49 protein-coding genes and 1 tRNA gene (2 of these 50 running past the window's edge) are annotated in these 56,465 nt (G+C 73.3%); 27 read left to right on the top strand and 23 right to left on the bottom strand.

Translation table 11 applies throughout. The features are described 5' to 3' along the window. Window positions 1-493, top strand: the 3' portion of a protein-coding gene (gene corA / locus IH48_RS0122745; protein WP_030907674.1) for a magnesium/cobalt transporter CorA. Its footprint begins 524 nt before the window's first position; the window shows 493 of its 1,017 coding nt (coding positions 525-1,017); its start codon lies beyond the left edge, outside the window; the stop codon is at window positions 491-493. A gap of 12 nt (window positions 494-505) precedes the next feature. Here corA and IH48_RS0122750 read toward each other — a convergent pair whose 3' ends face one another. Continuing rightward, a complete protein-coding gene (locus IH48_RS0122750) occupies window positions 506-1,297 on the bottom strand; it encodes a hypothetical protein (protein ID WP_030907677.1) in 792 nt (263 codons plus the stop codon). A 703-nt stretch (window positions 1,298-2,000) separates the two neighbouring features. Next, the gene (locus tag IH48_RS0122755; protein WP_030907679.1) at window positions 2,001-3,053 is read right to left on the bottom strand and encodes an LLM class F420-dependent oxidoreductase; all 1,053 of its coding nucleotides are present in this window, start codon (window positions 3,051-3,053) and stop codon (window positions 2,001-2,003) included. Between the two features lie 153 nt (window positions 3,054-3,206). Here IH48_RS0122755 and IH48_RS0122760 point away from each other — a divergent pair, with 153 nt between their 5' ends. After that, window positions 3,207-4,187 carry an aldo/keto reductase gene (locus IH48_RS0122760; RefSeq protein WP_030907683.1) on the top strand — a complete coding sequence of 327 codons (981 nt, stop codon included), beginning with the start codon at window positions 3,207-3,209 and terminating at the stop codon, window positions 4,185-4,187. Continuing rightward, window positions 4,172-6,346 carry a helix-hairpin-helix domain-containing protein gene (locus IH48_RS0122765; RefSeq protein ID WP_078849952.1) on the top strand — a complete coding sequence of 725 codons (2,175 nt, stop codon included), beginning with the start codon at window positions 4,172-4,174 and terminating at the stop codon, window positions 6,344-6,346. The genes IH48_RS0122760 and IH48_RS0122765 overlap by 16 nt, the downstream gene beginning before the upstream one ends. A 402-nt stretch (window positions 6,347-6,748) precedes the next feature. Here the strand turns inward: IH48_RS0122765 and IH48_RS0122770 are convergent, their stop codons facing one another. Further along, entirely contained in the window at window positions 6,749-7,420 is a 672-nt protein-coding gene (locus IH48_RS0122770) for a hypothetical protein (protein WP_030907690.1), read from the bottom strand. Between the two features lie 47 nt (window positions 7,421-7,467). Between IH48_RS0122770 and IH48_RS0122775 the strand changes: the two genes are divergently transcribed. After that, window positions 7,468-7,656: a DUF5703 family protein gene (locus IH48_RS0122775; RefSeq protein ID WP_030907692.1), complete on the top strand. Its 189-nt coding sequence runs from the start codon at window positions 7,468-7,470 to the stop codon at window positions 7,654-7,656. Window positions 7,657-7,749: 93 nt separating this feature from the next. Here IH48_RS0122775 and IH48_RS0122780 read toward each other — a convergent pair whose 3' ends face one another. The 3 genes from IH48_RS0122780 to IH48_RS0122790 all read right to left on the bottom strand — a co-directional run bounded on the left by IH48_RS0122780 (window position 7,750) and on the right by IH48_RS0122790 (window position 10,427). Then, window positions 7,750-8,571: a chaplin gene (locus IH48_RS0122780; protein ID WP_030907695.1), complete on the bottom strand. Its 822-nt coding sequence runs from the start codon at window positions 8,569-8,571 to the stop codon at window positions 7,750-7,752. Between the two features lie 145 nt (window positions 8,572-8,716). After that, the gene (locus tag IH48_RS0122785; RefSeq protein ID WP_030907697.1) at window positions 8,717-8,950 is read right to left on the bottom strand and encodes a chaplin; all 234 of its coding nucleotides are present in this window, start codon (window positions 8,948-8,950) and stop codon (window positions 8,717-8,719) included. Window positions 8,951-9,101: 151 nt separating this feature from the next. Next, window positions 9,102-10,427, bottom strand: coding sequence for a M20/M25/M40 family metallo-hydrolase (locus IH48_RS0122790; RefSeq protein WP_030907700.1), 1,326 nt, complete (start codon window positions 10,425-10,427; stop codon window positions 9,102-9,104). Between the two features lie 131 nt (window positions 10,428-10,558). Here IH48_RS0122790 and IH48_RS0122795 point away from each other — a divergent pair. After that, window positions 10,559-10,646 (top strand) — tRNA-Leu (locus tag IH48_RS0122795). A 106-nt stretch (window positions 10,647-10,752) separates the two neighbouring features. After that, entirely contained in the window at window positions 10,753-11,952 is a 1,200-nt protein-coding gene (locus IH48_RS0122800) for a DUF1266 domain-containing protein (protein ID WP_051840371.1), read from the top strand. A gap of 276 nt (window positions 11,953-12,228) precedes the next feature. On the opposite strand, the gene IH48_RS0122805 is transcribed toward IH48_RS0122800, so the two are convergent. From IH48_RS0122805 to IH48_RS0122815, 3 genes are all read right to left on the bottom strand, one after another. Then, a complete protein-coding gene (locus IH48_RS0122805) occupies window positions 12,229-14,100 on the bottom strand; it encodes an N-acetylmuramoyl-L-alanine amidase (protein WP_324604324.1) in 1,872 nt (623 codons plus the stop codon). A gap of 221 nt (window positions 14,101-14,321) precedes the next feature. After that, window positions 14,322-15,248 carry an ROK family protein gene (locus IH48_RS0122810; RefSeq protein ID WP_234434344.1) on the bottom strand — a complete coding sequence of 309 codons (927 nt, stop codon included), beginning with the start codon at window positions 15,246-15,248 and terminating at the stop codon, window positions 14,322-14,324. Next, a complete protein-coding gene (locus IH48_RS0122815; RefSeq protein ID WP_030907707.1) occupies window positions 15,245-16,750 on the bottom strand; it encodes an APC family permease in 1,506 nt (501 codons plus the stop codon). The genes IH48_RS0122810 and IH48_RS0122815 overlap by 4 nt, the downstream gene beginning before the upstream one ends. Before the next feature lie 79 nt (window positions 16,751-16,829). Here IH48_RS0122815 and IH48_RS0122820 point away from each other — a divergent pair, with 79 nt between their 5' ends. The 7 genes from IH48_RS0122820 (at window position 16,830) to IH48_RS0122855 (ending at window position 29,367) form a co-directional block, all read left to right on the top strand. Further along, window positions 16,830-18,095: an ROK family transcriptional regulator gene (locus tag IH48_RS0122820; RefSeq protein WP_030907709.1), complete on the top strand. Its 1,266-nt coding sequence runs from the start codon at window positions 16,830-16,832 to the stop codon at window positions 18,093-18,095. A gap of 787 nt (window positions 18,096-18,882) precedes the next feature. Then, the gene (gene aroA, locus IH48_RS0122830; protein WP_030907712.1) at window positions 18,883-21,876 is read left to right on the top strand and encodes a 3-phosphoshikimate 1-carboxyvinyltransferase; all 2,994 of its coding nucleotides are present in this window, start codon (window positions 18,883-18,885) and stop codon (window positions 21,874-21,876) included. 130 nt (window positions 21,877-22,006) lie between these two features. Next, a complete protein-coding gene (locus tag IH48_RS0122835) occupies window positions 22,007-23,182 on the top strand; it encodes an acyl-CoA dehydrogenase family protein (RefSeq protein ID WP_030907715.1) in 1,176 nt (391 codons plus the stop codon). Next, window positions 23,179-24,015 (top strand): SDR family oxidoreductase, encoded by an 837-nt coding sequence (locus IH48_RS0122840; protein WP_030907718.1) that lies wholly within the window; start codon window positions 23,179-23,181, stop codon window positions 24,013-24,015. Before IH48_RS0122835 ends, IH48_RS0122840 begins: the two co-directional genes overlap by 4 nt. Before the next feature lie 39 nt (window positions 24,016-24,054). After that, a complete protein-coding gene (locus IH48_RS0122845) occupies window positions 24,055-26,259 on the top strand; it encodes an FAD-dependent oxidoreductase (RefSeq protein ID WP_078849954.1) in 2,205 nt (734 codons plus the stop codon). Window positions 26,260-26,388: 129 nt separating this feature from the next. Beyond that, window positions 26,389-27,639: a beta-ketoacyl-ACP synthase II gene (gene fabF / locus IH48_RS0122850; RefSeq protein ID WP_267885326.1), complete on the top strand. Its 1,251-nt coding sequence runs from the start codon at window positions 26,389-26,391 to the stop codon at window positions 27,637-27,639. A gap of 42 nt (window positions 27,640-27,681) precedes the next feature. Next, window positions 27,682-29,367 (top strand): class I adenylate-forming enzyme family protein, encoded by a 1,686-nt coding sequence (locus IH48_RS0122855; protein WP_030907727.1) that lies wholly within the window; start codon window positions 27,682-27,684, stop codon window positions 29,365-29,367. 44 nt (window positions 29,368-29,411) lie between these two features. Here IH48_RS0122855 and IH48_RS0122860 read toward each other — a convergent pair whose 3' ends face one another. Further along, window positions 29,412-30,284: a DMT family transporter gene (locus tag IH48_RS0122860; RefSeq protein ID WP_030907730.1), complete on the bottom strand. Its 873-nt coding sequence runs from the start codon at window positions 30,282-30,284 to the stop codon at window positions 29,412-29,414. Window positions 30,285-30,415: 131 nt separating this feature from the next. Between IH48_RS0122860 and IH48_RS0122865 the strand changes: the two genes are divergently transcribed. Next, window positions 30,416-31,348 carry a pseudouridine synthase gene (locus IH48_RS0122865; RefSeq protein WP_030907732.1) on the top strand — a complete coding sequence of 311 codons (933 nt, stop codon included), beginning with the start codon at window positions 30,416-30,418 and terminating at the stop codon, window positions 31,346-31,348. 6 nt (window positions 31,349-31,354) lie between these two features. Here the strand turns inward: IH48_RS0122865 and IH48_RS0122870 are convergent, their stop codons facing one another. The 3 genes from IH48_RS0122870 to IH48_RS0122880 all read right to left on the bottom strand — a co-directional run bounded on the left by IH48_RS0122870 (window position 31,355) and on the right by IH48_RS0122880 (window position 33,876). Then, a complete protein-coding gene (locus IH48_RS0122870) occupies window positions 31,355-31,984 on the bottom strand; it encodes an MBL fold metallo-hydrolase (protein ID WP_030907735.1) in 630 nt (209 codons plus the stop codon). Continuing rightward, window positions 31,984-33,069, bottom strand: coding sequence for an S-(hydroxymethyl)mycothiol dehydrogenase (locus IH48_RS0122875; protein WP_030907737.1), 1,086 nt, complete (start codon window positions 33,067-33,069; stop codon window positions 31,984-31,986). Before IH48_RS0122875 ends, IH48_RS0122870 begins: the two co-directional genes overlap by 1 nt. Before the next feature lie 105 nt (window positions 33,070-33,174). Further along, the gene (locus IH48_RS0122880; RefSeq protein WP_030907748.1) at window positions 33,175-33,876 is read right to left on the bottom strand and encodes a FadR/GntR family transcriptional regulator; all 702 of its coding nucleotides are present in this window, start codon (window positions 33,874-33,876) and stop codon (window positions 33,175-33,177) included. Between the two features lie 139 nt (window positions 33,877-34,015). Here IH48_RS0122880 and IH48_RS0122885 point away from each other — a divergent pair, with 139 nt between their 5' ends. Further along, window positions 34,016-34,519, top strand: a complete 504-nt coding sequence (locus tag IH48_RS0122885; protein ID WP_030907751.1) for a gluconokinase — start codon at window positions 34,016-34,018, stop codon at window positions 34,517-34,519. Between the two features lie 19 nt (window positions 34,520-34,538). Then, window positions 34,539-35,936 (top strand): GntP family permease, encoded by a 1,398-nt coding sequence (locus IH48_RS0122890; protein WP_030907754.1) that lies wholly within the window; start codon window positions 34,539-34,541, stop codon window positions 35,934-35,936. 147 nt (window positions 35,937-36,083) lie between these two features. Here the strand turns inward: IH48_RS0122890 and IH48_RS33560 are convergent, their stop codons facing one another. The 3 genes from IH48_RS33560 to IH48_RS0122905 all read right to left on the bottom strand — a co-directional run bounded on the left by IH48_RS33560 (window position 36,084) and on the right by IH48_RS0122905 (window position 39,289). Then, window positions 36,084-36,809 (bottom strand): cytochrome b/b6 domain-containing protein, encoded by a 726-nt coding sequence (locus tag IH48_RS33560; RefSeq protein WP_051840373.1) that lies wholly within the window; start codon window positions 36,807-36,809, stop codon window positions 36,084-36,086. Further along, window positions 36,751-37,440 carry a molybdopterin-dependent oxidoreductase gene (locus IH48_RS0122900; RefSeq protein ID WP_051840414.1) on the bottom strand — a complete coding sequence of 230 codons (690 nt, stop codon included), beginning with the start codon at window positions 37,438-37,440 and terminating at the stop codon, window positions 36,751-36,753. Before IH48_RS0122900 ends, IH48_RS33560 begins: the two co-directional genes overlap by 59 nt. Window positions 37,441-37,633: 193 nt before the next feature. Then, window positions 37,634-39,289 carry an FAD-binding dehydrogenase gene (locus tag IH48_RS0122905; protein ID WP_030907763.1) on the bottom strand — a complete coding sequence of 552 codons (1,656 nt, stop codon included), beginning with the start codon at window positions 39,287-39,289 and terminating at the stop codon, window positions 37,634-37,636. A 143-nt stretch (window positions 39,290-39,432) separates the two neighbouring features. Here IH48_RS0122905 and IH48_RS0122910 point away from each other — a divergent pair, with 143 nt between their 5' ends. The 6 genes from IH48_RS0122910 (at window position 39,433) to IH48_RS0122935 (ending at window position 44,275) form a co-directional block, all read left to right on the top strand. Next, window positions 39,433-40,002: an NUDIX domain-containing protein gene (locus tag IH48_RS0122910; RefSeq protein WP_030907766.1), complete on the top strand. Its 570-nt coding sequence runs from the start codon at window positions 39,433-39,435 to the stop codon at window positions 40,000-40,002. A 19-nt stretch (window positions 40,003-40,021) separates the two neighbouring features. Continuing rightward, complete coding sequence (locus IH48_RS0122915; RefSeq protein WP_030907769.1) at window positions 40,022-40,414, top strand: YidH family protein; 393 nt, start codon at window positions 40,022-40,024, stop codon at window positions 40,412-40,414. A 6-nt stretch (window positions 40,415-40,420) separates the two neighbouring features. Next, window positions 40,421-40,759 carry a DUF202 domain-containing protein gene (locus IH48_RS0122920; protein WP_030907771.1) on the top strand — a complete coding sequence of 113 codons (339 nt, stop codon included), beginning with the start codon at window positions 40,421-40,423 and terminating at the stop codon, window positions 40,757-40,759. Between the two features lie 184 nt (window positions 40,760-40,943). After that, the gene (locus IH48_RS0122925) at window positions 40,944-41,855 is read left to right on the top strand and encodes an MBL fold metallo-hydrolase (protein WP_030907774.1); all 912 of its coding nucleotides are present in this window, start codon (window positions 40,944-40,946) and stop codon (window positions 41,853-41,855) included. 158 nt (window positions 41,856-42,013) lie between these two features. Next, window positions 42,014-43,051 carry a phosphotransferase family protein gene (locus IH48_RS0122930; protein WP_030907777.1) on the top strand — a complete coding sequence of 346 codons (1,038 nt, stop codon included), beginning with the start codon at window positions 42,014-42,016 and terminating at the stop codon, window positions 43,049-43,051. Between the two features lie 9 nt (window positions 43,052-43,060). Further along, window positions 43,061-44,275 carry an acyl-CoA dehydrogenase family protein gene (locus tag IH48_RS0122935; RefSeq protein ID WP_030907779.1) on the top strand — a complete coding sequence of 405 codons (1,215 nt, stop codon included), beginning with the start codon at window positions 43,061-43,063 and terminating at the stop codon, window positions 44,273-44,275. Window positions 44,276-44,606: 331 nt separating this feature from the next. Here the strand turns inward: IH48_RS0122935 and IH48_RS0122940 are convergent, their stop codons facing one another. From IH48_RS0122940 to IH48_RS0122950, 3 genes are read right to left on the bottom strand one after another with little or no spacing between them, the layout of a single operon-like run. Beyond that, window positions 44,607-45,203 carry a TetR/AcrR family transcriptional regulator gene (locus IH48_RS0122940; protein ID WP_030907782.1) on the bottom strand — a complete coding sequence of 199 codons (597 nt, stop codon included), beginning with the start codon at window positions 45,201-45,203 and terminating at the stop codon, window positions 44,607-44,609. A gap of 43 nt (window positions 45,204-45,246) precedes the next feature. After that, on the bottom strand, window positions 45,247-46,908 hold the full coding sequence (locus IH48_RS0122945; RefSeq protein ID WP_030907783.1) for a class I adenylate-forming enzyme family protein: 1,662 nt from the start codon (window positions 46,906-46,908) through the stop codon (window positions 45,247-45,249). Then, window positions 46,905-47,678, bottom strand: a complete 774-nt coding sequence (locus IH48_RS0122950) for an SDR family oxidoreductase (RefSeq protein WP_030907785.1) — start codon at window positions 47,676-47,678, stop codon at window positions 46,905-46,907. The genes IH48_RS0122945 and IH48_RS0122950 overlap by 4 nt, the downstream gene beginning before the upstream one ends. 207 nt (window positions 47,679-47,885) lie before the next feature. Here IH48_RS0122950 and IH48_RS0122955 point away from each other — a divergent pair, with 207 nt between their 5' ends. From IH48_RS0122955 to IH48_RS0122965, 3 genes are all read left to right on the top strand, one after another. Next, entirely contained in the window at window positions 47,886-49,151 is a 1,266-nt protein-coding gene (locus IH48_RS0122955) for an exo-beta-N-acetylmuramidase NamZ domain-containing protein (RefSeq protein WP_030907787.1), read from the top strand. Between the two features lie 287 nt (window positions 49,152-49,438). Then, window positions 49,439-50,059, top strand: a complete 621-nt coding sequence (locus tag IH48_RS0122960; protein WP_030907789.1) for a hypothetical protein — start codon at window positions 49,439-49,441, stop codon at window positions 50,057-50,059. 270 nt (window positions 50,060-50,329) lie between these two features. Next, window positions 50,330-50,794, top strand: a complete 465-nt coding sequence (locus IH48_RS0122965) for a MaoC family dehydratase (RefSeq protein WP_030907790.1) — start codon at window positions 50,330-50,332, stop codon at window positions 50,792-50,794. Window positions 50,795-50,813: 19 nt separating this feature from the next. Here the strand turns inward: IH48_RS0122965 and IH48_RS0122970 are convergent, their stop codons facing one another. Beyond that, the gene (locus tag IH48_RS0122970) at window positions 50,814-51,785 is read right to left on the bottom strand and encodes a NifU family protein (protein WP_030907792.1); all 972 of its coding nucleotides are present in this window, start codon (window positions 51,783-51,785) and stop codon (window positions 50,814-50,816) included. Between the two features lie 172 nt (window positions 51,786-51,957). Further along, window positions 51,958-52,599 carry a TetR/AcrR family transcriptional regulator gene (locus tag IH48_RS0122975; RefSeq protein ID WP_030907794.1) on the bottom strand — a complete coding sequence of 214 codons (642 nt, stop codon included), beginning with the start codon at window positions 52,597-52,599 and terminating at the stop codon, window positions 51,958-51,960. 318 nt (window positions 52,600-52,917) lie between these two features. Here IH48_RS0122975 and IH48_RS0122980 point away from each other — a divergent pair, with 318 nt between their 5' ends. Further along, a complete protein-coding gene (locus IH48_RS0122980; protein WP_030907796.1) occupies window positions 52,918-53,547 on the top strand; it encodes an acetate uptake transporter in 630 nt (209 codons plus the stop codon). Between the two features lie 37 nt (window positions 53,548-53,584). Here the strand turns inward: IH48_RS0122980 and IH48_RS0122985 are convergent, their stop codons facing one another. Beyond that, window positions 53,585-54,736, bottom strand: a complete 1,152-nt coding sequence (locus IH48_RS0122985) for an acyl-CoA dehydrogenase family protein (protein ID WP_030907798.1) — start codon at window positions 54,734-54,736, stop codon at window positions 53,585-53,587. A gap of 73 nt (window positions 54,737-54,809) precedes the next feature. Here IH48_RS0122985 and IH48_RS0122990 point away from each other — a divergent pair, with 73 nt between their 5' ends. After that, window positions 54,810-55,460: a TetR/AcrR family transcriptional regulator gene (locus IH48_RS0122990; RefSeq protein ID WP_030907799.1), complete on the top strand. Its 651-nt coding sequence runs from the start codon at window positions 54,810-54,812 to the stop codon at window positions 55,458-55,460. A gap of 32 nt (window positions 55,461-55,492) precedes the next feature. Here IH48_RS0122990 and IH48_RS0122995 read toward each other — a convergent pair whose 3' ends face one another. Continuing rightward, on the bottom strand, window positions 55,493-56,465 hold the 3' portion of the coding sequence (locus IH48_RS0122995) for a Zn-dependent alcohol dehydrogenase (protein WP_030907801.1). 107 nt of this gene lie beyond the right edge of the window; only the last 973 of its 1,080 coding nucleotides appear in the window; the start codon falls outside the window, past its right edge — the gene reads right to left on this strand; it ends in the stop codon at window positions 55,493-55,495.

Consider the following 56,465-nt stretch of genomic DNA (forward strand, 5'->3'; position numbering starts at 1 on the left):
CTTCTCGCCGGCCTCCGACAACGGCGGCGGCAGGGGCTCGGCGGGTGCCAAGACGACGGCCGCGCGGATCTACGACTTCAAGCGCCAGGTCCTGGAGTTCCGCAGGGCCACGGGGCCTCTCGCGGGGCCGATGCAGAAGCTGGCCGGTGCCGGGACGCCGTTCGTGCACGAGGAGGCGCGTCCGTTCTTCCGCGACGTGAACGACCACCTGACACGCGCGAACGAGCTGGTGGAAGGGCTGGACCGGCTCCTGTCCGACATCCTGTCGGCGCATCTGGCGCAGATGGGCGTGCGGCAGAACGACGACATGCGCAAGATCTCGGCGTGGGCCGCGATGGCCGCGGTGCCGACGATGGTGGCGGGCGTCTACGGCATGAACTTCGACCACATGCCCGAGCTGCACTGGGTGTGGGCGTACCCGGCGGTGATCGCGCTGATGCTGGTGGTCGTCTGGGGGCTGCACCGGCAGTTCAAGCGGCGGGGCTGGCTGTGAGGAGGCAGGGGGTCACAGCGCCGGTGCGGCGATCTCCCGGCCGCCCAGGGCGTCACGGCGCTCGGGCGCGGGCTGGGCGAGACGCGTCATCCTGCGCCAGCCGCCGAGCCGCTCGAACGCGTACATCGCGTTGATCCCCGCGGCGAGTGCGGCCGCCTTGGGCGCGGGCCAGCCGAGGATGCGTCCCATGTGGTCCATGACGGCGAGGCTGACCGTGCGGTAGGTGCGCATCTCCGCGCGTGCGCAGTCGACGAGTGCGTCCAGGATGAACCGGCCGTGGCCCTCGGCCGCCAGCCGCAGCAACTCCTCGTGGCAGTAGGCGAGGTGGTTGTCCTCGTCGTTGCTGATCACCTTCACGGCCTTGCCCACGTCGGGGTCGTCGGCGAAGTGCTTCTTCAGCATGTCCATCTGGTCGCTGGCCCGCTGCTCCGTGACGCGGCTGTGCGCCAGGTAGACCAGGACGTCCTGCTCGGTGAGCGGCTCGTCACGGCGCAGCTTGTCGTGGGCGAGGCCGATGCCCTGCCGTTCCAGCAGGGCGGTGTAGTCCGTCTCGGGCGGCACTTCGACGGGTTCGAGGCCGCGCTTCTTGAGCAGGGCCCGGAAGATCCGGCCGTGCTTGTCCTCGTCGGCGCCGTGGCGCGTGATCTTGGGAGCGAGCGCGCGCATGCTGTCGGGCACCAGGGCGGCGATCCGCCCGTTCTCCCACCCGCCCTGCGCCTCGCCGGACGCGGCGATGGAGCAGAAGAGCCGGTAGGCGCGGTCGTCGTCGACCATTTCCTGGAAGAGGCTGTGGGCCGAGAGCATCGCTGGTACCTCCGTCTGAAAGGTGTCCGCAGACAACGAGTCAAACGGCGGGCGTAGCCCCGGGCAACAGCTGGCGGCCGGGGCTCGGCCGAAAGAGGGACGGCCCCGCGCGTAACCGGGCGCGCCCCGTGCCCGTTGTGCCGGGTGGACGGCGGCCGTGGCGGGGAGACCCCCGAGCCCCCACCACGGCCGCGCATCACCACACGCCGCTGCGCGGGTGCCGCCGCGCGGGCGGGACAGGCACCCCCGGCCGCCCCCGCGCCGGCCGTTGGCCTCACACGCCCGCTGCGTGCGTGCCCGGGGTCCGGACGAAGCTTCGCGCGGCGCGGACGAGGACCGCCGGAGGGCCACTGCGGCGGCAACCGGCCGGTGCCGCCGCACGGACCGTGCCGCCGCGCCGGCCGGGGCCGCACACGCCCGCTGCGTGCGAGCCCGGGGTCCGGACGAAGCTTCGCGCGGCACGGACGAGGACCCCCGGAGGGCCACTGCGGCAGCAACCAGCCGGTGCCGCCGCACGGACCGGGCCGCATGCCCGGGTGCCGCCGCGCGGGCGGGGCAGGCGCCCCCGGCCGGGGCCTCGCACGCCCGCTGCGTGCGGGCCCGGGGGCCGGGCGGGGATCACCGCGCATGTCAGCACTGCCGCGGCAGCGGGACCGGGCGTCCGGACGGCCCGGCGGTACGCCCCGCGGGCGCGGTGTGCCCGCTATTCGGCCAGGCCTGCTCGCTCCAGGGCGTCCACGCCCGCGCGCAGTGACGCGACCCGCTGTTCAAGGGTGAGGCCCGCGGGCGCCAGGGTCAGCGTGGTGACGCCCGCCCCCGCGTAGGCCTGCATGCGGTCCGCGATCCGCTCGACCGAGCCGAGCAGCGTCGTCGAGTCGATCAGCTGGTGCGGCACGGACGCCGCGGCGCCGGCCTTGTCGCCCGCCAGGTACTTGTCCTGGATCTCGGCGGCCTCCTTCTCGTAACCCATGCGGCAGGCGAGCCGGTTGTAGAAGTTCTGCCGCCTGCTGCCCATACCGCCCACGTACAGGGCCGTGTAGGGGCGGAACTGGTCCGCGAGCGCGGGGACGTCATCGCCGACGGCCAGCGGCACGGTCGGGCAGACGTCGAAGCCGTCCATCGTCAGCCCGGCCTTCTCCCGGCCCGCGCGCAGGTGCGTGAGCGCGGTCTCCTCCAGGTGTTCGGCGGCGGGGAAGATCAGCAGCGCGCCGTCCGCGATCTCGCCCGTCTGCTCCAGGTTCTTCGGCCCGATCGCCGCGATGTACAGCGGGATGTGCTCGCGCTGCGGGTGCACGGTCAGCTTGAGCGGCTTCCCTGGCCCGCCCGGCAGGGGCAGCGTGAAGTGCTCGCCCTCGTGGGACACCCGGTCGCGTGACATCGCCGCGCGCACGATCTCGACGTACTCGCGCGTCCTGGCGAGCGGCTTGTCGAACTTCACGCCGTACCAGCCCTCGGAGACCTGCGGTCCGGAGACGCCGAGGCCCAGGCGGAAGCGGCCGCCTGAGAGCGAGTCGAGCGTGGCGGCGGTCATCGCCGTCATCGTGGGCCGGCGCGCCGGGATCTGCATGATCGCGGAGCCGATGTCGATGCTCTCCGTCCGCGCCGCCACCCAGGACAGCACGGTCGGCGCGTCCGAGCCGTACGCCTCGGCAGCCCAGCACACGTCGTAGCCGAGCCGGTCGGCCTCCTGCGCGACGGCCAGGTTGTCGCCGTCCATCCCCGCACCCCAGTACCCGAGGTTGATGCCGAGCCGCATACCCGCACCCGCTCCCTAGTCGCTACTCGCCAGTAATGTGTTGCACGGAGGGACTCTAGCGCGCCCACCACGACCCCGTCAGTGACCCGTTGCCCGACCCGTTGTCCACAGCCCTTCCTCCGTACCACCCCATGGCCAGTAATCTCAGCCCCCATGGAGCAGAGGCATCTCGGCAGTACGGGACTGCGCGTGTCCCGCATCGGGCTCGGCACCCTGACATGGGGCAGGGACACCGGCGAGCACGACGCGGCCGGCCAGTTGAAGGCCTTCTGGGAAGCGGGCGGCACGCTGGTCGACACGGCGGACGTGTACGGCGGCGGCGACGCCGAGTACCTGCTGGGGCAGCTCGTGGAGCGGCTGGTGCCCCGCCGTGACCTGGTCATCGCGACGAAGGCGGGGAGCGTGCCCGACCCCGACCGCCGGTTCGACGGCTCGCGGGGCCACCTGCTCGCGGCGCTCGACGCCTCCCTCGACCGGCTCGGCACGGACTACGTGGACCTGTGGCAGATCCACGCGTTCGACTCCGAGACCCCGCTCGACGAGACGCTGCAGGCGCTGGACATCGCCGTCAGCAGCGGCCGGGCGCGCTACGCGGGTGTGTCGAACTTCTGCGGCTGGCAGCTGGCCAAGGCCGCGACCTGGCAGCTCGCTTCGCCCGGCATACGCACCCGTCTCGCCAGCACGCAGATGGAGTACTCGCTGCTCCAGCGCGGCGTGGAGCGCGAGGTGCTGCCGGCCGCGCTGGACCTCGGCGTCGGGCTGCTGCCGTCGTCCCCGCTCGGGCGTGGCGTGCTTACGGGCAAGTACCGGCATGCGACTCCGCCCGAGTCGCGGGGCGCGACGGACATGGCGATGTTCGTGGAGCCGTACCTCGACGGCGCGGCGAGCCGGGTCGTCGACGCGGTCGTCACGGCGGCGGACGGCCTGGCGACGAGCCCGCTCGCGGTGGCGCTCGCATGGGTGCGCGACCGTCCCGGCGTGGTGGCCCCGGTCGTCGGGGCGCGCAACGCGCAGCAGCTCACGGAGGCCTTGTCAGTGGAGGGCCTTAGTCTTCCTGACGAGATCCGCCGGGCGCTGGACGACGTGTCTGCCCCGGTGCACCACTATCCCGACCAGGACTGGAGCACGCTGTGACGACGGACCGCGAACCGGAGGAGGAGCCCGCCGGCGACGCGGACGCGCGGGCCGCGGACGCAGACGGCACGGACGGCGCAGACGGCGCGGCGCAGGCGGGCGAGGCCCAGGTGAGCGAGGCGCAGGCCGAGCTGGCGGCCCAGCGCGAGCTGCGTGCCCGCATCGAGCAGCGCAAGGCCGAGCGGTCGGCTCCGGTCGCCGCCGGCGGGAAGCTGAGCGGGCAGGCCGCCGATCTGCTGGCCGCCGTGCGGGCCGTCGAGAGCGGCGGCACGCCAGATCCCGCCGCCCTGCGTGCCGCCGCCGCGGCCCCGGAGCGCACGGCCCCCGCACCCGCCGCCGTCCCGGCGCCCGCGTCGGCCCCTTCGGCCCCGGCCGGCCCGTCCGCGCCGCCCGCGGAGGCCGTCGAGGCGGTGCGGGCCGTCCTCTCCGAGGGCGGAGCGCCCGGCACCCTCGCCGGGCCCGTCACCGCGACGCTCGGCGAGCGCGCGGCTCAGGCACTGCGCGCGGACCCCTGGCAGTTGCTGGCCGTCCCCGGCGTGCGGCCCGAGCAGGCCGACGGGTTCGCCCGCGCACTGCTCGGCGCGGAGTGCGGGCCGGGCGACGGGCGGCGCGCCGTGGCGCTCGTCGCCTGGCTGCTTGAGCGCGCCGCCGTCAAGGGGCACACTGCGCTCGAAGCCGGCGCGGTACGCACGGCGCTCGCCGAGCAGGGCGTACCCGATCCGGACGAGGCCGTGCGCCACGCCGTCGCGGAGGGCGCGGTGCTGGTCTTCCACGACGAGGAACCGGAAGAGGACGAGGAGCAGGATCCCGAGCAGCAGGAGGACGAGGGCTCCGGCGGGGGCCCTGAGCGTGCGGCGGTGCCCGTGCTACTGGGGCTCGACCGTTTCGCCCTCGCCGAGGAGAGCCTGGCGGACGGCCTGGCACGGCTGGTGAAGACCGCCGGGGAATCGCCCTGGCCCGACGTGGCGGAGGCGGAGGGGGCGGCGGCCCCGCCGTCGACCGCCGAACTGCTGCGCGCCGTGGCCGGACACGGCCTGGTGCTGCACACCGGCGGGGAGGCGGCGCGCGCCGAGCCGGTGGCCGCGGCCGCCGCGGCGCGCGGGCTCGGGCTGCGGGCGGCGGTCGCGGTGCACAGCGAGAACGGGCGGGACCGGCTGCTCTCCGACGGCGCTGAGGGCGTGCTGACCGTGTCGGCGCTGCTCGCGGGCGCGGAGGGCCCCGGGCGGGACGCGGACGGGATGTTCGCGCTCGACCTCCTCGTGGTCCTCGACGCGCCGCAACTGGACGTCGAGACGGCGGCGATGGTCGTGGAGTCGCTCGCCGACGGCTGCGGGCTGGTGCTCGGCGGCGACCCCGGCGTGCTGGGTTCGGCGGGCGCGGGCCGCGTCTTCGGCGATCTGCTGGCCGCGCGCGTCTGCCCGCAGGTCGCGTCACGCACGCCCGACCCGGGGCCGATCGGCGAGCTGGTGTCCGGGATCGGCGTGGGCGAGCTCGCGCAGGTGCCGGCGCCGGACAAGGAGATCGTGATCGTGCCCGTGAAGGACGCGGGCGAGGCGGTGCACCGCACGGTCCAGCTGGTCGCGGAGTCCGTGCCACGCGCGTTCGGCCTCCCGGCCGAGCAGACGCAGGTGATCACGGTCGGGCACGGCGGCTCCGCGGGGACGCGCGCGCTCAACGCGGCGCTCAAGCAGCGGCTCGCGCCCGGACCCGGGCGGTTCGGCGGGTTCGACCCCGGCGACCGGGTCGCGTACGTGCCGGCTCCCGGCCGTACGGTGCAGGGCGCGGTGGTGTCCGCGGGCGCGGAGGGGCTGCGGGTGCGGCTCGACGGACCCGACGGGGCCGGGGAGCAGGTCGTCACGGTCCCGAAGGACCGGGTCGAGACCGGGCTGCGGCACGGCTGGGCGCTCACGGCGCACCAGGCGGCGGGCATGCGGTGGCCCGCGGCGGTGGTGGTGCTGCCGGGGGACGCGGCGGCCGGGCTCAGCCGGGCGTGGGTGTACACGGCGTTCGGACGCGGCGCGCGGCACCTGTCGGTGGTGCACGGCGTGGACCAGGCGCTCCCCCGCGCCGTGTCCGCGGACGACAGCCGCACGACGGCCCGCGGAACGAGGCTGAAGGAACTGATCGAGGGACTCCTGGCGGCCCCCGAGGAGACGTGAGCGGGGGCCCGGCGCGGCGGGCAGCGCGACGGCGGGCGGCGCGCCCGCACGGCGAGGGCCCCCGTGGCGCGCCGACGGAGGACGCCGGTAACCCGCCCTGGTGGGCGGCGGCACCCCGGTGGGCCTCGGTGGCTGCCCCGTCCGTTGGGCGGGGCAGAGCCTTCCGCAGCAGGCTGCGGGAAGCGCCGCTGCGCTGGGCGCGAGCGGGCTGCGCCCGGCCGCGTGCCGGCGCCTCCCACGCCCACGGGCGCGGCCGCCGGGGCGGCCCTGGCCGGGGACGGCTCCCGGACACCGTGGACCGACCGGGCGGTCAGGTGCGGCGTCCCCGCGACCGACGGCGCGCGGACGGCCCCGGCGGTGCCCGCTGCCCGCACCGGCGCGGGGCCAGGGCCAGGGGCGGGGTCAGGCGTCCTGGCCCTCCAGGTCGGCGTCGTCGGCTTCCTCGTCGTCGTCCTCGTCGAAGACCGCGCTCACGTCGAAGCGGCAGACCACCTGCTGGGGATCGGCCGCCTCGAAGGGGGACGCCAGCCACTCCCCCGGTTCCGGCGGGTCGTCCACCGCGGAGACCCAGAGGGTCGAGTCGCCCTCCTCAAGGCCGAACTCCTTGTGGCGCGAGGCGATCTCGTCCGGCTCGTACTCGCCGAACAGGACGCCGAGGGCAGCGTGCACGCTGCCCGAGACGGCGGCCGCCGCGCCCGCCGTCGTGGCCACGTCGTCGTCGGCGTCCGCGATGCGCTGCGCCTGGGACAGGAGCCGCTCCGGTTCGTCCACCGCATAGTCGCGCCTGATCAGCACCGTGACGGCGTGCGGCTCCTCCGGGCCCGCGTAGGGCGGCAGGGAGTCGTCGGGTTCCGGGATCTCGAAGGGGGTGACCTCGTCGTACCGGTGGTAGAGCTGTTCGTCGTAGTCCTCGGCGGCGGCCGCCAGCGCGTTGAACGCGTCGGAGACTGCCTGATCATCGTCGTCCCCACCCGTGCGGTTCTCCACGGCCGCCAGGTGCCGGTCGAGGGCCGCCTTGACCGCCTCGGCGGCGGCGCGTACGTCGGCAGCGGAGGGCTGCGCAGCATCAGACATAGGGCAGACGCTATCCGTATCGGGGCTCCGGCCGCACAATAGATGCGATGCCGGAATACGAATTTGTCGACGTGTACGTACCCCGCGGGGTGTCACGCAAGGACGCCACGCGCCTGCTGACCGACCATGCCGAGTACGGGCACTGGGAGCTGGACCGCCTGAGCCTGCACCGCGACGGCAGCCGCCGTGTGCGGCTGCGCCGACGCATCATCCGACAGGTGCGCGCCACGTGGTGACGGCCGTCCCGCCCGTCACAGCGGAACGGGCCCCACCCGTATGAAGGGTGCGGGCCCGTCCCGGTCTCCGTGTGTGCCCACGCGACGTTGCGGTTACGCGGCGGCGCGGGAGCGCCGGTAGAGGACGGTGCCCGCGAGAAGCATCCCCGCGGCCGCGGGGATCGCGATCCCCAGCCCCTCCGAACCGGTGTGCGCGAGCTGGGCGTGCGCGGCCGGGGCGGCCGCGGCGACCGTCTGCGGCTCCGGCTTGTTCGGCACCGGCTCGCTCGGGTGGGCCGGCGTGTGCGGGGTGGACTTGGGAGGCGTGGCGTGGTGGTGCGGCGCGGGGGCCGGCGACTCCACGTTCTCGCAGTTCTCCCCGAACACGGGGTTGCCGATGCCCAGGACATCGACGCCGAGGCCGCAGGCGTTCACCGGGACATCGATCGGGATGCCGATGTTGTTCCCCGAACCCACGCCCGGTGAGTTCGACGTCCCGCCACCCGCGTGGGCACCGCCGCCCGCGTGCGTCCCGCCGCCGTGGTGCGTCCCGCCGCCGTGGTGGGAACCGCCGCCGTGGTGCGACCCCCCGCCGTGGTGGGAACCGCCGCCATGATGGCCGCCGCTTCCCTCGCCGGAGCGCGGGGGCGTCGAGCCGTCGTGGTGCGAGCCGCCGTGCGACCCGCCGCCCTGCGACGCGTTGACGCAGCTGTTGCCCATCGCCGGGTTCAGCAGCCCGACGACGTTCACGGTGTTGCCGCACGCGTTGACCGGCACGTGGACCGGCACCTGCACGTTGTTGCCCGAGAGCACGCCGGGCGAGCCGGCGGCCGTGCCGCCCGCGTTCGCGTCCGCGTGCGCCACCCCGCCGCCGAGGACGATGGCGCCGCCCGCGGCCGCGAAGGTCATCAAGCCCTTGCGCGTGACCTGTCTCATGATTCGATCCCTGCCTTCTGCTGCCTGCTGCCTTTCGGATTGCCCTCGGCACGGGCCGGGGGACGGATGCCCAGCGGCCCCGGAGTGCATGGCGCGCACTCCGGGGCCACCCGGGTTCAGGCCCTGTACGGGCCGACGCACAACGTCACGCGTTGACGCAGGTGTTGCCGAAGGCGGGGTTCAGCAGCCCGATCACAGAGACCGTGTTGCCGCACGCGTTCACCGGGATGTGGATCGGAACCTGCACGACGTTGCCCGAGAGCACGCCCGGCGACTGCACCGCGGCACCCTGGGCGCCCGCGTCGGCGGAGGCGACACCGGCGCCCGCGAGCACCAGACCACCGGTGACAGCCGCAGCAGCGACGACCTTCTTGATCATTCTTCCTCCTTGTTGGCAAACGCGGTCCCAGCTGCGGACCGCACACCTGTAACGAGGAGGGAGTAATGAGGCTACGAGCTTATGGTCGCATTCACTCTTCCCCGTGAGGATCCCGGACGCACGAGCGAATCAGGCTCCCCGCGGGGGGAGTTCAGCAGTGGTCGATGAACCGGTCGAGCACGCGCGCGCCGAACTTGAGGCCGTCGACCGGCACCCGCTCGTCCACGCCGTGGAACATCCCGGCGAAGTCCAGCTCGGGCGGCAGCTGCAGCGGCGCGAAGCCGAAGCCGCGGATGCCGAGGTCGTCGAAGGACTTGGCGTCGGTGCCGCCGGACAGCATGTAGGGGACGGCGCGCGCGATCGGGTCCTCGGCGCTCAGCGCGGTCTGCATGGCCTCCACGAGGGCGCCGTCGAACGTGGTCTCGACCGCCTTGTCGGCGTGCACGTCCTCCCGCCTGACGCGCGGGCCGAGCAGCCGGTCGAGGTCCGCGAGGAACTCGTCCTCGTATCCGGGCAGGAAGCGCCCGTCGACGTGAGCGGTCGCCTCTCCCGGGATCACGTTCACCTTGTAGCCGGCGCCGAGCATGGTGGGCGCGGCGGAGTTGCGCAGCGTGGTCCCGACCATCTTGGCGATGCCGCCGAGCTTGACGAGCGTGGCCTCCATGTCCTCCGGGTCGAGCGGGGTGCCCAGCGCGTCCGAGAGCTCGTCGAGGAACGCCCGTACGGTCTTGGTGGCGCGCACCGGCCAGGTGTGGCGCCCGAGCCGCGCGACGGCCTCGCTCAGCTCGGTGATCGCGTTGTCCGTGTTCGTCATGGAGCCGTGGCCCGCCGTGCCCTCCACGGTCAGGCGCATCCAGTGCATGCCCTTCTCCGCGGTCTGCACGAGGTAGAGCCGCAGGTCCTCGCGTACCGTGAAGGAGAAGCCGCCGACCTCGCTGATGGCCTCGGTGACACCCTCGAACAGGCCGGGGTGGTTGTCGACGAGGTGGCGCGCACCGTAGGTGCCGCCGGCCTCCTCGTCCGCGAGGAACGCCAGCACGATGTCGCGCGGGGGCTTGCGCCCGGTGCGCATCCTGTCGCGCACGACGGCGAGGGTCATCGCGTCCATGTCCTTCATGTCGACGGCGCCCCGGCCCCACAGGCACCCGTCGGCGATCTCGCCGGCGAACGGGTGGTGGGTCCAGTCGTCCGCGTTCGCGGGGACGACGTCGGTGTGGCCGTGGATCAGCAGGGCGGGCCGCGACGGGTCCTCACCCTCGATCCTGGCCACCGTGGAGGCCCTGCCCGGGTGCGACTCGAAGATCCTGGGTTCGAGGCCGACCTCGGAGAGCTTCTCCGCCACGTACTCGGCGGCCGCGCGCTCCCCCGGTCCCGAGTGGTCGCCGTAGTTGCTGGTGTCGATCCTGATCAGGTCGCGGCACAGGTCCACGACCTCGTCCTCGCCCGCCACGGCCCGGTCCGCGTTCGACTCGCCCACGCTGCTCACTCCCACGATCGGTGCTGGTGATGCCCCCATGGTGCTACGTCCACCGGTGTGATCGGTGGCCGCCGAAAGTTTGCTATGGTTTTCCACGTCGGAACGGCCGCGGGCCGGTCGGCAGACACCTTGTCCGGGTGGCGGAATGGCAGACGCGCTAGCTTGAGGTGCTAGTGCCCTTTATCGGGCGTGGGGGTTCAAGTCCCCCCTCGGACACCAACCGGAAACCCCGTCGATCCTTGGTCGACGGGGTTTCCGCGTGTTCCGCGATGCGGGCCGTGGGCCGCGACGGTGGCAGGGCTCCGCAGGTGGGTAGGGTCGGCCGGTGGACAGTACACGCGGGACGGCGGCGCGGGCGCACGCGAGGTCGTGGCGGCCGGCCACGCGCATCGAGCGCGACCTCAAGGCCGCCGTCGGCACCGGCAGCCGGGACGCGTACCTGAGGGTGCTCGCCGCGTGCGACCTGTTCCTCTACGTGCCGCGGGAGCAGGCGGACGGCGGCGGCTCCGTGCGCTGGTCGACCTGCCGCGACCTGTCGGGCACCTGGTGCGTGGCCGTGCGGACGGCGGGCGAGCGGCTGCCGAGGCGCGCACGCAAGGTCGCGCAGCGCACGTCGCTGCGGTCCCTGGCGGAATTGTGGCCCGACACGCACTTCGCGCTGTGCGTGAACCCGGGCACGCCGACGGAGGCCACGTTCCCGGCCCACGGCAGGTACCGCAGGCGGTGGCTCAGAGCCGCGGGGGACGCGGCCGGCGTACCGCGCGCCGCATCCCGCGGCGCCAGGCCCGCGTCCCTGCTGACCCGCTACGACGGGCCCACGTCGGGACTGCTCGCCCAGGCCCTGGCCTGCGGCGCGCCGCTGGCGGTGCAGGGCGGCCTGGTCTGGAACGACATCGGGGACGTGTACGACGACTACGCGCTCGACGGGCAACTGCTGCGTGAGTCGTGGGGCACGTCCACGTACGAGGAGTGGCGGGCCCGGATGGGCGTGCTGCTCGACGCGCACACCGGGCAGCACGAGCCGGAGTTCGTGCTGCGGGTACGCGCACGGCTGGCGGACGCGGCCGGCGGGCACGCCGTCGCCGCGGACGCCTGGCGCGCGGCGTGCGCCCGGGCGCTCGCGGAGCTGGGCGCGCCCGACCGTCTGGGCACGGCCGTCCAGGGTCTGGTGGGCCGAATCATCCGCTACGAGGCGCGGTTCCGCGCCGACGGGCTGCTGCCGCCGGACGGCTACGTGCACAGCGTGGCGGCCTACGACTACGGGCGGGCCGTCAACTTCGCGCGGTGGGGCCTGAGCGCGCGGCTGTGCGGCGGCCGGGAGGCACGGGACGCGATCCTGCGGGCGGGCGCGCTGGCCGGCACGCGCCACACGTCGTGGGCCGACTATTCGGCCGGGTACGCGCTGGGGCGCGTGCTGCGCTTCGGCCACGAGGAGTTCGGCGAGTGGTACGAGGCGGTGCTGGCGCCGCACCGCCTCCTGATGTCCGACCCGGAGAGCCCGTGGCTCACGCTCCCGTGGGAGTGAGGGCCTGTTCGCTCGCGCGAGACCGGGAGCGCGACCCGGGCGCGCGACCGGCCAACGCCCCGCGGCCCGGCGCCCGGCCCTGACACGGCCGTGCGCGGCGCGCACCGGGCATGGCTGCGATACCGGCTGAGGCCGACGGCGGGGCGGCCACGGCCGTCACGCCCCGCGGCCCGGCGCCCGCCCGGCGTTGCGGCCCCCGCGGGGCCGGACTCACGCGGGGCGGGTGCCCGCACGGCAGCGGCGCGTGCCGCGAGCGCGGCGCGGCGCGGCGCCGCGTCACTTGCTGCGCGACGCCGTCATCTCCGCCGCGTCGACCAGTTCGACCCGGTGGTTGTACTGGACCGTGTAGAACGTGCGCGCGCCCTTGACGACCCTGCCGCTGCTCGCGAAGAAGTCGTCCGTGCCGGTCGCGGGGCGCGTCGCGACATACGCCTCGCCACCCGGCACCGTGTACTTGCCGAGCGGCGCCATCGTGGACGGCTTGAGGCCTGCCGGGTACTCGGACGGGTCCGGGTAGGCCACGCCGTACACCGGGACGCCGGCCGCGTCCGCGTTCCTCGGCCTGACGATGCGTGCCCCCGGGGCCGGGGTGGTGTTCCTGCCGCCCGGGTTGAGGATCCAGCCCTTCCTGCCCGCGTACCAGATCGCCGTCCAGTGGCCCTTCTTGTCCGCGACCACGTACTGCTGGCCGGAGGAGACCTTGCCGCCCCAGTCCGTGATGCGGGTCGTCCCGGTGCCGTTCGGGTGGAGGTAGGGGTCGGCGAGTAGCGGCGCCGTCGCCTCCGGTGCGCTGCGCACGTACAGGAAGTTCGACGGCGCCGTGCGGTCTGTGCAGGCCTTGGTCGTGCCGGCCCCGTCGTCGGCGGGGCAGATCGTCACGGTCTGCTCGTTGTGCGCGAAGGAGGGCGAGATCGTCACGGCGGTGCCCACGGGGCCGGCGCCGCGGCGTGCCGGCGTGTGCCTGCCGAGCAGGGCCATGAACCGGTTCCAGTCCCAGTACGGGCCCGGGTCCCAGTGCATTCCCGCCACCGTGCCGTCGGTGGGCGCCGGAACGTTGTCGTGTCCGAGGATGTGTTCGCGGTCCAGCGGGATGCCGTACTTGTGCGACAGGTACTTCACCAGGTCGGCGGTCTCCTGGTACTGCGCCTGCGTGTACCAGGTGGCGCCGTGGGCCGCGAACCCCTCGTGCTCGATGCCGATCGAGTGCATGTTGAACCAGTAGTCGCCGGCGTGGAAAGCGATGTCCTTGTCCGGCACCATCTGGGTGACGGAGCCGTCCGACGCCTTCATCACGTAGTGCGCCGAGACGGTGCCGGGCGTCTGGAATTCCTTGATGGCGTCCGCGTAGGACGTCTCGGTGTCGTGGATGACGATGTACTTGACGTCCATGCCGTCGGCGGGCCGGTCGGCGACCTGGCCGTTCGTCGGGTCGGCCGGGAGGAACCTGCACGTCATCGTGGACGGGCACTCCGGCCGCTGCGCCGCCGAGTCCGGGTGGGGTGCCGTCGGGTAGGCCTCGGCGAGCTGGGAGGTCGCAGGGTGGACGCCGGGGTGCGCGGCGACGAAGACGTGCTGGCCCCGGTCGGCGGTGCGGCTCGCGCCCGTGCGCAGGGTGCCGTAGACGCGGCGGGCGAAGGCGCCGGCCGCCGCGCGGCCGGAGGCGCGGCTGTAACGGGCGACGGCCCCGTACCACTGGGCGGGGTCGCCGGGGGTGGCGCCCGTGAGTGACTTCTCGTAGGCGGCGAGGAGCGCGGCGCCGCCGCGGATGTTGTCGCGGGGGTCGGTGCGCAGCTCGGCTGCGGGCGTGCCGGTCAGTTCGGCGGCCTTGCCGAGGGTGTGGAGGGCGGGGTCGCGGGTGAACGACGAGATGTCGCGGCGGCCGGCGGCGCCTGCGCCGCTGCCTGCGGCCATCGCCGGTGTCACGTCGGTCAGGTCCATGGGGCCGTAGCCGCCGCCGGTGTTGTAGCTGCCGGGGTGCGCGTCCCAGCGGGTCTCCTGGTAGGCCAGGGCTAGCAGGAGGGAGGCGGGTACGTGGAACTCGGCGGCGGCGGCCTCGAAGTCGGCCTGCCGGGCGCCCGCGACGGGCCCGGCGGCGGTGGTGGCGGGCCCGGCGGCGGTGGTGGCGGGTGCGGCGGTCGCGGTCGCCATGGGCGCCAGTGTCAGGCAGCCCGCGGCGAGCGCGCCGCAGGTGAGGGCGGCGGTGAGCGGCCGTCTTGGCCGGCGTGCGTGCATGCGGGGGACCTCTCGTCGCAACGGCGTTGTGCGCAAGGGGCGTTGAGGCACCGTCGTGCACGTCCTCGCGGGCCTCGGCCTCTCGCCGGGGCCGCCACACTACGCCGCGTAGGCGCGCGCGACAGGAGCACGCGCCGTCAGGCGAGTGCCAGCGCGACGGCGCCCCGCAGCGCCGCGTCCTCCGCGTACCGTGCGCGCACCAGGGCAGGCGGGTAGGGCACCGCCTCCGCCAGACGGCGCGTCAGGGCGGGGCGGATGCGGGCGAACGCGGCCGTCATGCCGCCGCCGACGGCGATCCTGGCCGGGTCCAGCGTCGTCGCCGCGTTCGCGACGTGCACCGCGAGCGTGTCCAGCGCCTCGTCCACCACGGCGGCGACCCGCGCGTCGGCCGAGGCGAGGAGTTCGGCCGCCGTCCACGTACCGCCCAGTTCGGCCGCCGCCGTGCGGGGCAGGCCGCTGCCCGAGGCGTGCTCCTCCAGCGGCGCGCGCCCCGAGGCGACTCCCGCCCGGTCGGTGCGGTCGCGCAGCAGGTAGCCGATCTCCCCCGCCGCGCCGTGGGCGCCCGCCAGCACCCGGCCGCCCACCACCACGGCGAGGGCGATGCCCGTGCCGAGGTTGAGGTGGACGCCGGGGTCGGCGCCGCGCAGGGCGCCCCAGGTCGCCTCGGCGAGGGCGGCTGCCTTCACGTCGTTGCCGACCGCCACGCGGGGCGCCGCGAACCGCTGAGAGACCAGGGCGGGCAGCGCGAGACTCTCCCAGCCCGGGATGTTCGGCGCGAAGGCGATGTGGTCGTCGTGGATCACGCCCGGCGCGACCACGCCGACGCCGAGCAGCGGCCCGGGTGTCGCGTCCCGCAGTTCGGCGGCGGCGGTGAGCGCGCGGTCGACGGCCTGGCCGGCACCCTCCTGCGCCCGGGTCGCCAGGCGCACCGTGCGCAGGAGGCGGCCGCGCGCGTCGGCGGTGGCCGCGGCGATCTTCGTGCCGCCGATGTCCACGCCGACCACGAACCCGCCGCTCGCCGCGCGCCTCTGATTCGCCGCGCGCCTCGGGCGCTCCCGCGTCACGCGCGTCCCTGCCCGCCCCCCGCGGCCGGCTCGCCGTCGTCCACTGGCGCGTTCAGGAAGTCCTCGTGGATCTCCTTGGGCCCGAACGGCCAGGTGTGTTCCACCTTCGCCCACACCAGGAACGCGATCCCGCCGGCCACGACCCAGGCGATCGACCCTTCGATGGGGTGCAGGCCCGGGTTGTTCTTGTCGGCGAACACGTACACCGTCAGCCAGCCGACCAGCGCCACGATGCTCGGCAGCGGGTAGAGCCACATGCGGTAGGGCCGCCGCAGGCGCGGCTGCCGCCTGCGCAGCACGGTCACCGCGGCGATCTGCGCGAACGACTGGACGATGACCATCGTGGTGGTGAGGAACGTGATCAGCACGGTGAGCGGCGGGTGCGTCTGCGAGTTGCCGAGGTGCCTGCTGACCAGGAAGGCGGCGGCGGTGATGACGCCCATCGCCACCAGGCCGAGCACGGGGAAGCGGTGCTTGGGGTGGAGCCTGCCGAACTGCTTGAAGAAGACCTTGTCGCGCGCCGCGTCGTAGGGCACGCGCGAGCCGCCGAGCAGGCCGGTGAAGACGGAGGTGAACGCGGTGATCAGGATCAGCACGGTGATGACGTCCGCCGTGGTCCTGCCCCACGCCTTCTGCAGGACGACCGCGGCGACCGACCGCGAGGCCGGGTTGCTCGGATCGATCATGTCGTGCCAGTTCACGACGCCGAGCGTGCCGATCTGCATCAGCAGGTAGATGCACATGATGCCGAAGATCGCGTAGATGATGGAGCGCGGCAGCACCCTGCCGGGGTTCTTGATCTCCGCGCCCATGTAGGAGGTCGTGTTGTACCCGAGGTAGTCGTAGATGCCGATGGTGAGGCCGCTCGCGAAGCCCAGCCAGAACTTGGTCGAGCCGAAGTCGAAGGCGTGCGCGGGGTAGGTGAAGGCGTCCGACGCGTCGAAGTGGGTGAAGGAGGCGATGATCACACAGGACACACTGATGATCATGATGACCCACAGCACCGTCGTGAGGCGGCCGATCGATTCGATGCGCCGCCACAGCAGCACGACCACCGCGAGGCACATGGCGAGCCCGATCAGGTCGCCCTGCCCGGACGACATGGAGGGCCACAGGAAGGTCAGGTACTGCACGAACCCGGCCACTCCGGTCGACATGATGAGCGGGATGAACAGCATGGCGGTCCAGGTGAACAGGAACGGCATCAGCCGGCCCGTGCGGTACTGGAATGCCTCCCGCAGGTAGATGTACGAGCCGCCCGCCCCCGGCATGGACGCGCCGAGCTCGGCCCAGATCAGGCCGTCGACGAACGCCAGCACCGCGCCGGCGACCCAGCCGATGACCGCCTGCGGGCCGCCGAACGCGAGGACCATCGCGGGGATCGTGATGAACGGCCCGACGCCGACCATCTGGCTCATGTTGATGGCACTGGCCTGGAACTGGCCGATCCGGCGCACGAACCCGATCTCGGGTTCCGTGCCCTTCGGGTCGGTGTCCGTCATACGGCCCACCTCCTGTGTCTGTCGGTGCGGACCAAGTTAGGATCCTTTACAAAAGGACGTCAACGGCCGGGGAGGAACGATTCCTGACAGCGAGCGGGCCGACGGCGGCGACCAGGCGTGGAACCGGGGCGTGCTGCGCGGCTACAACGAGCGGGTGCTGCTCGACGCCCTGCGCGCCGCGGGCTCCACCTCGCGCGCGGAACTGGCCCGTACCACCGGCCTGTCCAAGCCGACCGTCTCCACGGCTCTGGCCGCTCTCGAGCGGGCCGGTCTCGTGCGCCGCACGGGCGAGGTCAGCAGGGGCCGGGGGCGCGGCAGGGCGGCGGTGCTCTACGCGGCCGACCCCGCCGCCGGGTACGTGATCGGCGTCGACGTGGGGCGCGAGTGGCTGCGCGCCGCGGCTGCCGACCTGGAGGGCACCGTCGTCGGCCGCAGGGACACCCCGAACACCGCGAGGTCGGCGGGCACGATGGTGCGCGACGCGGCGCGGCTCGCGCGCGCGGTAGCCGCGGAGGCCGGGCTCGACTGGTCGCAGGTGGTGCACACGGTGGTCGGCAGCCCCGGCGTCACCGACCCGGGCACGCACCGCGTGCGCTACGCCGTCAACCTGCCGGGGTGGGGGCGCAGCGGCCTGTTCGACCGGCTGCACGCGGAACTCGGCACCGGACTCGACGTGCTGAACGACGCCAACCTCGCGGCGCTCGGCGAGTACGCGCTCGGCGCGGGCCAGGGCTCACGGCTCTTCGCGTACCTGTGGGTGGGCACGGGCCTCGGCGCGGGCGTGGTCGCGGACGGCAGGCTCTTCCGCGGCGGCCACGGCGCCGCAGGCGAGATCGGCTACCTGCCGATGTTCCCGCTGCCGCAGGCGGCGGGTCCCGACCCCGCAGCCGCCGGCCCCGCCACCGGCGGCCCCCGGCCGGCCGGCTACTCCGCGCGCGGCGGGCCCATGGAGGACGCGGCGTCCGCGGACGCGGTGGTGGCGCTCGCCCGGTCCATGGGCATGCCGGAGGCGACCACGCGGACGGCGAAGGACGTGTTCGCGGCGGCACGCGCCGGGGACGCGACGGCGCTGCGCGCGGTGGAGTGCGAGGCGGCACGGCTCGCGCACGCGGTGGCCGCGCTCGCCGCGGTGCTCGACCCCGAACTCGTCGTGCTGGGCGGCGGGGTGGGGCGCAACGGCGACCTGCTGCTCGGGCCGCTGCGCACGTGCCTGCGCGAACTGACCCCGCTGCGCCCGCGCGTGGTGACCTCCGCGCTCGGGGACGACGCGGTGCTGCTCGGGGCGGTCGCGCGTGCGGCCGAGGCCGCGCGCGAGCGCGTGTTCGACACGCGGCACGACGCGTAGGCGCGGGGCGTCGCCCGGCGCGGCGCCCCTCAAATTCGTAAGAGAGCTTTCCTTGAACCGTCATGCGCGCGGATGGCCCATCGGAACGCCGCCCGGCCGTCCGGTGGCTGAGACGGCGCCGCCTGCGAGCGTGGCATCCGCCACACCGCCCAGGTGTTCGCGACAAAGGGGAACGGTCACCGCCCGGAGCCCGTCTCACTCGAACGGGGTCAGCTGCATGCGTGTACCGGGCATTGATATAAAGCTCATATGACCGAGCACTTCCAGCAGGGCCGCCGCCTTCGCGGCGTGGCTCCGCGCGGGCTCGTCATCCGGACGCTCCTCCCCGTGCGCCCCCACTCGGGCCGCACGAGCGCACCTCGGCTCCTGCCACGACCGGAGGGCCCCACCGCTCGGGCCCCGCGCCATGACAGCCGTCCGATCGGTTCCACGCGTCATCGGATGCCGCGATCCGCGCGGAGTGACTGACCCCCGTGGGCGCTCTCCCGGCGCCCACGCCACTTCGCGATACGGTCTTGCCCGTGCCCGCGTATTCGCCCGCAGGCCCGCCGTCGTCCCCGGTGAGGACCGCACCCCGGTCCGACCGGCGATGCCGCACGTCTGCAGGCACCAGCTTCCACAACGTAATCACCGCCGTCTCAAGGACGGTTCCATCACCGAGCCACGGCCCCAGCGGCCGGGGCCGTGTCCGTCGTGCCCTGGCGCCTTCGCGCCGGCACGGCGCCGCCGCCCCGACCCGGCGTCCGTGGCCCGGTGTGCCCGCCTGGCCAGGGAGTAGCAAGCCCCCATGCACCTTCTCGTCAAAGGGATCCAGCACCAGCTCACCGGTGATGTCCTCGTCCCCAACTCCAAGTACCACGCGCACCGCGCGCTGATCCTCGCGTCACTCGCCGACGGCGTCAGCCGCGTCCACGGGCTGTCGGACGCCCGGCACGTCGAGTACACCGTGCAGCTCCTGCGGGGCCTCGGCGTGCGGATCACGCGTGACGGTGACACCTTCGTCGTGCACGGACTCGGCGGCCGCTACAAGCCGCGCCGTTCGTCCGTGTCCGCAGGCAGCTCAGGCACCACGCTGTACTTCATGATCGGGCTCGCGTCCCTGTCCGACCGCGACGTGGCGGTGACCGGGCAGAAGTACTTCAGGCGCAGGCCGGTGGGCCCGCTGCTGCGAGCGCTCGAACAGATGGGCGTCCAGGTCGAGTCGGCCGACGACTGCCCGCCGATCCAGGTCACGGGGCGCAGGCCCACCGGCGGCCACGTGCGCATCGCGGGCACGCTCTCGCAGTGGATCTCCGGCCTGATCCTGCTGGCGCCGTTCGCGACCGGCCACACCACCATCGAGGTGGAGGGCGAGCTGAACGAGCGCACCTACCTGGAGCTGACGGTCGCGATGATGCGGCAGTTCGGCCTCGCCGTCACGGTCTCCGAGGACTGGCGCCGCTTCGACATCGAGCCCGGCCAGGAGGCGCACCCCGTCGAGCTGACGCTCCCCCCGGACATCGGCTCCGCCGCGTTCGGTGTGGCCGCCGCGGCGCTGCACCCCTCCGACGTGCTGCTGCGCGGCATCACCTCGCTCGACGGCGGCCCCGCCGACCACCCCGAGTTCCACTTCCTCGACATCGCGCGCGCCATGGGCGTGCCGATGGAGATCGACGAGGCGGCGGGCGGAGTGCGCATCCAGCAGGACCGCCCGATGCTCAAGGGCGTCGACATCGACTGCCGCGACGTGCCGGACATGCTGCCGATCCTCTCCACGCTCGGCACGTTCGCGTACGGCGAGTCGGTGTTCCGCAACATCGCGCACACGCGCCTCAAGGAGTCGGACCGCGCCGCGGCCATGCTGCAGCTCAACTCCATGGGCGGCGACCTGGAGTTGACGAGTGACACCCTGCGGGTGCGCGGCGTGGGCGGCCTGGTCGGCGCCAAGCTGTCCTCGTTCAACGACCACCGGGTGCTGATGTCGCTCGCGGTGGCCTCCTCGCGGGCGCGCGGCCAGTCCACGCTGACCTATCCGAACGCCTACCGCATCTCGTACCCGACGTTCCTCGACGCGATGAACACGCTCGGCGTGCCGATGTCGGTGGAGGAGGGCGCGGGCGCGGTCGGCAGGGCCAGGCCGCGCCGCCTGGAGCGCGAGGTCACGAAGCCGGACCTGGCGGCCGCCGTCACGCTGCCGGAATGGCTGCGGCGGCGCGCCGCCTCGCGGCCGAACGACACCGCGGTGGTGGACGTACGGGCCGACCGCGACGAGGTCGTCACCTGGAGCGAGCTGTCGGAGCGCGTGGACCGCGCCGCCGCGCTGCTGCTCGAACTCGGCGTGCGGCCCGGCGAGAACGTCGCCTACCAGCTGCCGAACCGGATCGAGTTCGTGGTGCTGTCGCTCGCGGCCCTGCGGATCGGCGCGGTGTGCTGCCCGATCATCCCGTTCTTCCGTGAGCGCGAGGTCGCGTTCGTACTGCGCCGCTCCAAGGCGCGCGTCCTGGTGGCCGCCGACGAGTACCGCTCGCGGCGCCCCGCGGACGAGGTGCTCGGGCTGTCCGAGGAGGACCGCGCCGGCCTCGAGCACCTGCTCGTGCTGTCCACCGGCGGCGGCGCCGCGCGGCTGCCCGAGGCGGGCGCCACGGGACTGTCCGTACGGGACTTCGGCGCCGCACTCGACGAGACCTCCGTGGACCGCGCCGCGCTCGACCGGATCGTCCCCACCCCCGACATGACGGCGCAGCTGCTGTTCACGTCCGGCACGACGGGCGAGCCGAAGGGCGTCACGCAGCCCACGGGCAACCTGGTGCGGGCGGCGGCCATGGAGGTCAAGCACCTCGGTCTCGGCGCCAAGGACGCGGTGTGGGTGCCCTCGCCGCTCGCGCACCAGACCGGCTTCCTGTACGGCATGGTGCTGGCGATGGTGCTCGGCGTGCCGCAGATCGTGCAGTCCGACTGGGACGCCAAGCGCGCGCTGCAGTCGCTCAACCAGCACGGCGCGACGTTCGTCCAGGCGGCCACGCCGTTCCTCTCCGACCTGGTGAAGGCCGTCGAGGAGAGCGGCGAGACGCCCCGCAACCTGCGCATCTTCGTGGCGACCGGCGCCCAGGTGCCGCGCGGCCTCGCCGAGCGCGCGGGACGGCTGCTCGGCGCTGACGTGTGCGGCGCGTTCGGCACCACGGAGACGTGCCTCGGCGCGCTGTCCGCGCCGGGCGACGAGCCGGGCCAGCGGTGGGGCTCCGACGGCCGAGCCCTCGACGGCATCGAACTGCGCATCACCGACGACCACGGCCTGGTGCTGCCGCCCGGTGAGGAGGGCAACTTCGAGCTGCACTCCCCCACCGTCTTCGACGGCTACCTGGACCGCCCCGACCTGACCGCCGAGGTGTTCACCGAGGACGGCTGGTACCGCACGGGCGACCTGGCGACCATCGACGCCTCCGGATTCCTGCGGATCACCGGACGCGTGAAGGACGTCGTCAACCGCGGCGGCGAGAAGATCCCCGTCGCCGAGGTGGAGCAGCTGCTGTTCGGCCACCCCGCCGTGGAGGACGTGGCGATCGTGGCCATGCCCGACGAGCGTCTGGGCGAGCGCGCCTGCGCGTTCGCCGTCCTGAAGGACGGCGCCACGCTGGAGTTCGGCGAGATGAAGCGCTACCTCGACGAGCACCAGGTGGCCAAGCAGTACTGGCCCGAGCGCCTTGAGCTGATCGACGTGCTGCCGCGCAACCCGATCGGCAAGGTCCAGAAGTTCGCGCTCAGGGACAGGGCCCGCGGTCTGCGCCCGCACGGCGAGCTGTAGACAATGCCCTCTGACGGCGCGAGCGTGCCCGGGGCCCGTCCCCGGGCCGCTCGTGCGTGAGACGGGTCGTGTGCCCGGCCGAGGTACGGCGGGGCACCACACAGGGAAACACGGAAGGCAGAATCTGCAGATGACCGACGACGAGCGGTTCCACCAGCTCAAGGCCCAGGTGGAGCAGTGGGTCCAGGGACCGGGCGAGCGCTGGGCCGAGCGCATCGAGGAGACCGGTGAGGTCCCCGAGGAGCTGTGGGCCGAGCTGAACGAGCTCGGCTTCCTGCGCGTGGCCGCGCCGAAGGAGTACGGCGGGCAGGGCCTCGGCTTCGCGCGCTGGATGGAGCTGATGGAGGTCTTCTCCCGCTCGCACGGCTCCGTGCGCATGATCGTGCACGTGGTCAACGGCATCTGGCGCTCCATGGACGGCCACGCGAGCGAGGACCAGCGCAAGCGCTTCGTGATCCCGTCGATCACCGGCGAGATCAAGATCGCGTTCACGCTGACCGAGCCGGGCAACGGCACGGGGGCGGACATCACCACGTCGGTCGTGCGCGAGGGCGACACGTACTACCTGTCGGGGCGCAAGCACCTGATCACGTTCGGCGTGCGCTGCGACTACTACCTGCTGGCCGCGCGCGTCGAGGGCAGCTCCGGCCACGAGGGCACCGTCGCGCTGCTGGTGCCTCGCGAGGCGGCGGGTGTCACCGTCGAGGACACGTCCAACACGATGGGCGTCACGGGCACCGACCACGCGTCGCTCACGTTCGAGCGCACCCCGGTCCCGGTGGACCACAGGCTCGGCGCCGAGGGCGAGGGCCTCGAGGTCTTCCTCGGCGGCTTCCTGACGCCTTCGCGCATCTCCGTCGCGATGAGCTGCGTCGGGCTCGCCGAGCGCGCGCAGCAGCTCGCCGTCGAGTACGCGTCGGGCCGCGTCACGTTCGGCAAGTCGCTCACGCAGCGCCAGGCCATCCAGTTCATGCTGGCCGAGAACCAGGCCGACATCGAGGCGGCCAAGCAGCTCGTGCTGCACGCGGCCCGCCGCTTCGAACAGGGTGCGGACGACGCGTCGATGCAGTCGTCGATGGCGAAGATGCACGCCGTCACGATGCTGACGAACGTCACCGACAAGGCGCTCCAGGTGCACGGCGGCCTCGGCTACTGGAAGTCGCAGAAGATCGAGCGCGTGTACCGGGACGCCCGGGCGCAGCGCTTCGAGGAGGGCACCAACGAGGTGCAGAAGGCGGTCGTCTTCCGCGAGCTGCTGCAGCGCGCGAAGGCGGCCGGTGAGCAGAACGAGGAGGCCGGCCGATGAGCGGCACGCAGGACGCCGGGAAGAGCGAGCGCGTCTCGCTGATCACAGGGGCCTCGCGCGGCATCGGCCGCGCCCTGGCCCTCACCCTGGCACGCGAGGGCGGCACGATCGCCGTCAACTACAAGAAGAACGCCGACCTGGCGGAGAAGACGGTCGCCGACATCGAGGAGGCCGGAGGACACGGCTTCGCGGTGCAGGCGGACGTCGAGACCACCGAGGGCGTGCAGGCGCTGTTCGACGAGGTGGCGCGTCGCTGCGGGCGTCTGGACAACTTCGTCTCCAACGCCGCGGCCAGCGCGTTCAAGAACATCGTGAACGTCGGCCCGCACCACCTCGACCGGTCGTACGCGATGAACCTGCGCCCCTTCGTGCTGGGCGCGCAGGAGGCCGTGAAGCTGATGGACAAGGGCGGCAGGATCGTCGCGATGTCCTCGTACGGCTCGATCCGCGCGTACCCGACGTACGCGACGCTCGGCGCGATGAAGGCCGCGATCGAGGCGTGGGTGCGGTACATGGCGGTGGAGTTCGCGCCGTACGGCATCAACGTCAACGCGGTCAACGGCGGTCTGATCGACTCGGACTCGCTGGAGTACTTCTACAACGTCAAGGGCATGCCGGACATGCAGGGCGTGCTCGACCGCATCCCGGCGAACCGGCCGGGCACGGTGCAGGAGGTGGCGGACACCATCAACTTCCTGCTGGGCGAGGGTTCCGGCTACATCACGGGCCAGACGCTGGTCGTCGACGGCGGTCTCAGCGTCGTCGCCCCGCCGTTCTTCGCCGACGCCGGCCCCGAGCTCCAGCTTCCGCCGCGTCCCACGCGGGAAGCATGACACCGGCGCAGTAGCTGTCCGTTCGGAGAGGGAACGCACGTGTTCGACCATGTCTTCCGGCCCGGTGCCATCGGGGCGCTGCGGCTGCCGCACCGCATCGTCATGGGTGCCATGCACCTCAATCTGGAGGCCCTGGAGGACGGCGGGGAGGCGCTCGCCGCGTTCTACGCGGAGCGTGCCGGCGGCGGCGCCGCGCTGATCGTCACCGGCGGCACGGCGGTCTCGCCCGCCGGCGCCGGCGGCCCCGGGTACGGCGTCGTGGGCGACCCCTCGCACCGGGCCGCCCTGCGCCGCGCCGCTTCCGCGGTGCACGCGGCGGGCGGCAGGATCGCCCTGCAGCTCTTCCACGCCGGGCGGTACGCGCTGCCCGGCGTGGCGGGCACCGACGGCGGGGCGCCGTTCGCGCCGTCCGCCGTGTACAGCAGGTTCTCGCGCACGACGCCGCGGGAGATGACCGCGGGCGACATCGAGCGGACGGTCGCGGACTTCGCGCGGGGCGCCGAGGCGGCCCGCGAGCTGGGCTTCGACGCGGTCGAGGTGATGGGCTCAGAGGGCTACCTGATCAACCAGTTCACCGCCCCGCTGACCAACCTTCGCGAGGACGAGTGGGGCGGGGACGCCGAGCGGCGGCGGCGCTTGCCCGTCGAGGTGATGCGGGCCGTGCGCGCGGCCGTGCCCGGCTTCCCGGTGCTGTTTCGTATGTCGGGCGCCGACCTGGTGGAGGGCGGTACCCCGGCCGATGACACCGCCGCGCTCGCGGTGGCGCTCGCCGAGGCGGGCGCGGACGCGCTCGCGGTCGGCGTCGGCTGGCACGAGTCGCCGGTGCCGACGGTGCAGGCGCAGGTGCCGCCCGGCACCTGGGCGGTGTTCGCGCAGGACGTCAAGCGCGCGCTGGTGGCCGCGGACCGCGGCGACCTGCCGGTGATCGCGTCCAACCGATTCAACCGCCTGGCCCATGCCGAGGAGGTGCTCGCGGCCGGCGGTGTGGACTTCGTGGCGATGGCGCGGCCGTTCCTCGCGGACCCGGCGATCGTGACGAAGTCGCGTGAGGGCAGGACGGACTCGGTCGACCTCTGCATCGCCTGCAACGAGGCGTGCATCGACAGGTCGTTCGGCACCGAGCGGGTCTCCTGCCTGGTCAACCCCCGCGCGGGGTACGAGGCGGACTTCGCGGCTGCCGGCCCCGCCGGCGCCGTCCCTGGGGCGAGCGGGCCCAAGAGGCGCTACGCGGTGGTCGGCGCCGGTATCGCCGGGCTCCAGGCCGCCCGTACCCTGCTCGATCTCGGGCACGACGTCGAGGTGTTCGAGGCGGCGTGCGAGCCGGGCGGCCAGTTCCGGATGGCGGGCCAGGTGCCCGGCAAGGCGGACTTCGCCGCGACCATCCGGCACCACGTCGCCGAACTCGCCGAGCGCGGCGCACCGTTGCACCTGGGCCACCGCATCGGCCGGAAGGACACCGCGCTGCTGCGCACGTTCGACGGTGTGGTGCTCGCCAGCGGTGTGCTGCCCGTGCGGCCCACGCTGCCGGGTCTGGCGCTGCCAGGCGTCGTCGACTACGCCCAGGCGTTCGCCGCACCGCACGTGCTCGGGCCGAGGGTCGCCGTGATCGGCGGCGGCGGCATCGCCGTCGACCTGGCGCACCTGCTGACCGCGGGCAACGTGCGGGAGCCCACACCCGCGGAGTTCCTCGCGTCGCACGCGGTCACGGGCGGCTCCCCCGGCCCCGCGCGACCCGCGGCGCCCGCGCGTGAGGTCACACTGATGCGGCGCGGCGGCAGGGTCGGCGCGGGCATCGGGCCAAGCACGCGCTGGGTCGCCCTGTCTCAGCTGCGCGCGGCGGGCGTCACGACGCTGGTGGGCGTCGCGTACGAGGAGATCACGCGCGAGGGCGTGGTGGTCACGGACGCGGAAGGCGAGCGGCGCCTGGTGGCCGCCGACCACGTGGTGCTCGCGGCCGGACAGGAACCGGAGCGCGACGCCCGGGCGACGCTGCGGGGGGCCGGCGTGGTGTTCGAGGCGGCCGGCGGTGTGACGGGCGCGGCGGGGCTCAACGCGGTGCGCGCCACCGCGGAGGGGCTGCGTGCGGCACACCGCCTCGTCGCCCGGACGGCCGGGGTGCCAGGTGCCGATGCCGGTGCCACGGAGTCCGGTACCGGTTTCGCAACGGACCCCGTGGCCGTGTCGTCGCGAATGGGTACGAAACCGGCGTCCGGCCACCACACGAACGTGGCAGCCGGGGCGTGACGGACATACGGCGCGTATGCGGCGGGCATATCGCGCGGAGTCCGCGACTTTCATCGACAACGGCAGGATTGTGGTTCAAGGTTTGGCAGGCCCACGCCTGGCAGTCCGTGGCCGAGCAGGAGGAGCGCAGTGCAGAGCAATCAGCAAGTCGTGGTGACGGGTTTCGGCGCCCTCACCCCCGTCGGGAACGACCGGGAGAGCACCTGGCAGGCGCTCCTCGCCGGCAAGTCGGGTGTCGCGCCCATCACCCGGTTCAACGCGTCGGGCATGCCGACGAGCATCGCCGGCGAGGTCACCGGCTTTGACCCGGCCGATCTGCTGGACCGCAAGCGCCAGCGCCGCTCGGCGCGCTTCTCCCAGCTGGCGATCGCTGCGGCGCGCGAGGCGGTGGCGGACGCGGGCCTGACCATCGGCGAGGAAGACGGGGGCGCCCCGGCGGGCCGCGTCGGTGTGGTGGTGAACAACGCGGTGGCCGGCATGGACGGTGTGGAGAACGCCGTGGACACCATGCACATGGACCCGCGCAAGGTGAACCCGTACTTCGTCTCGTCGGTCATCCCGAACATGCCCGCCTGCGAGGTCGCGATCGACCTCGGTGTGCGCGGCCCGGTGACGGCTTCCGCGCTCGCCTGCGCCAGCGGCATCTACGCGCTGCTCGAGGCCCGCAGGCTGATCCTGTCGGGCGAGGCCGACGTGGTGATCGCGGGCGGCACCGACTCGGCGATCACACCGGTCATGTTCAGCGGCCTGTCCAACATGGGCGCCCTCTCGCGCCGCAACGACGACCCGGCCCACGCGAGCCGCCCCTTCGACGCGGACCGGGACGGGTTCGTCTTCGGCGAGGGCGCCGTGGTGTGCGTGCTGGAGTCCGCCGAGCACGCACAGGCGCGCGGCGCCCGCCCGTATGCCGAGGTCGCCGGTGGCGCGCTGACGTCGGACGCCTTCCACGTCTCCGCCCCCGACCCGAGCGGCGAGGGGGCGATGGAGGCGATGCGGCTCGCGCTGCGTGCCTCGGACACCGACGCCGGTGACATCGACTACATCTGCGCGCACGGCACGAGCACCCGCATCAACGACCTGACGGAGACCCGCGCGATCAGGGGCGTCTACGGCTCGCACGCGTACGATCTGACGGTCAGCTCACCCAAGTCCATGGTGGGCCACCTCATCGGCGCGGCAGGCTCGCTCTCGGCGATGGTGTGCGCGCTCGCGATCAGGGACGGCGTCGTGCCGCCCACGATCAACCTGGACACCCCGGGCGAGGAGTGCGACCTCGACTACGTGCCGCACACCGCACGGCAGAGCGAGGTGCGGGCCGCCGCGGTCAACGCGTTCGGCTTCGGCGGCCAGAACTGCGTCGCCGTGCTGCGCGCGGTCTGAGAAGCACGGGGCCGCCGGAAGGCCCCTCGAGAGGAAGACATCATGAACCACCCGGATCCCGCCGGGACGCCCGGCTACGACCCGACCGCCTACCGCGCCGTGTTCGAGAGCCGTTTCACGTACTGGGCGGGCTTCGAGCGCAACACGCACCGCTACGCGCGCTCCCGCGCGATGCACGATCCCGCGTCGGGCCGCGACTGGACGTACGCCGAGCTGGGGGCCGAGGTGGAGCGGCTTGCCGCCGGCCTCGCGGCGTCCGGGGTGCGCGCGGGCGACCTCGTCGCCTACCAGCTGTTCAACACGCCGGAGTTCGCGCTGCTCTACCTGGCGACGCAGCGGCTGGGCGCGATCGGCTCGCCGATCAACTTCCGTCTGGCGCCTGGCGAGACGGCGCACGTGCTGTCCACCGGCAGGCCCCGCGCCTTCGTGTACGACACGGCCGTCGCGGAGAACGCGGCGCGTGCGCTCTCGCTCGCGGACCACGCACCCGAGTTGGTGGTGCACGTACCCTCGGGCTCCGCGGGTGACGCTCCGCTGCCGGGTTCGGTGGCCTTCGGCGACGTGCTGGAGCGCGGCCAGGGCGCCGCGCCGCTGCCCGCGCCCGACGGCGGTGTGTACGCGGAGACCACCCGCCTGTACACGTCGGGCACCACGGGCATGCCGAAGGGCGTGCCGCTGAACAACGCGACCGAGGTGCTGTCCGCCCACGACGTGATCATGCACTTCCCGCTGTCCCCCGAGGACCGCACGCTGAACATGACCCCGTGGTTCCATCGCGGCGGCCTGTACGCGGGCGGACCCAACCCGGTGTTCTACATCGGCGGGGAGACGGTGCCGCTGCGCCACTTCGACGCGGACACGGTCCTCGACCTGGTGCAGGAGCGCGGGATCACGTTCCTGATCGGCGCACCCACCAACCTGGAGCGGCTCGCGGACGCGCAGGAGTCCGCCGCGCGCGACCTGTCGTCGCTGCGCGGCATCGTGACCATGGGCGCGCCGCTGGACCGTGCCGCCTGCCTGCGCTACCAGCGGGTGCTCACGGAGCGCATCTTCAACGGGTACGGCACCACGGAGGCGTTCTGGAACACGTTCCTGCGCCCCGCCGACCTGCCGGACCACGCGGGCAGCGCGGGCCGCGCGTCCACGGACGACGACGTCGCGGTCGTGAAGGTGCACGAGGACCGGCGCGCGGCCCCCGGCGACCTCGCGGCCAAGGACGGCCAGGAGATCGGCGAGGTCATCGTCCGCTCCCCGAAGTCCGGCTACGGCTACACGGGCCGCCCGGACGAGGAGGCGGCCAACTTCCGTGACGGCTGGCTCTACATCGGCGACCTGGCCACCTGGGACGAGGACGAGTACGTGACGATCGTCGGCCGCAGGGACGACATGATCCTCTCCGGCGGCGAGAACGTGCACCCGGTGCAGGTCGAGGAGGTGCTTGGCGAGCACCCCGGCGTCGCCGACTCGGCCGTGGTCGGGCTGCCCGACCCGGAGTGGGGCCAGCTGGTCACGGCCTACGTGGTGCGCAAGGACCCGGCTCTGACCGTGGCCGACTGCGAGAAGCACTGCCGTGCGCACCCGATGCTGGCGGCGTACAAGCGGCCGCGCGCGTACCGCTTCGTGGACGCGCTGCCGACGACGGCGACCGGCAAGAAGATCCACTACCAGCTGCGCGAGCAGGTGGCGGCGGACGCGGCGGCGGGCCTCATCGAGCGCGTCACGCGCTGACGGCCCCCCGGCCTCCCGCGTCTCAGGTGCGGGAGGCCGGAGCGTCACATCACCCGCGACTTGGGCGGCGCCGAGCCGCTGGCCAGCGGCGACCTGGCGAGTTCCATGCACCCCGCGGCGATGAGGGCCACCGCGAAGAGTTCGGGCGCGAGCCACCAGCCGGTGCGCATGTGCTCGCCGAACAGCATCACGCCGTACGTGATGCTGATGAGCGCGTCGCCGAGGGTGAGCATGGGCTGCGAGGCCACGAGGGACCCGGCCTGGAGCGCGTTCTGGAGCAGGAACAGCGCGCCGACACCGGCCACGGCGGTCCCGTAGAGCTGCCAGGACTCGAAGAGCTTCACGATGCCGTCCCCGTCCTCGAGCCGGGCCATGGCGTCCTTCATCAGCGCCGCGGTCAGCGCGTAGCCGCACGCGGCGGCGAGGCCGAAGAGCGCGGCCCTCGCGTTGCCGCGCACCCGCTGCGCGAAGCCGATCAGCACGCCCTCGAAGACGACGGTGGCGATCAGCGCGGGGATCCACACGAGGCCCTGCACGGTCTCGGAGCCGCCGCCGGGCGCCGCGGTCGCCATGCCGAGGGTGAGGCCGCAGGTGACGGCGGCGACGCCGTACCAGGCGGTGCGGGGCAGCGGGCAGCGGAAGACGTAACCGGCGATGAGCAGTGTCGAAGGCAGTTCGATGACGAAGATCGGCTGCACCACGGCGATCGGCCCGGTCGCGAGCGCGACCGCCTGGCAGACGGCCGCGACGATGACCATGCAGATCCCGGCGAGCCATACCCGCTTCCTGACCAGCTGGCGGATGAGGGACAGGTGCAGGGCGTCGCTGTCGGGGACGGTGGACGCGGCGCGGCGCTGCAGCACCGACGCGGAGCCGTTGCTGATGGCGGTCAGCACGGCGAAGAGGACACTGATCACCTGACCATTTTGCGTGTACATGGGACCGAGACAGAAATCAGGGCCGTCCCCCGCAGGTCGCCGCCGCGATCCGGCGCCGGGACGCCCGGGCGCTGCGACGCTGCTCACGGCTCGGCCGTAGGCTGCCCGGTGTGGTGCGCAGACACAGAACACCGGCCTCGCCGCTGGCGCAGCGTGACGGTGTGGACGCCGTGCGGGTACGGCTGCCCGCGGACCCGGAGGGCCGGTGGGCGACGGTGGGTGACCACCTGGTGGACCGCTTCGGCGCGGCCGTCGGCGCTGCCCGGGTCCGCGCCATGGCGCGCGAGGGGCGGTTCGTGACGTGCGACGGCCGCGCGCTCACCCCCGGCAGGCCGTACGAGCCCGGCCTGTACGTGTTCTTCCACCGCGACCTGCCGGCGGAGGCGCGTGTGCCCTTCGGGATCGATGTCGTCCACCGTGACGAACGGCTGGTCGTGGTGGACAAGCCGCACTTCCTCGCCACCACGCCGCGCGGCTCGCACGTGGCCGAGACGCTGGTGGCGCGGCTGCGGCGCGATCTCGGCCTGCCCGCTCTGCGGCCCGCCCACCGGCTGGACCGGCTGACCGCGGGCCTCGTGCTGCTGGTGGTGCGCCCCGAGGACCGCGGCGCCTACCAGCGGCTGTTCGCTCAGCGGCAGGTGCGCAAGGTGTACGAGGCGGTCGCCGCCCACGACCCCGAGGTGGCGCTGCCGCGCACGGTGCGCAGCCGGATCGAGAAGGAGCGGGGCGTGCTCGCGGCGCGCGAGGTGCCCGGCGCGCCCAACAGCGAGACGCGCGTCGAACTGGCCGCGCACGGCGGCCTCGGCGGCTACCGCCTCACACCTTCGACGGGGCGCACCCACCAGTTGCGGGTCCACATGAACGCGCTGGGGCTGCCCCTGCTGCACGACCCGCTGTACCCGGCCGTGCGAGACGAGGCCCCGGACGACTACCAGCGGCCGCTGCAGCTCCTCGCGAGGACACTGGAGTTCACCGACCCGCTGACGGGCGCGCGGCACGGCTTCACCAGCGGGCTGCGCCTCGCCGAGTGGCCCGGGGCCTGAAAGGCGTCAGTGACCCCGTTCGATCCACTCCGCCAGGTGGGGCGCCTCCGCGCCGATCGTCGTCGAGTCGCCGTGGCCGGTCCTGACCACCGTGTCGGGCGGCAGGGTCAGCAGGCGGTCCCTGATCGAGTCGATGATGGCGGGGAAGTCGGAGAAGGAGCGTCCTGTGGCGCCGGGCCCGCCCTTGAAGAGGGTGTCTCCGGTGAAGACCGTCGAGAGGCCCGGCGCGTACAGGCACACAGCGCCGGGCGCGTGGCCCGGCGTGTGCAGCACCCGCAGGTCGGTGCCCGCGACGGTGATGGTCTGCCCGTCGGCGAGTTCGCCGTCGGGCGCCTCGTCGGGGTGGGTCAGCTGCCACAGCGGCAGGTCGTCCGGGTGCAGCAGCACCGTGGCGCCGGTGGCGGCGGCGAGTGCCGGGGCCGCGCCGACGTGGTCGTCGTGGGCGTGCGTGCACAGGACGGCTCTCAGCGTCCTGGTGCCGAGCGCCGCCTTGATCGCGGCGGCGTCGTGCGGGGCGTCGATGACGACGGCCTCGGTGTCGTCGCCGACGATCCACACGTTGTTGTCGACGTCCCAGGTGCCGCCGTCGAGGGAGAAGGTGCCGGACGTGACGAGGTGGTCGACGCGGGCCGCCATCACAGCACCACGACCGAGCGCAGCACGCCGCCCTCGTGCATCCGGCCGAACGCGGCCTCGACGTCGTCGAGTCCGATGGTCTCCGTGACGAACGCGCCGAGGTCGATGCGGCCCTGGCGGTGCAGGTCGATCAGCATCGGGAAGTCGCGCGAGGGCAGGCAGTCGCCGTACCAGGACGACTTGAGCGCGCCGCCGCGCCCGAACACATCGAGCAGCGGCAGGTCGATCCTCATCTCCGGTGTCGGCACGCCCACGAGGACGACCGTGCCCGCCAGGTCGCGTGCGTAGAAGGCCTGTTCGTAGGTCTCGGGCCGGCCGACCGCCTCGATGACGACGTCGGCGCCGAACCCGCCCGTCAGGGAGCGGATCGCCTCCACCGGGTCCTGGTCACTGGAGTCGACGGTGTGGGTCGCGCCGATCTCCGCGGCCTTCGCCAGCTTCTTGCTGTCGATGTCCACCGCGATCACCTTCGCCGCGCCCGCGAGGCGCGCGCCGAGCACCGCCGCGTCCCCGACGCCGCCGCACCCGATCACCGCGACCGAGTCGCCGCGGCCCACGTTGCCGGTGTTGAGCGCGGCGCCGATGCCGGCCATCACACCGCACCCGAGCAGTCCGGCGACCTCGGGCGACACCTCGGGGTCGACCTTGGTGCACTGCCCGGCCGCGACGAGTGTCTTCTCGGCGAACGCGCCGATGCCCAGCGCGGGCGTCAGCTCCGTGCCGTCGAGCAGTGTCATCTTCTGCCGGGCGTTGTGCGTGTCGAAGCAGTACCACGGCTTGCCCCGCAGGCACGCGCGGCACTGGCCGCACACCGCGCGCCAGTTGAGGACGACGAAGTCGCCGGGCGCCACCTCCGTGACGCCGTCCCCCACCGACTCGACGACGCCGGCGGCCTCGTGACCGAGCAGGAACGGGAATTCGTCGTTGATGCCGCCCTGCTTGTAGTGCAGGTCCGTGTGGCACACGCCGCACGCCTGGACCTTCACCACCGCCTCGCCGGGGCCAGGGTCGGGTACGACGACGGTCTCGATCCGCACGGGCTCGTTCTTGCCCGGTGCCACGACTCCCCGCACCTGCTGTGCCATTGCCAGGACCTGCCTCTCCTCGGACGCTGCTGCTCGGCGCGACACGTACCGCGTCCACGCGGCACGATCACGTCCAAGGGTGAGTATGTCCCGTCGCGGCCCGGCTCACGGTGCCAGCACGTCGAGTTCCTCCAACGCGCCGACCGCGATCTGCCGGGTCAGCTCCTGCGCGTCGGCCGCCCTGCCCTCTCGCACGGCCTCGGCGACCTGCACGTGCAGGGTGACGGCCGCGGGTGCCGGGTCCTCGAACATCACCTGGTGGTGGGTGCGGCCCGCGAGGATCTCGGCCACCACGTCGCCCAGCCTCGCGAACATCTCGTTGCCTGACGCGTTCAGCACGATGCGGTGGAAGGCGACATCGTGCACGAGGTACTCCTCAAGGCGGCGGCCGCGCGAGGTGGCGACCATGCCGAGGGCGCGCTCGGTGAGGTCGGCGCACTGCTCGGGGGTGGCGTTGCGCGCGGCGAGCCCGGCGGCCACCGGTTCGACGGCGGAGCGCAGCACGGTCAGGGACCGCAGCTGGCGCGGCCGGTCGGCGCCGGCGAGGCGCCAGCGGATCACGCGCGGGTCGTAGACGTTCCAGTGGTCCGAGGGAAGCACGGTGACACCGACCCGGCGCTTCGACTCGACCAGGTGCATGGACTCCAGGACGCGTACGACCTCGCGCACCACGGTGCGTGACACGTCGAAGCGCTGTGCCACCTCGTCCGTGCGCACCACGCTGCACTGCGGATACTCACCGGCCGTGATGGCGAGACCGAGAGCGTCCAGGACGCGACTGTGCTGACCTCGGCCTTCATCACCCATGCCGACAGCTTACGGCGCGTACGGCGTCCTTCACGCAAAAAATAAGTACTACGTTTAAGTCACACACTCTTGATTACGTCATACCTGATGAGGTTCAGTGACGCGACACGACAAAGCCGACGTAGACAGCGAGGCAGGCATGCACGGCCCCCACGTAGTGGTGGTGATGGGCGTAGCGGGCACCGGCAAGACCACGGTCGGGCCGCTGGTGGCCGAGGCGCTGGGCGTCCCGTACGCCGAGGGCGACGCCTTCCATCCCCCGCGGAACATCGCCAAGATGACCGCGGGGCACCCCCTCGACGACGAGGACCGCTGGCCCTGGCTCGACGCCATAGGGCGCTGGGCGCACGAACGGGCCGGTTACGGGGGCGTGGTCAGCTGCTCCGCCCTCAAGCGCGCCTACCGGGACCGGTTGCGGGCCGCGGCGCCCGGCGTGGTCTTCCTGCACCTCACGGGCGACCGCGAGCTCATCGGGGAGCGCATGTCGCAGCGCAAGGGCCACTTCATGCCGGAGACGCTGCTCGACTCGCAGTTCGCCACGCTCCAGCCGCTGACCGAGGACGAGCGCGGTGTGGCCGTCGACGTGTCAGGAACCCCCCACGAAATCGCCGAAAGGGCCGTAGCCGCGCTGCGCGCGGCCTGAGCAGAAGAAGGATGTTCCCGTGACCGGTCTCAATGTCGAGATGCTGGCTGCCGCCGACCCTCCGCTGATCTCCTCCGCGGGCGACGCGCAACTGGGCATAGCCGTCCTGGTCGGCATCGCCGTCCTCGTCGTCCTCATCACCGTCTTCAAACTGCACGCGTTCCTCGCGCTGACCCTCGGCTCGCTGGCGCTCGGCGCCACGGCCTCGGCGCCGCTGGACAAGGTGATCACGAGTTTCTCGACCGGCCTCGGCGCCACGGTGGCGAGCGTCGGCGTGCTGATCGCCCTGGGCTCGATGCTCGGCAAGCTGCTCGCCGACTCGGGCGGCGCCGACCAGATCGTGGACACGATCCTCAACAAGGCGAGCCGGCGCTCCATGCCGTGGGCGATGGTGCTGATCGCCGCGATCGTCGCCCTGCCGCTGTTCTTCGAGATCGGCCTCGTGCTGCTGATCCCCGTCGTGCTGCTCGTCGCGAAGCGCGGCAACTTCTCCGTGATCCGCATCGGCATCCCGGCACTCGCGGGCCTCTCGGCCATGCACGGCCTGATCCCGCCGCACCCGGGACCGCTGGCCGCGATCAGCGTCATCCACGCCAACCTGGGGGTGACGCTCGCACTCGGCCTGGTCGTCGCCATTCCGACCGTGATCATCGGCGGCCCGCTGTTCTCGAAGTACGCGGCGCGCTGGGTCGACACCACCCCGCCCGAGGGCCTCATCCCCGAGCGCCCGTCGGACTCCCTGGACAAGCGCCCCAACTTCGCCGCCACCGTGTGCACCATGCTGCTGCCGGTCGTCCTCATGCTGGCCAAGGCGCTGGTGGACATCGTCATCGACGACCCGGCCAACACCGGTCAGCGCGTCGCGGACGTCATCGGCAACCCGCTGATCGCCCTGCTCATCGCGGTGATCGTCGGCCTGTTCACGCTGGGCCGCGCCGCCGGACTCGGCCGCACGAAGCTCTCCGTGATCCTGGAGGAGTCGCTGGCCCCGATCGCCGGCGTCATGCTGATCGTCGCCGCGGGCGGCGGCTTCAAGCAGGTGCTGGTCGACGCGGGCGTCGGCAACATGATCCTGGACGTCACCAAGGACTGGTCCATCCCGTCGCTGCTGCTGGCCTGGCTGATCGCCGTGGTGATCCGCCTCGCCACGGGCTCCGCCACGGTCGCGACGATCTCGGCGGCCGGCCTGGTGGCCCCGCTGGCGCAGGGCATGTCCACCACGCACGTCTCCCTGATGGTACTGGCGGTCGGCGCGGGCTCGCTGTTCTTCAGCCACGTCAACGATGCCGGGTTCTGGCTGGTCAAGGGCTACTTCGGGATGAACGTCGGGCAGACGGTCAAGACCTGGTCGGTCATGGAGGGCATCCTGTCCGTGGTCGGACTCGGATGCGTGATGCTGCTGTCGCTCATCGTCTAGCAGCGGACTCAACGTGAGGAGGGGGAGGCGGCCCGTGCGGGCCGCCTCCCCCTCCTCGCTGTGCGCGGCCGACCGCCGGCCCGACAGGGTGCTGTGGGCTGCGGCCCCCGCGTCGCGCGTGACGCGGTGCGCGGGCTGCGCTGCCGCTCAGTGCGGGCGCATTTGCGCGTCGCGGCGCGACTCGGCGGCCGTCTCGTCCTCCCACTCGGAGTGCTCGCGGCGGGCCCAGCCGCGCTCGACCGAGCCGGTCCGCATGCCGCGGCGGGCGCCGGGATCCTTGAAGGCCATGCCGATGTGCCCCGCCAGCACGATGCCGACCGCGAGCGCGAGCCAGTCGTGGATGAACGTGGCGCTGGTGCGGGAGACGACCGGCAGCAGGCCGGTGAACCACATCAGCAGGCCGGTGAAGAGCATCAGGACGGTCGCGCCGGCGAGCCACGACGCGTAGATCTTCTGCCCCGCGTTGAACTTGCCGGCCGGGCGCGACCCGGCCCAGGTCCAGCGCCTGCGCACCGCGCGCAGCCACTCGCGGTCGTACGGCGCGAAGCGGTTGATGCGGCCCAGGTCGCGGCGGAAGGCGTGCGAGACGAGCCCGGCGAGGAACGGCACGGGCAGCAGCACGCCGGACCACTCGTGGACCGTGACGACGAGGTAGCGGCGGCCGACGAGTTCGGCGAGCTGCGGCACGTAGAGGAACGCGGCTGTCGCCACGCACAGCAGCATCAGCCAGCTCGTGGTGCGGTGCACGAGCCGTTCGGCGAGGGTGAAGCGGCGTATGTCCGCCGGGCCCTCGGGGCGCGCTGCGGCACCCGGCTCAGACGGTCGGCGCGTCGTCCCTTCCGTTGGACCTGCCGACCCAGCCGTCGACGTCATAGCCGTACTCCTCCCAGTAACCGGGCTCCACCTTGTCGGTGACCGATATGCCGGAGAGCCACTTCGCCGACTTGTAGAAATACATGGGGGCCACGTAGAGCCTGACCGGCCCTCCGTGGTCCTTGGTGATGCGCTTGCCCTGCATCCTCAGCGCCACGAGCACGTCGTTCCTGCGGGCCTGGGTGAGCGTGAGGCTCTCGCTGTAGGTGCCGTCGAAGCACGTGAACCGCAGGGCGCGCCCCTGTGTCTTGACCCCGGCCGCGTCCAGCAGGTCGGAGACCCGCACGCCCTGGAACGGCACCTTCGGCACGCGCCAGCCGGTGACGCACTGGACGTCCAGGTCGGTGCGCGTCTGCGGAAGGGCCTCAAGATCGGCGAGCGTGTACGTGCGGGGGCGCTCGACGAGCCCGTCGATCTTCAGCCGGTAGGTGGCCGCGGTCTTCGTGGGCACGGAGGCCGCGACGTTGTAGAAGCGGAAACCGCCCCCGTTGGGGAGGGTGTTGACGATACCGGTGGGGTCGACCTGTGAGGCCGCGCCGAGGAACTTCTCAAGACCGCCCTGGAGGTAGGGGGCCGCGGCGAGCCCGCCGGCGCCCACGGCGAGCGTGCCGAGCAGCACCCGCCTGCCGATGGCCGGCCCCCTGCCGTCCCACCGTCCGCCGTCGTTCTGTTCGTCGCCGCGTTCGTTACCGCGTCCGTCCTCGCGCTCGCTCACATCTCGATTGAACACCCGGGGCGCGGCGGGTGCGGCCGTGCGGGACGCGCCGTCAGACTTCCGTCACAGACCGGCCCGCCCACCCGGGCCGAAGCGCCCGCCCGCCTGCTCAGGCAGTGGCCGCCGCGGCGGCGCGCCCGGCCGCGCGGCCGGAGAAGAGGCACCCGCCGAGGAACGTGCCTTCGAGGGAGCGGTAGCCGTGCACGCCGCCCCCTCCGAAGCCTGCCGCCTCGCCCGCGGCGTACAGGCCCGGCAGCGGGTCCCCGGTCGCGGTCAGGACGCGGGAGGAGAGGTCCGTCTCCAGGCCGCCGAGGGACTTGCGGGTCAGGATGTGCAGCCGCACCGCGACGAGCGGGCCGGCCGACGGGTCGAGGATGCGGTGCGGCGGCGCCGTGCGGATCAGCCGGTCCCCCCAGAACCTGCGCGCGCCGCGCACCGCCGTGACCTGGAGGTCCTTCGTGTACGGGTTCGCGATCCCGCGGTCTCTCGCGACGATCTCGCGGCGCAACTCGCGCTCGTCGATCAGGGGTTCGCCGGTGAGGCCGTTCATGCCCCTCACCAGCGTGGCGAGGTCGCGGGCCACGACGAAGTCCGCGCCCTTGTCCATGAACGCCTGGACGGGTCCCGGCACGTCGGCACGCGCGCGGCCGAGCACGCCGCGTACGGACTTTCCCGTGAGGTCGGGGTTCTGCTCCGAGCCGGAGAGCGCGAACTCCTTGCCGATGATGCGCCGGTCGAGGACGAACCAGGTGTGGTCGTGGCCCGAGCGCAGGATGTGTTCGAGCGTGCCGAGCGTGTCGAAGCCGGGGAAGAGGGGGACGGGCAGCCGCTTGCCGCGTGCGTCGAACCACAGGGACGAGGGCCCCGGCAGGATGCGGATGCCGTGGCCCGGCCAGATGGGGTCGTAGTTCTCGATGCCCTCGGTGTAGTGCCACATGCGGTCGCGGTTGATGTGGTGCGCGCCGGCGCGCTCGGCGATGCCGAGCATCAGGCCGTCGACGTGTGCGGGCACCCCGGTCAGCATGTGCCGCGGCGGCGTGCCGAGCCGCTCGGGCCACTGCTCGCGCACGAGGTCGTGGTTGCCGCCGATGCCGCCGGTCGTGACGATCACGGCCTGGGCCCTGAGCGTGAACGCGCCGGTGGAGGTCCGGCCGCTGGGCGTCCCGCGTGGGGCGTCGCTGGGTTCGAGGACCTCGCCGCTGACCGTGTCGAGCGTGCCGTCGGTCTTCGCGAGGTCCGTGACGCGGTGCCGGAAGCGGAGGGTGACGAGGCCCTTCGCCACGCCGTCGCGCACGCGCCGCTCGAACGGGGCGACGATGCCGGGCCCCGTGCCCCACGTGATGTGGAAGCGCGGCACCGAGTTGCCGTGGCCCGTCGCGTCGTACCCGCCGCGCTCGGCCCAGCCGACCAGCGGGAAGAACCGCACGCCGCGCCGGTGCAGCCAGGCGCGTTTCTCGCCCGACGCGAAGTCGACGTACGCCTCGGCCCAGCGGCGCGGCCAGTGGTCCTCGGCACGGTCGAACCCGGCCGTGCCGAGCCAGTCCTGCATCGCGAGTTCGCGGCCGTCCTTGATCCCCATGCGCCGCTGCTCGGCCGAGCCGACGAGGAAGATGCCGCCGAACGACCAGTGGGCCTGCCCGCCGATCGACTGCTCGGGCTCCTGGTCGAGGAGGATCACCCGGCGGCCGGCGTCGACGAGTTCCGCCGTCGCGACGAGACCCGCGAGCCCCGCTCCGATCACGATCACGTCCGCGTCGTACGCCATGGTTGCCGCCCTCGGTGTTGGTTGCCGGCCGCCTCGATCTTCGGTACGCGCCGGTAACAAGTCAACCGCGGGCGGGGGCGCGCTTCCCCCACCGGTGCCGCCCGATGCCCGGGTGGCACCGGCCGTTTGGTTGGATGGACGGCATGGCCCTGGGAGACGCTCCGGAAGACGAGATCCTCACCGTCGTCGACGAGGACGACCACGTCATCGGCCGCGCGCCGCGCGGCGAGGTGTACGCGAAGGGCCTGCGCCACCGCGCGACCGCGATCCTGGTGCGGGACGCCGGCGGCCGGGTGTTCGTCCACCGCAGGACCGCCACGAAGCTCGCCTTCCCGTCCTTGTACGACGTGTTCGTCGGCGGCGTGGTGGGCGCGGGTGAGAGCTACGACGACTGCGCGCTGCGCGAGGCCGGGGAGGAGCTCGGGGTGGCCGGACTGCCGCGGCCCGAGCCGCTGTTCCGCTACCTCTTCGAGCTGCCCGGCGGCCGCGGCGCGTGGTGGACCGCGGTGTACGAGCTGCGCTGCGAGCTGCCCGTGCACCCGCAGGCCGAGGAGGTCGGCTGGCACGCGTTCCTGCCCGCGGACGAGCTGGACGCGCGGCTGCGGGGCGAGGTGCCGCCCGGCGGCGCGGGCCCCGCGGTGCCGTGGGAGTTCGTCCCGGACGGCAGGGCCACGTACGAGCGGTACCTGCGGTTCACGCAGGGCCGCGCGTAGGGTGCCCGTCGTGCCGGAGATGACGGGATTGAGGCGGACGCTGTACCTGTGGTTCGCGCCGCGGCGCGTCGGCGACGAGGGCACGACGCCCGACTACCGGTTCTCGCTCGCCAACGAGCGGACCTTCCTCGCCTGGATCCGCACCGCGCTCGCGCTCGTCGGCGGCGGGTTCGCCGTCGACCAGTTCCTGCCGCACCTGACCGGATGGGTGCGGACGGCGCTGGCGGTCGCGCTGCTCGCCGTGGGCGCGCTCGCGTCGCTGCGCGCGGTCAACCACTGGGTTCGCTGCGAGCGCGCGATGCGCCGCGGCGAGGACCTGCCGGCGTCGCGTTTCCCGACGGTGCTGGCCCTCGTCGTGGGGCTGCTCGCGCTGTGCATGCTCGTCGTGGTGCTGCTCGGCAGGGGCGGCTGAGGACCCGTGCCCGCTTCCGGTGCCTCCCCGTACGAGCGCCCGGCGCGCCGCGACCCCGGGCTCCAGCCGGAGCGGACGCGGCTCGCCTGGCGCCGCACGACGCTGTCGTGCACGGTGGCGGCCGTCCTCGCGGTCCGCCAGGCGCTGCACCGCGGTGTGACGCCCGTGAGTCTCGCCGCCGTCGCGCTCTGCGCCCTGGTGTGGCTCGCGTTCCTCGCCGTCGCGCACCGCAGGACGCTCGCGCTCGATACGGCGCGCCCCGAGCGGATGCGCGAGCGGGGCGCCGCGACCGCGGTCGCCTGCGCAGTGTGCCTCGCCGCGCTCGGGGTGGCGCTGCTGTTCTGACGGCCCGGCAGGTGCCGTGCGGCGTCCGCGTACTGCCGTTCGAACCCCGCCCTGGCTGTCGGACGCCGCACCTGGCAAGCTGCCTGCGGGAGCGAGCGTGCACCAGCACGGTCACGCAAACGCCAGGCGACGACGCCGCGAGACCGCGACCCGATCCTGACACCACCGCACCGAAGGACCGCCGATGCCCGCAACGGACCCCTACTTCGTCCGCCTCACGCCGCAGGCGCACGCCTACGTCCAGCCGGACGGCGGCTGGTGCCTGAACAACGCGGGTGTGGTCAGCGACGGCGGGCAGACCCTGCTCGTCGACACGGCCGCGACCGAGCGGCGCGCCCTGCTGCTGCGGGAGGCCGTCGCCGCGCACGGGCTGCCGCTGCCCGGCACGCTGGTCAACACCCACCACCACGGCGACCACACGTACGGCAACGGCGTGTTCGCGCCGGGGGCCAGTGTGGTCGCGCACGAGGTGTGCCGCGACGAACAGCTCGCCGCCGGGCACCAGCTCCACCTGGTATGGCCGGAGACGGAGTTCGGCGAGGTGCCCGTGGTCGCTCCCGCGGTGACCTACAGGGACCGCATGACGGTGCACGTGGGCGAGGTCGAGGTGCGCATCCTGCACCCGGGCGTGGCGCACACCAGGGGCGACTCGGTGATACACATGCCCGCGCAGGGCGTCGTGTTCACGGGTGACATCGTTTTCCAGGGCGGCACGCCCTTCCTCGCGAACGGCTCCCTGGCGGGCTCGCTGCGCGCCCTCGACGTCCTGCGGTCGCTGGACGCCGAGGTGGTGGTGCCCGGGCACGGCCCCGTCACCGACCCGTCCGCGTACGACGCGACGGAGCGCTACCTGCGGTACGTCGACGAGCTGGCGCGCGCGGGCCACGCCAAGGGGCTCACCCCACTGGAGACGGCGCAGGGCGCGGACCTCGGCGACTTCGCCGAACTGCGGGAGAGCGAGCGGCTGGTGGCCAACATCCACCGGGCGTACGCGGAACTGGACGGCGAGCCCGAGGGTTGCGAGCTCGACGTGGCCGCGGTGTTCACAGACATGGTCGCCATGAACGGCGGGCGCCACGTGGCCTGCCACGCCTGATCGCTCCCCGCCACGCGGGGCGAGCCGCCGTAGCCTGGGGCGTCCCGGTGAGCGGCCGATCACACCGCCCGGGACTGGACGACATACCGACCGGTCGGCATCATGAGGGGAGCCGCCGCGCCGCCGGACGAGGACCGCGACCACGAGATGGAGTGCCGATGAGCCCAGTCGCCCCGCCAGGACTCGACCTCGACGGGCTGCGGGCCCGGCTGGACCGCGAGCTGCCCGGCCTGGTGCGCGGGCCGCTCGAAGCGCGCGTGATCGAGGGCGGCCGCTCCAACCTCACGTACGTCGTACGCGACACCACCGCCCCTGACGGGCACGGGCAGTGGGTCGTGCGCAGGCCGCCGCTCGGCCACGTACTCGCCACCGCGCACGACATGCGGCGCGAGTACCGCGTGATCACCGCGCTGCACCCGACGCCCGTACCGGTGCCCGGGACGCTGCTGCTGTGCGAGGACGAGGCGGTGACGGGCGCCCCCTTCTACGTCATGGAGTACGTGGCGGGCACCCCGTACCGCACGGCTGAGCAGCTCGCGCCGCTCGGGCCCGCCCGCACCAGGGCGGCGGTGCTCGGCCTCGTGGACACCCTCGTCGACCTGCACGCGGTGGACGCCGAGGCCGTCGGGCTCGGCGACTTCGGCAGGCCCGAGGGGTTCCTCGACCGGCAGCTGCGCCGCTTCGGCAAGCAGCTCGACGCGTCACGCAGCCGCGACCTGCCCGGCATCGACGAGCTGCACGCCGCGCTCGGGCGTGCGCTGCCCGCCTCCCCCGCGCCGGCCGTGGTGCACGGCGACTACCGCCTCGACAACGTCCTGCTGGACACGGACGACCGGATCACCGCCGTCCTCGACTGGGAGATGTCGACGCTCGGCGACCCGCTCACCGACCTCGGGCTGCTCGTCATGTACAGCGTCCGCCTCGACCTGCCCGACTCGCCCGTCTCCACCGCCGCCGGCGCGCCAGGACATCCGTCGCCGGCGGAGCTCGTCGAACGGTACGCGCTGCGCTCGGGGCGCGACACCTCGGCGATCGCCTGGTACACGGCGTTCGCGTGGTTCAAGCTCGCCGTGATCCTGGAGGGCATCCACTACCGGTACACGCTCGGCTCCACCGTCGGCCGGGGCTTCGACCGGATCGGCGACCTGGTGCCCCTGTTCATCCAGCACGGCCTGACGACCCTCAAGGAAGGCTGAAGAACCGCCATGGACTTCGCATACGACGCCCGCACGCAGGAGCTGCGCGAGAGGCTGCTCGCCTTCATGGACGAGCACGTGTACCCGGCGGAGCCGGTGCTGCGCGAGCAGAGCGAGGCGCTCACGGACCCCTGGCGTACCCCGCGGATCATCCACGACCTCAAGGCGAAGGCGCGCACGCGGGGGCTGTGGAACCTGTTCCTGCCGGACGAGAGGTACGGCGCGGGCCTGACGAACCTGCAGTACGCGCCGCTCGCCGAGATCACCGGCCGCTCGCCACAGCTCGCGCCGGCGGCGCTGAACTGCGCGGCGCCCGACACCGGCAACATGGAGCTGCTGGCCGAGTTCGGGGACGACGACCAGCGCAAGCGGTGGCTTGAGCCGCTGCTCGCGGGCGAGATCCGCTCGGCGTTCGCGATGACGGAGCCGGAGGTGGCGTCCTCCGACGCGACGAACATCGAGACGCGCATCGCGCGCGACGGCGCCGACTACGTCGTCAGCGGGCGCAAGTGGTTCATCTCGGGCGCGATGAACGAGGACTGCAGGATCCTCATCGTGATGGGCAAGACCGACCCGGACGGCGCCGACGTGCGGCGCCAGCAGTCGATGGTGCTGGTCCCGCGGGACACGCCGGGCGTCGAGGTGCGCCGCGGCATGCGGGTGTACGGCTACGACGACGGCCACCACGGCGGCCATGCCGAGGTCGTCTTCCACGACGTGCGGGTGCCGGCGTCGAACCTGGTCGGCGAGGAGGGCGGCGGCTTCGCGATCGCCCAGGCACGGCTCGGGCCGGGCCGCATCCACCACTGCATGCGGCTGATCGGCATGGCGGAGCGCGCGATCGAGCTGATGTGCGTGCGGGCGACGTCGCGCACGGCGTTCGGCAGGCCGATCGCGGCGCAGGGCGTGGTGCGCAACTGGATCGCGGACGCGCGCGTCACCGTGGAGCAGCTGCGGCTGCTGGTGCTGAAGACGGCCTGGCTGATGGACACGGTCGGCAACAGGGGCGCGCACACCGAGATCCAGGCGATCAAGATCGCGACGCCGCGCGCGGTCGTGGACATCCTGGACAAGGCGGTCCAGCTGCACGGGGCGGGCGGTGTCAGCCAGGACTTCCCGCTGGCGGAGCTGTGGGCGCACGCCCGCACGCTGCGCCTGGCGGACGGCCCCGACGAGGTGCACCAGCGCTCCCTGGCACGCCGCGAGCTGCGCAAGTACGCCTGACGCGCCGGGCAGCGCGGCGCCCCCGGCCCCTCACGGCCGCCCTCGCGGCCGACCCGTCACGGTCGACGCGGCGCATGCGGTCGGGAAGGGGACCGCGGGCAGCGGGGTGCGGCCGGGGCACGGAAGCGGCCCCGATCGAAGGACGCCCGGCCCGGGCCGCCCGTACGCGGCGCGGCGCCGGACCCCGACCCGGCAGCCGTACGCGACCCGGCGCCCGACCCCGGCGCGGCGCCCGAACGCGGCCCGGCGCTCGACCCCGGCGCTCGACCCCGGCGCGGCGCCCGAACGCAGCGTGCCCGGGCCGGGCCGGCGTGCAGGCGGCGCGCCGGGCTCAGGGACGCAGCGCCCGCAGCAGCAGGTCGGCCAGGTGGTCCGCGACCTCGCGCGGGGTGAGCGGGCCCTCGGGGCGGTACCACGTGGAGAGGTGGTGCACCGAGCCGAAGTGGTAGTCCACGACGAGGTCGGACGGCGTCGCCGTGGAGAAGACGCCGGTGCGCTGGCCCTCCTCGACCAGGGCGCGGAAGCGCTCGTGGTAGCGCCGGCGCTCCACGCGCACCTGCTTGTTCTTCTCCGGGCTGAGGTGGTGCATGGAGCGGAAGAAGATCGACGCGTCGTCGAGGTTCTCTATGGTCGTCACCACGACGTCGGCCGCCGCGTCGCGCAGCCGCTTCTCCACGGGCTCGTCCGCGTCGGCGTAGGCGTCGAGGCGCTCCTGCTGGAGGCGCAGTACCCGCGCGTAGACCTCCTGGAGGAGGTCCTCCTTGGAGCCGAAGTAGTGGTAGAGGGCGCCCTTGGTGACCCCGGCGGCCTCGACGATCTCCTGCACCGACGTGCGGTCGTAGCCCTGCTCGGCGAAGAGCCGGGTGGCGGCGGCCAGCAGCCGCTGGGGGACGGGTGCGGCCCCGTCGCCCTCCGTCGCCTTGGCCATGTCCGCCACCGCCCTTTCCGCTCCTGCGGCGCGTGCCTCGCGCCTATCCCCTGCCGCGTGAACGCAGCTCCCGCCTGAGGATCTTCCCACTGGTGGTCTTCGGCAGCTCCGGCAGGATCTCGACCACCCGCGGGTACTTGTACGCGGCGAGCCGCTCCTTGCAGTACCCGGCGATGGCGTCGCCGTCGGTGCTCTCGCCGGGCCGCAGGCTCACGTACGCCTTGACGGTCTCACCGCGGTACGGGTCGGGCACACCGACGACGGCCGCCTCCCGCACGGACGGGTGCGTGTACAGGACGTCCTCGACCTCGCGCGGCCACACCTTGAAGCCGGAAGCGTTGATCATGTCCTTCTTGCGGTCGACGACGTACAGCCAGCCGTCCGGGTCCATGAACCCGATGTCGCCGGTGTGCAGCTCGCCGCCGGGGAAGGCCTCCTCGGTGGCCTCGGGCATGCGCCAGTAGCCGGAGACGACCTGCGGGCCGCGCACGGCGATCTCCCCCTGCTCGCCGAGGGGCACCTCCTCGCCCGCGTCGTCGAGGATCCGCACGACGGTGTCCGGTCCCGGCACGCCGACGGCGAGCGTGCCCGACGCCGGGTCGACGGGTGCCTCGACGCCGGGCGGCACGGACGCGCAGGGGGCGGTGCACTCGGTGAGCCCGTAGCCGTTGTGCACGTAGGGGCCGAAGCCGGCGCGGAACTTCTCCACGAGCGCGGGCGGCAGCGGGGCTCCGCCGGAGCTGATCTGCTCGAAGGAGGAGAAGTGGTCGCGCGTTGCGTCGGGGTGCGCGGCGAGCGCCATGAACGCGGTCGATGGCCCGACCGTGTACACGGGCCGGTGTTCGAGGAACGCGTCGAGCACCGCGCCGGACTCGAAGCGGTAGGCGAGCGCGAGCGTGCCCGCGTTGGTGAAGCAGGCGGCGAGCTCGCAGACCATGCCGGTGATGTGGAACAGCGGGGCGAGCGCGAAGTAGCACGAGCCCTCGGCGAGCCCCTGCCCGGTGGCCTGGCGCTCCGCGTTGAACATGATGTTGCCGTGGGAGTTCATGGCGCCCTTCGGGCGTCCGCTGGTGCCGGAGGTGTAGCTGATCAGCGCGGTGTCGCCGGCCGCGGGTTCGCGCCCTTCCGGCGCCGCGAGGCCCTGCCGGGCCACGGCGAGCAGGTCGTCGGCGTCGTCCGGCACGGGCAGGCGGGCGAAGTTCAGCACGCGCGCGTCGTCGCGCGTCTGCAGGTCGAGCTCGCAGGCGGTGAGCGCGAGGCGGACGGGTGAGTCGGCCGCCGCGGCACGCAGGTAGGCCTCCCAGGCGCGGTCGGAGCAGACGAGCGCGGCCACCTCGGCGTCCGCGAGCACGTGGCCGACCTCGGCGGACTTGTACATGGGGTTGAGCGGTACGACGATCGCGCCGGCCTTCCACGCGCCGAGCAGCGCGATGACGAAGTGCGGGCTGTTCTGCAGCATGATCGCGACGCGGTCGCCGCGCTCGACGCCATTCGCGGCGAGGTACCCGGCCACGGAGTCACTGAACTCGTCGGCCTCCCGGTAGGTGAGCCGCCCGTCGAAGTACGCGACGGCCGTGCGCCCGGGCGCGCCGGCGGCGGAGTGCCGGAAGGCGTGCACCAGGGAGGGCGCGGGGGAGATCGGGGCGCGCTGCGCCTCGCTCAGCAGGGCGAGCCAGGGTTTGGCCGCGTAAGGGGAGGTGGTCACCGGGCGGTTCCTTCCCGTGTCTCCAGCTTCTGCTGGTAGTGGTTCATCGTGTCGAGCCACCGGTCGGGGTCGGCCGCGCGCGCCTGCGCGAACCTGCCGGCCTCCGGGTGCGGCAGGACGAGGAAGCGGTCCTCGGCCATGGCGGTGAACAGCGCCTCCGCGACGGCCTCGGGCTCGATGGCGTCGGGGGCGAGCATCAGCCGGCCCGCCTCGCCCGAGGCGGCCAGCATGTCGGTGCGCACGCCCTGCGGGCAGATGGCGTGGACGCGCAGCCCGCGGTGGCGGTAGGTGAGCGAGAGCCACTCGGCGAAGGCGAGGGCGCCGTGCTTGGTGACGCTGTAGGGCGCCGCGCCGAGCATCGTCAGCAGCCCTGCGGCGGAGACCGTCGCGACGAACCGTCCCTCGCCGCGCTCCAGCCAGGCGGGCAGCAGCGCGCGGCAGGCGCGCACGTGCGCCATGACGTTGACATCCCAGGCCTGCTGCCAGGCCTCGTCGTCGGTCATGGGGTCGCCGCCGGTGCCGACGCCCGCGTTCGCGCAGTAGACGTCGACGCGCCCGCCGAGCGCGTCGCGCGCGTCCGCCACGGTCGCCGCGGCGTCGCCCGGCACCGCGACGCCGCCGATCTCGGCGGCGACGGCGGCCGCCTTGCCCGCGTCGAGGTCGTTGACCGCGACCCGCGCGCCCCTCGCGGCGAATCCCCTGGCGAGCGCGGCCCCGATGCCGCCGCCTCCCCCGGTCACCACGACCCTCGCGCCCTCGACGGAATCCATCGGCACCTGCCCTTCGGCTGCTGGTCGCTGCGGTCGGCTGCTCCCCGGCTGCACTGCCGGCACACGGCAGACTAACCAGTCGGTATGTGGTCGGGGAAGGGCTCCCGCCGATCGGCACCGAACGCCTCGTTCCGTCCGCCACCACCGGGGACTACGGTGCGTGGGCACGACACGACTGATCGCTGACGACGTACGGAGGTGGCGGCAATGCATCTGACCCGACGAGGTCTGCTCGCGGCGGGGAGCGCGCTGGGGGCGGCCGGGGCGGTGGCGGCGACGGCGCCCACCGCGGCCGCGCACGGCAGGGGCCGCGCGGGGGCCGGGGGGCGCGTGCGCACCGGTTTCGACCGGCTGAGCGCGGACGGCTACCGGCTGCTGTCGGGCCAGAAGACCGGGATCGTCACCAACCCGACAGGCGTGACCCCGGACGTGCGGCACATCGTCGACGTGATGCACGCGGACGACCGCGTCGACCTCGTCGCCGTCTTCGGTCCTGAGCACGGCTTCCGCGGCACCTCGCAGGCGGGCGGCGGGGAGGGCACCTCGAAGGACCCGGCGACCGGACTGCCCGTCTACGACACGTACCAGGTCAGCGGTCAACCACTGGCCGACGTCTTCACCAAGTCGGGCGTGGACACGGTCGTCTTCGACATCCAGGACGCCGGCGCGCGCTTCTACACGTACATCTGGACGCTCTACGACTGCATGGAGGCGGCAGCGCTCGCCGGCAAGCGGTTCGTGGTGCTCGACCGGCCGAACCCCGTCACCGGACGGCAGGCCACCGGCCCGGTGCTGCACGAGGAGTTCGCCTCCTTCGTGGGCCGCAAGCCCATCTCGCAGCAGCACGGCATGACGGTCGCGGAGCTGGCCGCCCTCTACAACGGCGAGTTCCTCGCCCGCCCCGCCGAGCTGTCCACGGTCACCATGACGGGCTGGCGGCGGTCGATGTACTTCGACGAGACCGGGCTGCCCTGGGTGCTGCCGAGCCCCAACATGCCCACGGCGGACACGGCGCTGGTCTACCCGGGCACCTGCATGTTCGAGGCGACCAACCTGTCCGAGGGGCGCGGCACCACGCGCCCCTTCGAGCTGCTCGGCGCCGAGGGACTCGACAGCGCGTGGGCGAAGGCGGCGTCCGCCGAGAAGCTGCCCGGCGTGTACTTCCGCGAGGCGTACTTCGCGCCGACGTTCTCCAAGTTCACCGGCAAGACCGTGGGCGGCCTGCAACTGCACGTCCACGACAGGGACGCGTTCGACTCGGTGCGCACCGGGATCGCCCTGCTGATCACCGCCAAGCGGGTGTACAAGGACTTCGCCTGGCGGGCGGACAACGACATCGCGACCCTCACCGGGTCCGACCTGGTCGGCACGATGATCGACGCGGGCGCGTCCACGGACCAGGTGGTGGCCGCGTGGCAGAAGGAACTCGACGCGTTCCGCGCGGTGCGGCGCCGTTACCTCGTCTACCGCTGATCCCCACACCGGGCATGACAACAGCCTCTCGGCCGCGCGCCGGATCGCACTACCCGGCGCGCGGCTCGACGGCGGGCGCGTACCACGTGAACGAAGGGGGGAGTTTTCGCACTCCAGTCGTCATACGGATGTAAAGCAGCAGCTCAAGCGGGTAATCACCGGGCAAAAACCAGCGCCGCCGCGTAATCCCCGGATCCGGTCTCTTTTTGATGGAGCCGAATGGGGCAGGCGTACGTCCATTCCACAACGCCGGTTTTCCGGAGATCCACTGACGGAGGTGGCATGTGATGGCCGGATTCAGAAGTCTCGCGAGACAAGTCCGCGACCCGCGCTGCGATCTGGCCTTGCGGCGGTATTCACTGCGCAAGTGCCTGGAACGATTCGCCCCCTACGGGCACCGGGCGACGTGGGACCACCTGTGCGCGAGGCACGGCATAGAGCCCGAGGACCGCTCTCCCGAGCCCGCGAGGCTGATCGCGGCGCTGGACGAACTGGAGGCCGCCCGAGCGGTCTGGCTCGCCTACGAGGGCGACTTCGCCGAGCGGCGCAAGCGCGAGAAGCACGACGGGCTGCGCCGTCCGGGCAGCTTCGACGACTGGCACAGGCTGACCTGGGGCGGCAACGGCGTCGCACGCTGCGACGATCCCGGCCTCCACCCCTCGGGCTCGCTCGCCGAGGTGCTGCGCAGGCTGATCGCGGGCCTGGAGGCCGGACCCGGCGACGCGTGCCCCGTGTGCGGCGCGGTACGCGGCCTCGTCTGGCGCCCCGCCCCCGCGCACGAACAAGGCTCGGGACCCGTGTGCACCGGCTGCGGCATCGTCGTGCCGCGCCCGGTACTGACGTCCGAGGCACTGGACCGGGTGCGGGCCGGGCGCTCCTCCTCCGCCAGGACACTGACCGCCGCCTGACGCACCGCGACACGCGCTTTCCCCTCGCACGGCCGCGGCCTCGCGCCGCCCCCCGCTTCCGCCGAAAACCCCTCACCCCCCTCACCCCCCGACCCTCACCCCCCGTACGCCACGACCTCCGCGCCAGGGCCGCGCCTCAGCGGCCCGGCGCCCGGCGGCAGCCGCGGACCCGTTCGCCTCGTTGACAGGAGCGCTCCGGCGCGACCATCCTGAGCAAGCGCTTGGACACTGGGCGGGGCGCCGCTCAGCACGACGACAGGGAGCCGGGGAATGACCGAGCCGAGGACCTTCACCTCCGTCGAGGAGCTGCGCGCCGGGATCGGCGAGCAGCTCGGGTACAGCGAGTGGGTGGAGGTGGACCAGAAGCGCATCGACCTGTTCGCCGAGGCCACGGGCGACCACCAGTGGATCCATGTGGACCCCGAGCGGGCGGCGGCCGGGCCGTTCGGCACGACGATCGCGCACGGCTACCTGACCCTGTCGCTGCTGCCGATGCTGCTGCCGCAGGTCCTGCGCGTGGAGAACGTGAGGATGGGCATCAACTACGGCACGAACAAGGTGCGCTTCCCCTCCCCCGTACCCGTCGGCTCGCGGCTGCGTGCCACGGGCGTGCTGGCGGATGTCGCCGAGGCGAGCGGCGGCGCGGTCCAGGTGACCGCGCGGGTCACGGTCGAACGCGAGGGCGGCGAGAAGCCGGCGTGCGTGGCGGAGTCCGTCTCCCGCTACTACTTCTGATCCCGGGTCGCCTTCCGCATCACGTCGCGGGCACCGCGACGGCGACGGTCGAGCCGTCGCTGAGTACCGGCAGCGGCTCCAGGTGGAGGCCGTTCTCGTCGAGGCACGCGCCGGCGCCCCGCACGTCGTAGTGCGCGCCGCAGACGGGGCAGCCCAGTGCCGCGTCGCCCGGTGCGCCGCCGAGGTGCCTGGCCAGCACGGCGCCCCGCAGCGGCCGCTCGCACCGCGCGCACAGGTCGCGGAAGGCGAACAGACCGGTGCCGACGCGGCAGCCGACCACCGGCACGCGCCCGACGGTGAGGTGCCGTGTCTCGCCGGGCCCGAGGCCGGCGAACTCGGCGACGGGCCGCCACGAGGAGCCGCCGCCCGCGGGCGTGCCCCTCGCGTACACCCGGGTGAACCGCTGGGAGCCGGCGGGCGCGGCGGGGCCGCCCTCACCGGCCGGGCTCGTGGCGGCCGGGCTCGCACCGGCCGCGTTCGGGGCTCCGGACGGCGCCGCGACGTCGATGGCGGTGACCTCGGGGGCAGCCGCCTGGACCACGCCGCGCACCGCGAGTTCCAGCGTGGCCGGCGCGGAGGGGCAGCCGTCGCAGCGGCCGAGCAGCCGCAGCCGGACCGCGCCTTCGCCGGTGACACCCAGCAGTTCGACACCGCCGCCGTGCGAGGCGAGGTAGGGGCGTACGGCGCCGAGCGCCTGCTCGACACGGGTCTGAACGCCGTACGGGTGCAGGCCGTGCGCCAGCAGCAGGCCGGCGACCGCGTCGTCGTCGGCCAGCGCGGTGAGGATCTCGTCGCTCAGGGCGCCGTGCTCGTGGAGCACGTACAGGAGCCGTTCGAGGCCGTCGCCGTAGAAGCCGGTGACGAGCCCGACCAGTTCCTCGCTGCGCGCGCGTGCCGCGGCCCCGTCCTCGGCGCTCGCGGCGATCAGCGCCTCGACGCGCTGCACGGTCTCGCGCCTGCGGGCCGCCCCGAGGGCGGCTTGTACGGGCATCGCGTTCGCCTCCCCGGGCCGGCGGCCCCGCTCCGGGGCATCACTCGGCCCGCTCGCGCACCGGGGCGTGGTGTCGTCCCCATTGCTACCACCCACCGTCCGCCGAAACGGTTCGGCAACGCGGGCGGCCGCGGTTTTCACGCGAGCCGCGCAGCCGCGGGCCCCGGCGGCGTCAGGCCCGCGCGCCCACCATCCGCAGCACGAGGTCGGCGTAGAGGTCGCCGACCTCGTCCGGCGACCTGCGCCCCGCCTCGTCGAACCACCGCGCGACGTCGACGCAGAGGGAGAGCACCGCCAGCGTGGTGCCGCCGACGTCGGGCACGTCGAACTCGCCGTCCCGCACGCCGTCCTCCAGGATCCTGCGCACCACCGCGTCGCTCTGCCGCCGCAATTCGAGGATCTCGGGACGGTGTTCGGGTCCGAGGGCGTCGAGTTCGTACTGGACCACCCGTGCGGTGGTGTGTTGTTCCGCGTGCCAGCGGACGAAGGAGCGCACGACGTCCGCCAGACGCTCCGCCGAGGTGCCACCGCCCGACTCGGCCTTGCGCAGGACGTCCAGGGCGCGGTCGTGGCCGATCCTGCTGATCCGGTGCAGCAGTTCTTCCTTGGTCTTGTAGTGGATGTAGAGGGCGGCGGGGCTCATCCCGGCGCGACCCGCGATGTCCCGCGTGGTGGTGGCGTGGTACCCGCGCTCGGCGAACGCCTCGACGGCCGCGACCAGCAGCCTCCTGGCGGCCTCGGGAGAGACCTCGGCCCAGGCCGTGGTCGCGCCGCGGCGGCCGTCGTCGTCGCCGACCGGTTCGGCCGTACGCATGGTTCGCCCCTTCCGTCCGGTGCTGTGCTGCCGCAGGGCAGGACGAACACCATACCGCGAAGGTGAGCAAGCGCTTAGAAGCGCTCGGGCGAGCCTTCGTTCGAACCGGTAATCGAAGGTGCAACGAAAGGTGCGCAGCTCCTTGACCCCCTCATGACACGAGGCCAAGATGATGTTCCCCCACACGGAGCGCAGCGCCGACCACGGACCGTTCCGACGCCACACCACACCCGGGGCCGGTACTTTCGCGGCGGGGCACCGCCGCCGGCGGCGCGCGCCGGAGGTCCGTCAGGCGCATCTCGCGGAGAGGATCCACCCGTGGCATCAGCAAATCCCAAGACCGCGGCCGGCGACGCCCGGCCGCCCGCCCCACCCGCGTCCACAGAAACCATCGCGGATCCCGGCGCCCTCGGGCTCGCCGGATTCGCGATGACCACCTTCGTCCTGAGCGCCTTCAACGCCGGGCTGCTCAGCGACACGCTGGAGACCGTGGTGCTCCCGCTCGCCCTCTTCTACGGAGGGATCGCCCAACTCCTCGCCGGAATGTGGGAGTTCCGCAGGGCCAATACCTTCGCCGCCACCGCGTTCAGCTCGTACGGCGCGTTCTGGCTCGGGTTCGCCTACTACATCTCCCATGTCGCGCCGAAGCTCCCGGCCGCCCACGCCTACCAGGCGACCGGTCTTTTCCTGCTCGCCTGGGCCATCTTCACGACCTACATGATCATCCCCGCGCTGCGCACCAGCGGGGCGGTGCTCGCCGTGATCGTGCTGCTGGCCATCACGTACATCCTGCTCACCATCGGCGCGTTCGCCCAGTCGACGGGCATCGACAAGGTCGGCGGCTGGGTGGGCTTCGTCACCGCGGTAGTGGCCTGGTACGCGTCGTGTGCGAGCGCCGCGAACAGCACGTGGAAGAGGACCGTACTGCCGGTGTTCCCGCTCGGCTGACCCACGTCGGGGCGGGTGCCCCCGCCCCGACGCACCGTCAGAAGGCGGAGACGCCGGTGAGCGCGCGGCCGATGATGAGCTTCTGGATCTGGCTCGTGCCCTCGTAGAGCGTCATCACCCGCGCGTCCCGCAGCAGCTTGCCGACGGGATACTCGTCGATGTAGCCGTAGCCGCCGAAGACCTGGACGGCGTTGTTCGCCGCGCGCACCGCCGCCTCGGAGGCGAACAGCTTCGCCTTGGACGCGGCCGTGGCGAACTCCTCGCCGCGGTCGACGAGGTCGGCCACCCGCCAGGTCAGCAGCCGCGCCGCGTCGACGTCCACGGCGATGTCGCTGATGAGCTCCTGGACCAGCTGGTAGTGGGCGATCGTGGAGCCGAACTGCTCGCGCTCGCCGGCGTACCCGACGGCCGCGTCGAGCGCGGCCTGCGCGATGCCGACGCTGCCGGCCGCGACCGCCATCCGCCCCTTCGCCAGCGCGGACATGGCGATCGAGAACCCCTTGCCCTCGGGCCCCAGCAGCGCGCTCGACGGCACCCGTACCCCGTCGAAGGCCAGTTCCGCGGTGGCCTGGCCGCGCAGCCCGAGCTTGCCGTGCAGGGTGCGGCGGGTGAGCCCGGGCGTGTCGGTGGGGACGAGGAAGGCCGAGACGCCGCGGTGGCCCGGCGCGTCGTTGGTGCGGGCGAACAGCAGGACCATGTCGGCCCAGGTTCCGTTGGTGATGAACATCTTCGATCCGTCGATGACCCAGTCCCCGCCGTCGCGCACCGCGCGGGTGGCGAGGTTGCCGGCGTCCGAGCCGGTGCCGGGCTCGGTGAGGCCGAAGCAGCCGATGGCCTCGCCCGAGGTGATCCGCGGCAGCCAGGCACGCTTCTGCTCCTCGTCGCCCCAGGCCAGGATCGTCTTGCCGACCAGGCCGAGCGAGACGGAGACGATGCCGCGCACCGACGAGTCGCCGCGCCCCAGCTCCTCCGTGACCAGGCAGTACATCAGGTGGTCGCCGTCCGAGCCGCCGTACTCGGCGGGCACGGTCATGCCCAGCAGGCCGAGCGCGCCGAGCTTGCCGACGAGGGAGCGGTCGACGCTCTCCGCACGATCCCACTCCACGACGTGGGGAGCGATCTCGCGGGCCACGAAATCCCGCGCGAGCGCGCGTACGTCGGACTGCTCCTCGCTCAGCTCCATGTCCATGGCGGACGGCTCCTCGCTCCCGGGTTTAATTAGCACTGCTAGTTTATGGCTGCCGGGCCCTACTATGTGCGCCATGGCCCGCCCGCGCAAGCCCATGCTGAGCAGAGAACGCATCGTCGCGGCGGCGGGCGTGCTCGTGGACGCCGAGGGCCTGGAGGCGGTGTCCACCCGGCGGCTCGCCGCGCAGCTCGGCGTGAGCGGGCCTTCGCTGTACAACCACTTCCGCACCAAGGACGCGATCCTGGAGGCGGTGGCCGACGCGGTGAGCAGCCAGGTCGACCTGTCGATGTTCGACGAGGGCGACGCCAGGGACTGGCGCACCGCGCTGCACGACTGGGCGGTGTCCTACCGCGCGGCGCTCGCCGACCACCCGCGCCTCGTGCCGGTGCTGGCCCGCGGCCCCGGGCGCCGCCCCGCGGGACTCAGGGTGGCCGACGCGGTCTTCGGCGCGATGGTCAGGGCGGGATGGCCGCCCGCGCAGGCGACCAGGATCGGCGCGCTGATGCGGTACTTCATCACGGGCTCGGCGCTGTCCTCGTTCGCCCAGGGCTTCGTCGACGACGCCGCTGCCTACGACCCGCGGGAGTACCCGCACCTCGGACAGGCGCACCTGCTCGCCGAGCACCGGCAGCGCGTGGACGAGGGCGCGTTCGAGACCGGGCTGCGCGCCCTGATCGACGGGCTCGCCCTGGAGTACGAGCGGCAACGCGGCGGGGCGCCGTAGCACGCGCGACGGCACGCCCCTGACAGGACGCGTCAGAACAGCACGAGCGCGCGGCCGCCGCGTCCCGCCGGCATCGCGTCAAGCGCCGCGGGCACGTCGTCGAGGCCGATGCGGTCCGTGACCATGAGGCCGAGGTCGAAGCGGCCCGCCGTGATGTGTCCGCCGATCACCGGCAGGTCCCTGACCGGGTCGCTGTTGCCGTAGACGCAGCCCGCCAGGGTGCGGCCCCAGGTGAAGATCTCCAGCGAGTTGAACGTGACCTGCTGGTCCTTGCCTCCGATGCCGACGACGGTCGTGCGCCCGCCGCGCCGCGTCGAGCCCCAGGCCGTGCGGATGGTGTCGCCTCGGCCCACGCAGTCGATCGCGACGTCCGCGCCCCGCCCGCCGGTCAGCTTCCTGATCTCCTTGGCCGTGGTGTCCGAGGCCACGACGTACGAGGTGGCGCCCGCGGCGCGCGCGAGGTCCTCCTTGTGGGGCGAGACGTCGACCGCGACGACCTCGGCCGCACCCGCGATCCTGGCGGCCTGGAGCACCGCGAGGCCCACCCCACCGATGCCGAGGACCGCGACGCTCTCGCCCGCCCGCACCCGGGCCGCGTTGTGCACGGCGCCGTAGCCGGTGAGCACGGCGCAGCCGAGCAGGGCGGCGTCGGTGAGCGGGACGCCGGGCGGCAGCGGCAGCACGCAGTTCGCCGCGACGACCGTCTCCTGCGCGAACGCCGCCACGTTCAGGCCGGGGTGCAGCGGCGTGCCGTCCGACGCCGTGGCGTACACGGCCGACGCGCCGGCCAGCGCGTTGGCGCACAGCCAGACCTCCCCGTCCGCGCACGCCGGGCAGGCACCGCAGGACGGCGCCCAGTTGAGCACCACCTCGTCGCCCACGGCCGGCTGTCCGACGCCCTCGCCCACCGCGACCACCGTGCCCGCGCCCTCGTGGCCGAGCACGGCCGGCACGGGGACCCGCATGGTCCCGTCGGCCAGCGAGAGGTCGGAGTGGCAGACGCCC

This window comes from Streptomyces sp. NRRL F-5126 (assembly GCF_000721265.1).
GTDB lineage: Bacteria > Actinomycetota > Actinomycetes > Streptomycetales > Streptomycetaceae > Streptomyces.

Coding starts and splice junctions, on each gene's coding strand:
- IH48_RS0122885 (WP_030907751.1), top strand. CDS start 34,016: ATGCACGGCCCCCACGTAGTGGTGGTGATGGGCGTAGCGGGCACCGGC.
- IH48_RS0122925 (WP_030907774.1), top strand. CDS start 40,944: ATGCCCGCAACGGACCCCTACTTCGTCCGCCTCACGCCGCAGGCGCAC.
- IH48_RS33560 (WP_051840373.1), bottom strand. CDS start 36,809: ATGACGTCGACGGCTGGGTCGGCAGGTCCAACGGAAGGGACGACGCGC.
- IH48_RS0122780 (WP_030907695.1), bottom strand. CDS start 8,571: ATGAGACAGGTCACGCGCAAGGGCTTGATGACCTTCGCGGCCGCGGGC.
- IH48_RS0122855 (WP_030907727.1), top strand. CDS start 27,682: ATGAACCACCCGGATCCCGCCGGGACGCCCGGCTACGACCCGACCGCC.
- IH48_RS0122965 (WP_030907790.1), top strand. CDS start 50,330: ATGACCGAGCCGAGGACCTTCACCTCCGTCGAGGAGCTGCGCGCCGGG.
- IH48_RS0122950 (WP_030907785.1), bottom strand. CDS start 47,678: ATGGATTCCGTCGAGGGCGCGAGGGTCGTGGTGACCGGGGGAGGCGGC.
- IH48_RS0122930 (WP_030907777.1), top strand. CDS start 42,014: ATGAGCCCAGTCGCCCCGCCAGGACTCGACCTCGACGGGCTGCGGGCC.
- IH48_RS0122970 (WP_030907792.1), bottom strand. CDS start 51,785: ATGCCCGTACAAGCCGCCCTCGGGGCGGCCCGCAGGCGCGAGACCGTG.
- IH48_RS0122805 (WP_324604324.1), bottom strand. CDS start 14,100: ATGGCGACCGCGACCGCCGCACCCGCCACCACCGCCGCCGGGCCCGCC.
- IH48_RS0122785 (WP_030907697.1), bottom strand. CDS start 8,950: ATGATCAAGAAGGTCGTCGCTGCTGCGGCTGTCACCGGTGGTCTGGTG.
- IH48_RS0122905 (WP_030907763.1), bottom strand. CDS start 39,289: ATGGCGTACGACGCGGACGTGATCGTGATCGGAGCGGGGCTCGCGGGT.
- IH48_RS0122940 (WP_030907782.1), bottom strand. CDS start 45,203: ATGGCCAAGGCGACGGAGGGCGACGGGGCCGCACCCGTCCCCCAGCGG.
- IH48_RS0122870 (WP_030907735.1), bottom strand. CDS start 31,984: ATGGCGGCCCGCGTCGACCACCTCGTCACGTCCGGCACCTTCTCCCTC.
- aroA (WP_030907712.1), top strand. CDS start 18,883: ATGCACCTTCTCGTCAAAGGGATCCAGCACCAGCTCACCGGTGATGTC.
- IH48_RS0122875 (WP_030907737.1), bottom strand. CDS start 33,069: ATGGCACAGCAGGTGCGGGGAGTCGTGGCACCGGGCAAGAACGAGCCC.
- IH48_RS0122880 (WP_030907748.1), bottom strand. CDS start 33,876: ATGGGTGATGAAGGCCGAGGTCAGCACAGTCGCGTCCTGGACGCTCTC.
- IH48_RS0122815 (WP_030907707.1), bottom strand. CDS start 16,750: ATGACGGACACCGACCCGAAGGGCACGGAACCCGAGATCGGGTTCGTG.
- IH48_RS0122835 (WP_030907715.1), top strand. CDS start 22,007: ATGACCGACGACGAGCGGTTCCACCAGCTCAAGGCCCAGGTGGAGCAG.
- IH48_RS0122990 (WP_030907799.1), top strand. CDS start 54,810: ATGGCCCGCCCGCGCAAGCCCATGCTGAGCAGAGAACGCATCGTCGCG.
- IH48_RS0122755 (WP_030907679.1), bottom strand. CDS start 3,053: ATGCGGCTCGGCATCAACCTCGGGTACTGGGGTGCGGGGATGGACGGC.
- IH48_RS0122760 (WP_030907683.1), top strand. CDS start 3,207: ATGGAGCAGAGGCATCTCGGCAGTACGGGACTGCGCGTGTCCCGCATC.
- IH48_RS0122910 (WP_030907766.1), top strand. CDS start 39,433: ATGGCCCTGGGAGACGCTCCGGAAGACGAGATCCTCACCGTCGTCGAC.
- IH48_RS0122985 (WP_030907798.1), bottom strand. CDS start 54,736: ATGGACATGGAGCTGAGCGAGGAGCAGTCCGACGTACGCGCGCTCGCG.
- IH48_RS0122975 (WP_030907794.1), bottom strand. CDS start 52,599: ATGCGTACGGCCGAACCGGTCGGCGACGACGACGGCCGCCGCGGCGCG.
- IH48_RS0122955 (WP_030907787.1), top strand. CDS start 47,886: ATGCATCTGACCCGACGAGGTCTGCTCGCGGCGGGGAGCGCGCTGGGG.
- IH48_RS0122960 (WP_030907789.1), top strand. CDS start 49,439: ATGGCCGGATTCAGAAGTCTCGCGAGACAAGTCCGCGACCCGCGCTGC.
- IH48_RS0122775 (WP_030907692.1), top strand. CDS start 7,468: ATGCCGGAATACGAATTTGTCGACGTGTACGTACCCCGCGGGGTGTCA.
- IH48_RS0122770 (WP_030907690.1), bottom strand. CDS start 7,420: ATGTCTGATGCTGCGCAGCCCTCCGCTGCCGACGTACGCGCCGCCGCC.
- IH48_RS0122750 (WP_030907677.1), bottom strand. CDS start 1,297: ATGCTCTCGGCCCACAGCCTCTTCCAGGAAATGGTCGACGACGACCGC.
- IH48_RS0122935 (WP_030907779.1), top strand. CDS start 43,061: ATGGACTTCGCATACGACGCCCGCACGCAGGAGCTGCGCGAGAGGCTG.
- IH48_RS0122840 (WP_030907718.1), top strand. CDS start 23,179: ATGAGCGGCACGCAGGACGCCGGGAAGAGCGAGCGCGTCTCGCTGATC.
- IH48_RS0122915 (WP_030907769.1), top strand. CDS start 40,022: ATGACGGGATTGAGGCGGACGCTGTACCTGTGGTTCGCGCCGCGGCGC.